Source organism: Paenibacillus sp. JT22N12 (assembly GCF_056269365.1).
Genome location: NZ_JBWDNU010000009.1, coordinates 57672 through 115342, shown reverse-complemented (window position 1 = coordinate 115342; position 57671 = coordinate 57672). Strand labels below are relative to the sequence as shown.

The 57671-nt window shown below is 51.7% G+C and carries 44 protein-coding genes; 38 read left to right on the top strand and 6 right to left on the bottom strand.

Annotated elements, in window-relative coordinates:
- Positions 1 to 63 precede the first annotated feature (63 nt).
- Complete coding sequence (gene asd / locus AC0YOA_RS26935; RefSeq protein WP_475789264.1) at positions 64 to 1137, top strand: aspartate-semialdehyde dehydrogenase; 1074 nt, start codon at positions 64 to 66, stop codon at positions 1135 to 1137.
- Positions 1138 to 1272: 135 nt separating this feature from the next.
- On the opposite strand, the gene AC0YOA_RS26930 is transcribed toward asd, so the two are convergent.
- Positions 1273 to 2982, bottom strand: a complete 1710-nt coding sequence (locus AC0YOA_RS26930; RefSeq protein WP_475789263.1) for a M20/M25/M40 family metallo-hydrolase — start codon at positions 2980 to 2982, stop codon at positions 1273 to 1275.
- 347 nt (positions 2983 to 3329) lie between these two features.
- Here AC0YOA_RS26930 and AC0YOA_RS26925 point away from each other — a divergent pair, with 347 nt between their 5' ends.
- From AC0YOA_RS26925 to AC0YOA_RS26895, 7 genes are all read left to right on the top strand, one after another.
- Positions 3330 to 3824 (top strand): DinB family protein, encoded by a 495-nt coding sequence (locus AC0YOA_RS26925; protein WP_475789262.1) that lies wholly within the window; start codon positions 3330 to 3332, stop codon positions 3822 to 3824.
- A 64-nt stretch (positions 3825 to 3888) separates the two neighbouring features.
- Positions 3889 to 4011, top strand: a complete 123-nt coding sequence (locus AC0YOA_RS26920) for a hypothetical protein (RefSeq protein WP_475789261.1) — start codon at positions 3889 to 3891, stop codon at positions 4009 to 4011.
- Between the two features lie 161 nt (positions 4012 to 4172).
- Complete coding sequence (locus tag AC0YOA_RS26915) at positions 4173 to 5654, top strand: stalk domain-containing protein (RefSeq protein ID WP_475789260.1); 1482 nt, start codon at positions 4173 to 4175, stop codon at positions 5652 to 5654.
- A gap of 348 nt (positions 5655 to 6002) precedes the next feature.
- Complete coding sequence (locus tag AC0YOA_RS26910; RefSeq protein WP_475789259.1) at positions 6003 to 7166, top strand: Gfo/Idh/MocA family protein; 1164 nt, start codon at positions 6003 to 6005, stop codon at positions 7164 to 7166.
- A gap of 175 nt (positions 7167 to 7341) precedes the next feature.
- A complete protein-coding gene (locus tag AC0YOA_RS26905; RefSeq protein ID WP_475789258.1) occupies positions 7342 to 8445 on the top strand; it encodes a Gfo/Idh/MocA family protein in 1104 nt (367 codons plus the stop codon).
- Positions 8446 to 8598: 153 nt separating this feature from the next.
- Positions 8599 to 9285: a GntR family transcriptional regulator gene (locus AC0YOA_RS26900; RefSeq protein ID WP_475789257.1), complete on the top strand. Its 687-nt coding sequence runs from the start codon at positions 8599 to 8601 to the stop codon at positions 9283 to 9285.
- 25 nt (positions 9286 to 9310) lie between these two features.
- A complete protein-coding gene (locus tag AC0YOA_RS26895) occupies positions 9311 to 11386 on the top strand; it encodes an alpha-glucuronidase family glycosyl hydrolase (RefSeq protein ID WP_475789256.1) in 2076 nt (691 codons plus the stop codon).
- A 594-nt stretch (positions 11387 to 11980) separates the two neighbouring features.
- On the opposite strand, the gene AC0YOA_RS26890 is transcribed toward AC0YOA_RS26895, so the two are convergent.
- A complete protein-coding gene (locus tag AC0YOA_RS26890; protein WP_475789255.1) occupies positions 11981 to 13777 on the bottom strand; it encodes a glycoside hydrolase family 36 protein in 1797 nt (598 codons plus the stop codon).
- Positions 13778 to 14095: 318 nt separating this feature from the next.
- Here AC0YOA_RS26890 and AC0YOA_RS26885 point away from each other — a divergent pair, with 318 nt between their 5' ends.
- From AC0YOA_RS26885 to AC0YOA_RS26805, 17 genes are all read left to right on the top strand, one after another.
- Positions 14096 to 15151 (top strand): LacI family DNA-binding transcriptional regulator, encoded by a 1056-nt coding sequence (locus AC0YOA_RS26885; RefSeq protein ID WP_475789254.1) that lies wholly within the window; start codon positions 14096 to 14098, stop codon positions 15149 to 15151.
- A 71-nt stretch (positions 15152 to 15222) separates the two neighbouring features.
- Entirely contained in the window at positions 15223 to 16515 is a 1293-nt protein-coding gene (locus AC0YOA_RS26880; protein ID WP_475789253.1) for an ABC transporter substrate-binding protein, read from the top strand.
- Positions 16516 to 16527: 12 nt separating this feature from the next.
- On the top strand, positions 16528 to 17586 hold the full coding sequence (locus tag AC0YOA_RS26875; RefSeq protein ID WP_210044090.1) for a carbohydrate ABC transporter permease: 1059 nt from the start codon (positions 16528 to 16530) through the stop codon (positions 17584 to 17586).
- Complete coding sequence (locus AC0YOA_RS26870) at positions 17564 to 18415, top strand: carbohydrate ABC transporter permease (RefSeq protein WP_210044091.1); 852 nt, start codon at positions 17564 to 17566, stop codon at positions 18413 to 18415. The genes AC0YOA_RS26875 and AC0YOA_RS26870 overlap by 23 nt, the downstream gene beginning before the upstream one ends.
- A gap of 24 nt (positions 18416 to 18439) precedes the next feature.
- Positions 18440 to 19819 carry an MGH1-like glycoside hydrolase domain-containing protein gene (locus tag AC0YOA_RS26865; RefSeq protein ID WP_475789252.1) on the top strand — a complete coding sequence of 460 codons (1380 nt, stop codon included), beginning with the start codon at positions 18440 to 18442 and terminating at the stop codon, positions 19817 to 19819.
- 416 nt (positions 19820 to 20235) lie between these two features.
- On the top strand, positions 20236 to 21129 hold the full coding sequence (locus tag AC0YOA_RS26860; RefSeq protein ID WP_379113409.1) for an ABC transporter permease: 894 nt from the start codon (positions 20236 to 20238) through the stop codon (positions 21127 to 21129).
- 16 nt (positions 21130 to 21145) lie between these two features.
- Positions 21146 to 22003, top strand: coding sequence for a carbohydrate ABC transporter permease (locus tag AC0YOA_RS26855; protein WP_475789251.1), 858 nt, complete (start codon positions 21146 to 21148; stop codon positions 22001 to 22003).
- A 51-nt stretch (positions 22004 to 22054) separates the two neighbouring features.
- Complete coding sequence (locus AC0YOA_RS26850; RefSeq protein ID WP_475789250.1) at positions 22055 to 23641, top strand: extracellular solute-binding protein; 1587 nt, start codon at positions 22055 to 22057, stop codon at positions 23639 to 23641.
- Positions 23642 to 23665: 24 nt separating this feature from the next.
- Positions 23666 to 26950 carry a carbohydrate-binding protein gene (locus AC0YOA_RS26845; protein WP_475789249.1) on the top strand — a complete coding sequence of 1095 codons (3285 nt, stop codon included), beginning with the start codon at positions 23666 to 23668 and terminating at the stop codon, positions 26948 to 26950.
- A gap of 85 nt (positions 26951 to 27035) precedes the next feature.
- The gene (locus AC0YOA_RS26840) at positions 27036 to 28070 is read left to right on the top strand and encodes an S-layer homology domain-containing protein (RefSeq protein WP_475789248.1); all 1035 of its coding nucleotides are present in this window, start codon (positions 27036 to 27038) and stop codon (positions 28068 to 28070) included.
- 42 nt (positions 28071 to 28112) lie between these two features.
- A complete protein-coding gene (locus AC0YOA_RS26835; RefSeq protein WP_475789247.1) occupies positions 28113 to 29036 on the top strand; it encodes a dockerin type I domain-containing protein in 924 nt (307 codons plus the stop codon).
- 168 nt (positions 29037 to 29204) lie between these two features.
- Positions 29205 to 30845 carry an extracellular solute-binding protein gene (locus AC0YOA_RS26830; protein WP_475789246.1) on the top strand — a complete coding sequence of 547 codons (1641 nt, stop codon included), beginning with the start codon at positions 29205 to 29207 and terminating at the stop codon, positions 30843 to 30845.
- A 138-nt stretch (positions 30846 to 30983) separates the two neighbouring features.
- Positions 30984 to 33236: a helix-turn-helix domain-containing protein gene (locus tag AC0YOA_RS26825; RefSeq protein WP_475789245.1), complete on the top strand. Its 2253-nt coding sequence runs from the start codon at positions 30984 to 30986 to the stop codon at positions 33234 to 33236.
- The gene (locus AC0YOA_RS26820) at positions 33226 to 34011 is read left to right on the top strand and encodes an AraC family transcriptional regulator (RefSeq protein WP_475771869.1); all 786 of its coding nucleotides are present in this window, start codon (positions 33226 to 33228) and stop codon (positions 34009 to 34011) included. The genes AC0YOA_RS26825 and AC0YOA_RS26820 overlap by 11 nt, the downstream gene beginning before the upstream one ends.
- A 331-nt stretch (positions 34012 to 34342) precedes the next feature.
- Positions 34343 to 35488 carry a cohesin domain-containing protein gene (locus tag AC0YOA_RS26815; RefSeq protein WP_475789244.1) on the top strand — a complete coding sequence of 382 codons (1146 nt, stop codon included), beginning with the start codon at positions 34343 to 34345 and terminating at the stop codon, positions 35486 to 35488.
- Between the two features lie 27 nt (positions 35489 to 35515).
- Positions 35516 to 37555 carry a glucuronyl esterase domain-containing protein gene (locus tag AC0YOA_RS26810; protein ID WP_475789243.1) on the top strand — a complete coding sequence of 680 codons (2040 nt, stop codon included), beginning with the start codon at positions 35516 to 35518 and terminating at the stop codon, positions 37553 to 37555.
- Positions 37556 to 38303: 748 nt separating this feature from the next.
- A complete protein-coding gene (locus tag AC0YOA_RS26805) occupies positions 38304 to 40436 on the top strand; it encodes a serine hydrolase (protein ID WP_475789242.1) in 2133 nt (710 codons plus the stop codon).
- 71 nt (positions 40437 to 40507) lie between these two features.
- On the opposite strand, the gene AC0YOA_RS26800 is transcribed toward AC0YOA_RS26805, so the two are convergent.
- Complete coding sequence (locus tag AC0YOA_RS26800; RefSeq protein ID WP_210044108.1) at positions 40508 to 41668, bottom strand: ROK family protein; 1161 nt, start codon at positions 41666 to 41668, stop codon at positions 40508 to 40510.
- Positions 41669 to 41939: 271 nt separating this feature from the next.
- Here AC0YOA_RS26800 and xylA point away from each other — a divergent pair, with 271 nt between their 5' ends.
- A complete protein-coding gene (gene xylA / locus AC0YOA_RS26795) occupies positions 41940 to 43253 on the top strand; it encodes a xylose isomerase (protein ID WP_475789241.1) in 1314 nt (437 codons plus the stop codon).
- 49 nt (positions 43254 to 43302) lie between these two features.
- The gene (gene xylB, locus AC0YOA_RS26790) at positions 43303 to 44799 is read left to right on the top strand and encodes a xylulokinase (RefSeq protein WP_475789240.1); all 1497 of its coding nucleotides are present in this window, start codon (positions 43303 to 43305) and stop codon (positions 44797 to 44799) included.
- 129 nt (positions 44800 to 44928) lie between these two features.
- Here the strand turns inward: xylB and AC0YOA_RS26785 are convergent, their stop codons facing one another.
- A complete protein-coding gene (locus AC0YOA_RS26785; RefSeq protein WP_475789239.1) occupies positions 44929 to 45234 on the bottom strand; it encodes a hypothetical protein in 306 nt (101 codons plus the stop codon).
- Positions 45235 to 45413: 179 nt separating this feature from the next.
- On the opposite strand from AC0YOA_RS26785, the gene AC0YOA_RS26780 reads away from it, so the two are divergent.
- The 3 genes from AC0YOA_RS26780 (at position 45414) to AC0YOA_RS26770 (ending at position 48096) form a co-directional block, all read left to right on the top strand.
- Complete coding sequence (locus AC0YOA_RS26780) at positions 45414 to 46115, top strand: ABC transporter ATP-binding protein (protein WP_210044112.1); 702 nt, start codon at positions 45414 to 45416, stop codon at positions 46113 to 46115.
- Between the two features lie 175 nt (positions 46116 to 46290).
- Entirely contained in the window at positions 46291 to 47586 is a 1296-nt protein-coding gene (locus tag AC0YOA_RS26775; RefSeq protein WP_475789238.1) for an ABC transporter permease, read from the top strand.
- Between the two features lie 114 nt (positions 47587 to 47700).
- On the top strand, positions 47701 to 48096 hold the full coding sequence (locus AC0YOA_RS26770) for a hypothetical protein (protein WP_475789237.1): 396 nt from the start codon (positions 47701 to 47703) through the stop codon (positions 48094 to 48096).
- A 119-nt stretch (positions 48097 to 48215) separates the two neighbouring features.
- Here AC0YOA_RS26770 and AC0YOA_RS26765 read toward each other — a convergent pair whose 3' ends face one another.
- Entirely contained in the window at positions 48216 to 49478 is a 1263-nt protein-coding gene (locus AC0YOA_RS26765; protein ID WP_475789236.1) for a BaiN/RdsA family NAD(P)/FAD-dependent oxidoreductase, read from the bottom strand.
- Positions 49479 to 49743: 265 nt separating this feature from the next.
- Between AC0YOA_RS26765 and AC0YOA_RS26760 the strand changes: the two genes are divergently transcribed.
- The 8 genes from AC0YOA_RS26760 (at position 49744) to AC0YOA_RS26725 (ending at position 56775) form a co-directional block, all read left to right on the top strand.
- Complete coding sequence (locus tag AC0YOA_RS26760; RefSeq protein WP_475789235.1) at positions 49744 to 51435, top strand: ATP-binding protein; 1692 nt, start codon at positions 49744 to 49746, stop codon at positions 51433 to 51435.
- 1 nt (position 51436) lies between these two features.
- Positions 51437 to 52102, top strand: coding sequence for a hypothetical protein (locus AC0YOA_RS26755; protein WP_475789234.1), 666 nt, complete (start codon positions 51437 to 51439; stop codon positions 52100 to 52102).
- A gap of 46 nt (positions 52103 to 52148) precedes the next feature.
- Complete coding sequence (locus AC0YOA_RS26750) at positions 52149 to 52307, top strand: hypothetical protein (RefSeq protein WP_475789233.1); 159 nt, start codon at positions 52149 to 52151, stop codon at positions 52305 to 52307.
- A gap of 124 nt (positions 52308 to 52431) precedes the next feature.
- Positions 52432 to 52866, top strand: coding sequence for a BrxA/BrxB family bacilliredoxin (locus AC0YOA_RS26745; protein WP_475789232.1), 435 nt, complete (start codon positions 52432 to 52434; stop codon positions 52864 to 52866).
- Positions 52867 to 52877: 11 nt separating this feature from the next.
- On the top strand, positions 52878 to 53687 hold the full coding sequence (nadE, locus tag AC0YOA_RS26740; protein WP_475789231.1) for an ammonia-dependent NAD(+) synthetase: 810 nt from the start codon (positions 52878 to 52880) through the stop codon (positions 53685 to 53687).
- Positions 53688 to 53810: 123 nt separating this feature from the next.
- Positions 53811 to 54206 (top strand): holo-ACP synthase, encoded by a 396-nt coding sequence (gene acpS, locus AC0YOA_RS26735; protein ID WP_475789230.1) that lies wholly within the window; start codon positions 53811 to 53813, stop codon positions 54204 to 54206.
- Positions 54207 to 54588: 382 nt separating this feature from the next.
- On the top strand, positions 54589 to 55749 hold the full coding sequence (locus AC0YOA_RS26730; protein ID WP_475789229.1) for an MFS transporter: 1161 nt from the start codon (positions 54589 to 54591) through the stop codon (positions 55747 to 55749).
- A 378-nt stretch (positions 55750 to 56127) separates the two neighbouring features.
- Complete coding sequence (locus AC0YOA_RS26725; protein ID WP_475789228.1) at positions 56128 to 56775, top strand: nitroreductase family protein; 648 nt, start codon at positions 56128 to 56130, stop codon at positions 56773 to 56775.
- Between the two features lie 319 nt (positions 56776 to 57094).
- Here the strand turns inward: AC0YOA_RS26725 and AC0YOA_RS26720 are convergent, their stop codons facing one another.
- A complete protein-coding gene (locus AC0YOA_RS26720; RefSeq protein ID WP_475789227.1) occupies positions 57095 to 57442 on the bottom strand; it encodes a c-type cytochrome in 348 nt (115 codons plus the stop codon).
- Between the last annotated feature and the right edge of the window lie 229 nt (positions 57443 to 57671).

The window sequence follows — 57671 nt, the reverse complement described above, 5'->3', positions numbered from 1 at the left end:
TTTTTTTTGTTTTCATAATCGGCATGCGGAAAGTTTATTCATACTAAACAAGGAGTGACTCAAATGTCCAGATTAAGAGCGGCAATCGTTGGAGCAACGGGAATGGCCGGGCAGCAGTTCGTGCAGGCATTGTCCGATCATCCGAATTTTGAAGTAGTTACTATGGTTACATCAAGAACGTTGAAATCGTATGACGAGGCATTGCTGGAAGCAGACGGATCATCGAGATGGACACAGAATACGCCGGTTCCCGGAGATATGTCGGGAGTTCCGGTAGTCTCTTCCAGGGAATTCCGTCCAGACTCTGTCGATGTTATTTTCACGGCGATTGAATCCGATCTTGCCAAAGAGCTGGAGCCCTGGTTTGCCCAAACGACCCCGACCTTCTCGACGGCATCCGCATTTCGTTACTTCGATGATACTCCCCTTCTCATTACCGGAGTCAATGATGATCATGCGGAGTTAATCCGCAAACAGCAGCAGGAACGCAGCTGGAAAGGCTTCGTTCTGCCTGTTCCCAACTGTACGGTGACTGGACTTGCGGTGACGTTAAAACCGCTGCACGAGCATTTTGGAATTCAAAATGTACTGATGGTCTCCATGCAATCCGTAAGCGGCGCCGGAAGAAGTCCCGGGGTTCGTACTCTGGATATTCTGGATAATATCATCCCGTACATCCCGAACGAAGAGGGGAAAGTCAGGAAAGAGCTTTTGAAAATACTCGGCGGATATTCCAGTGAGGGCATTACTCCGGCGGAGATTAGCATCAATTGTATATGTACGAGAGCGAACGTACTCGATGGGCACACGGAATCCGTGTTTGTCGGTCTGAAGAAACAGGCGGATTTAACTGAAATTAAAGAAGCCATCAATCGCTATAATCCCTTCGACAGCTGCAAATTACATTCGGCTCCCGAGCGGATGATTCATCTATTTGATGACCCTTTTCGCCCTCAACCCCGCTTGGATCGCGAGCTGGGAGGCGGAATGACAACAAGTATGGGGAGACTGGAAGAGGAGCCGGTGCTGGGTGGCGTGAAATTTGTCCTGGTCTCCCACAATACGAAGATGGGTGCGGGAAAAGGCGCAGTTCTGCTCGCTGAATCGATGCTGGCGCGTGGTTTGCTGAACGTGTAGTGCCTGGATATCAACGGAACGATACGGCAGCGCAAATAATAGCAGCGGCAGTTCTCAGACTTTATTTTATGAGTCCGAGTCTGCCGCTGCTTCTTTAATGGAAATACCTGTTACGGTCAATTGGAACGGAAGCTTTTATCTGTGACCATGATCCCTGGGCATAAGGCAAAATAGAGGATAAATCAACGTGGATGACAGCGCTGCGAATGTGATCAGCGCGCCTGCCAGATCCAGCGTCATCAAGACGAATACGAGATACAATATCGGTGTGAACAGCAGGATGCCCGGCAACGCGAACAGCGTGGATACCCAGCTCCTGGCCCCTTCGCCCACCAGGTAAGATGCATTCAGCCCGATCAGGCTGAACAGAAGCGGCCATGTGAACAGGTAGCTCCCACCCGGCAGATACAGGGTCGTCGCTGCGCAGAGGAGTACCCACAGCAGCAGCGTGCCGACCCACAGGTTCTCAGCCTTCACATAGCGCGAGCACCAGCGGATTAGCAGAACCGTTATCAGCAGCATGAACAGCAGCAGGCCGATGAAATAGTACGTACTGACACTGGGGTCTTTCACGATTGATACATAATACGGATGCGGCACGTTAGCTCGGAGAATATTCCATACCAAGCTGACTGCCCCGAATACCACCGCCAAACTAAGCAGGGACACGAGGAAGCCGCCTGTAAGTCCCTTCAGGCTCAAGCGGCGCCGATACAAGCCGTGCCATACGGTAAGGGTGAATAACAGAACGCCGATCAGCATGAAACCGAACGCCCAAGATTCCGGATAGCTGACCATGCTCCAGCCGAGGACATTAAAATAAACCCGGTTTTCCTGCTTCACGTCGTTCAAATCCAACTGGCCAAAATGCTTTGTCAGGCTAAGCATGTAGTTTCCTTGATGCTGGAGGCTGGAACGATCGAGGTTCCCCGGCGTATCAATCTCCTCATGGTACGCATTCAAGCCCATGCCGAAGGCGAAATTCAGACCGGGCAGCCCGCCTTCGCGGAATTCCGTCAGATCGGTATCGTTGGGCATTAATTTATAGACGTTATAGATCAGGGAGTAAGCTACCGGTTGAGGAGCCGCCTTTATAAATTCCTGGATCATCCATCCGTTCTGCTCGCTCGTCTCGAACATGAAGGAAGGCCCTTTATTCCCCCGCGCTTCAAAATTGAGCACCATTCCGACATCCTTGGCTGAGGGATGCTCTTTCATAAATGCTTTTGCTCCCAGCATGCCGAGCTCTTCGCCGTCTGTCAAAAGCAGCAGAAGATCATTCTTAAGCGGCCCCGATGCTTGAAGCGCGCGTACCGTCTCCAGCATTGCCGCAATTGCCGAGCCGTCATCGGCAGCTCCCGGACCTTCCGGAACAGAATCATAATGCGCCGCGAGCATAACAGCCTTGCTGTTGTCCGTACCTGGAACACGCGCCAAAATGTTCTCGATGGTTATGGTCTGCACGTCTGTCTGGAGATTGGGCCGATCCGGCCCGCTTGTCAGCCCGGACTCCAAACCCGGTGTGACCTCCACTCGCTGCACCTCCGGCTTCAAGCCCAAGCCTTCGAGCTCCGCCAACAAATAATTCCGGACCTGGTTATGCGCAGGAGAGCCCACTGGATGCGGTTCCTTCGCAATGACGTTTAGCTTCTCTATCGCGCGGGATGCAGAAAATGTGTCTTCAGGAGCATCGGGCCCGGCGGGCTGCGGGGCCCGAATTTGAAGCAGTCCAATGAGCATTGCACCGAACAGTAGAGCCAGGATACAAATTCGCTTCAGCCACCTGGCTGCACCCGAGCCGGCTGCTGGTTTTGTAGTGGTCGATATCGGATGATGGGGGGACACAAGATCACTCCTGATTTATAAATTTTAGAAAATTTGCAAACGATTTCATTAGCAGGTGCGCTGCCTATGATTGGCGGCGTTCCGAAGCTGCATCAGGCTTCTTCCATGAATTCGACCTCCTGAGCTGAATTATACGGGGGGGGGAGGGGACAGGAATGACCCTGAGAATGAGTTCGCTCCCGTACTTTGGTCGAGGGCAGACCAGCGGGAAACAGCATTTGCCGGGCAGGGGCAGCTTTAAAAAGTTGATTGAACAAACGGGCAGGAGACTTCGAAGGCTGTGGTAAAATAGGTTGTAAAAGCCTTATACTTGTGGAGAAGGGAATGAAGGCTGGAGGAGGTAATACATGAATTTTTCCAAAAAAGATGTTTTGTTAGATCAGCTTGCCGCATGTCATAATGACCTGAGCTGGTTTCCTACGTTTCTTGATTCCGTACAGGGGCTGACAGCAGAGCAGGCGGGCTGGCGTAGTGATGGTTCCAGTCATTCCATTTGGCAGCTTACCGGCCATCTGACCTATTGGAATGAAAAATGGCTGAGCTACTTTACCGGTAAGGAAACCTTCATAACAATTGGTAATAATAACGATAGCACCTTCGAAATAAAGGAAGAAATGAATGAAGAAAACTGGAAATCCGCGGTAGATAAACTGGATGCGGCATTCTTGGAATTTCGTAAAGTGATCGCGGACTCGCCTGAGTCAAAGCTGGACACCCACATCCCCAATTACCCGGATGAATGCCCCTGGTGGGCGGCCATCTCCAATCTTTGTACCCATAATGCGTATCATATTGGTCAGATTGTATTAATGCGCAAACAACAAGGCTGGACAAATAAATAATCTATACTTAGACAAACCTTCAATCGACGCGATTGTCCAGATCAGCTTCGATTCCGAGGAAGAGATGAGGAAGGCGCTGCAGGCCGACAGCTACAAGAAAGCGCACAAGATGCGCGAGGAATACATGAGGGAAACCTCGGTAGGTATTCACTCCGCTGTCGTCGACAAAATGCTGAAGCTGGTTTAGATGAAGAAGATCATTGAGGAGGAGCTTGCTATGGCGGCTCCTCTTTTTTTTGTGACTATAATCGCCTTATTTGTAACTAATTTCATTCGGCAGCGTCTAATCATAAGGAATTATATTCCCATGACTTGCTTAGTCTTACACTCGAGAGGAGAAACCGTTAAATGAAAAAATGGCTGATTCGTTTTAGTATGATTCTGTGTCTGGTTCTCTTGCCCTTCAATGCCCTGGCTGGAGCAGCATCATCCAATGTCGAGAATTTCGATGCTTCATCGCTAATCAAATCCGACGGAACGTTATGGGTCTGGGGCAACCAACTATCCGTTCCTGCCCAGATACCAGGGATCGCGGATGTTCAAAGGGTATTTTCTGAGCAGTTCATTATGAAGAAAGACGGTTCTATCTGGCATTGGGAGCGGAATTTTTCAACTTCCGGGATACAAATATCCCCTGTTGAGACACTAAAAAATCTCACTCATGTATATTCCAATGGAAGCGAATCCCTGGCCATTGATGCAGACGGCAAAACCTATTTAATTCCTAAAGTCCAAGGCAAGCTCCAATTGGGGGAGATCACAGCGCTGCCGGATATTGAAGATGTCGCGGACGTTAACTTTTACTATGAAATTCAGGATCAGCGCTGGATCCCGACATGGGTATTCCTGAAGCGTGACGGCACGGTATGGAGAAGCTCAGATTCGCTCAAGTCGTTTGAAGCCATCCAATCGCTTTCGGATATTGTGCAAATCGCACAGAACATAGCCGTCAAAAAAGACGGAACAGTGTGGTCCTGGCCATCGAAGTTCTCAGAAGATCAATTGCCGGCCGGCCCCTTGTCTGCAGTCCAAATGACTTCACTGACGCATATCAAACAGATCATAACCAATGGCTCCACTGATTCTTATGCCGCTTTTGCCGTAATTGACGATAAGGGCAGCGTATGGTTTTGGGGAGCGACCACCACTGGCATGTCAGATGGAACGACCTCCCATCAATCGCCTGTACCGCTGCAGCTGACCAGCATCAAGGATGCCCGGTCCGTCTTTTTCGTTGAACAGTCCTTAATTGTGCTTACACATGATGGAAGCATATATGAGACCTCGGTCCATCGTGAAGCCATGCCTGCTAACCCCGATTTTACATTATTGGCGTCTGATGTGAGTCAAGTCAAGGCCGGAGATCGTCATGTGATCCTGCAAAAGTCCAATGGCGGACTTTGGGGATGGGGCGTAAACAAGAATGGCGAGCTGGGAAGCGGGGATTACGAGTTCATGCATACAACACCCGTTCAAATGCAAAAGCCGGTTTCCATTCAACTCAATGGAGAATCTGTGACAATGACGAGCGGCGTCATTATCCGGAATGGGCAAGCATTCATTCCGCTCCGTTCCCTGTTCGAGAAACTGGGAGCTAAAGTAACATGGGACGTATATAAGAAAATTGCCACTGTCAGCCGCGCGGCCGTTCAAATTTCCGTTGATTTTAATGGCGATACGAAATTGAACAATGTAGCGGTAAAGCTTGAGAACGATCCGTTTATACTAAGCGGCGCCTCGTATCTGCCGCTGCGTTTTATCAGTGAATCGCTGGGGGCAAAAGTCGAATGGGTGCAAGCTGAGGACAAGATTACCATCTCGATGAAATAGTATCCCGAACAAGGGAAATTTGCAGACGATTACCATTATGCCGAGAGGCAGCCTGATTGGAGGCAACCGGCAGATGAAGGAGGACACTACACGGGTAGGATCAACAGACGCTGCGCTTGAAAAGGCAATGGAATGGTTAGATTGATAGTTTTAAAGATTCAAGGGCTGTCCTGTGGCAGCCCTTGATTCCGTTTTACAGACAGATAAGCGCATTTGCCGGAATACGAACAGGAACCTTCACAAACTATCATTGATATTTATTGCCATATTCGCTACAATACACCTTGTATACTAGTACGATCAGTTGATGTTATTATTCATTTTTTTATCTAATTGGAGGTGCAAGCTATGATTCGAGTGGCTGTTATCGGTACGGGAGGTATTTCGGAAGCGCATTTGAAAGCGTATACCTCTCTTGGGGACCGCTGCAAAGTGGTGGCTTTATGCGATATTTCTCCGGAAAAGGCTGAAGCGCTGAAGCAAAAATACAATCTGGATTGCGAGATTTTTACCAATACGGAAGAAGTTGCGTCCCACAATGAGGTGGATTTGGTATCGGTCTGCACGCCTCCCTACATGCATGCTGAGCTTGCGATTGCCTGCTTGAATGGAGGTAAGCATGTATTGGTGGAAAAGCCGATGGCCTCCTCGCTTGAGGAATGCGACCGGATGCTGGAGGCGGCTGAGCGCTCTCAGCGGATTCTTTCCGTTGTGAGCCAGAACCGGTTCTATAATCCCATCATGAAATTGAAGCATGTGCTGGATTCCGGTCTCCTGGGCAAGGTCGTCCATGCGCAGGCGGATTCGTTCTGGTGGCGCGGTCATGTTTATTATGATTTATGGTGGAGAGGGACATGGGAGAAGGAAGGCGGCGGCTGCACGCTGAATCATGCCGTGCATCATATCGATATGCTGCAGTGGCTGATGGGCATGCCGGACCGGCTCCAGGCTGTTACGAGCAATACTTCGCACGATAATGCGGAAGTGGAGGACTTGTCGATTGCCGTCTTGTCCTACGGAAACGGAGCGCTCGCCCAGATTACAAGCTCGGTCGTTCATCACGGCGAAGAGCAGCAGATGGTGTTTCAGACGGAGAAGGCCAAGGTATCCGCTCCCTGGGACGTATATGCTTCGGTATCCCGAAGCAATGGTTTCCCCGAAAGGGACCCCGGGATGGAGCAGCGGATTGAGGAGATTTATCGTGAATATCCCGAAATCCCCTATACCGGGCATACAGGCCAAATCGACGATGTGCTGAAGGCTATCGAGAATCAGTCGTTAACTGTTCTTGCCGACGGGCATGAAGGGCGCAAAACGCTGGAGCTGATTACCGCAATTTACGAGGCAGCCCTGACCGGGCGGCAGGTCCAGCTGCCGCTGCAGCCGGACAGCTTGTTTTATACCCGGGAAGGCATTCTGGCGAACGCGCCTCATTTCTATGAAAAGAAAAATTCAGTGGCGGGATTCACGAATAACGAGATTACGCTTGGCGGCAATTATCAGGTCAAATAGCACTTATCATTCTGGGAATGAGAAAGGTTGGCGGCTATGTTATCGGTGGACAAAGCGGCAGTAATAGGAGGCATTGGCAGGGGCATCTGGGCTGCCAACGCTGTGTTTCCGGGATCCTCAGAGCCCGATTATGTCTCAGGAATTATTTTGAAAGCGAAAGGGGGATGGCTTGCTAATGGCTATGTATAAGCAATCTGGAGCCGCCACCTTCGGCATTATCGGCGGAGCCGGCTTCCGGGCGCAGTATTACCTGAGGATCGCGCAGGCGCTTCCCGACCGGTTCCACGTTGGCGGCCTGGTGGTGCGGGATGCGGACAAGGGCAAGGCGATGGAGAAGCAGTGGAATATTCCTTCGTATCGTACGCTGGAGGAGATGCTGCAGGCGCAGCGGCTGGATTTTGTCGTCGTATCTGTGGGCTGGGCAGCCTGCTTCGATTATTTGTTTCAGCTGGCGGAGCGGGGAGTTCCGGCACTCGCGGAAACGCCTCCGGCTCCCGATCTGGACGGCCTGATCATGCTGCACGACAGGCTTACCCGCCAGGGCGCACGGATTCAGGTGGCTGAGCAGTATCAATATCATCCGCTGCAGATGGCGCGTTTGGCCGTTATAGAAGCGGGGCGGCTGGGGAGAGTGACGGAAACAACGGTATCGGTCTCTCATCTGTATCATGCCGTCAGCCTGATCCGCAAAATGCTGGGCATCCGCTTCGAAGATGCGACGATCAAGGGAATGAGGTTCGAGTCCAGCTGGCTTGCGGGACCGACCCGAAGCGGTCCTCCTGCTGAAGAACGGATGATCCCTATGCAGCGGGATTTGGCGTGGCTGAATTTCGGCGAGAAGCTGGGCATCTATGATTTTACAAAGGACCAGCATCGCTCGTGGACCCGTTCCAACCACCTGTCTGTAAGAGGCGAGCGCGGTGAGATCTTCGACAGCCGCCTGACGGCGCTGGCCGACTTCTCCACGCCGCTCCATCTGGATTTCAAACGCATCAACAAGGGCGAGGTTGAAAATCAGGAGGGGTATTTCCTGCAGGGAATTATGGCGGGAGAACAGTGGGCGTACGAGAATCCTTTCGCGCCTGCAAGACTATATGACGACGAGATCGGGATCGCAGCCTGTCTGGCGCAGATGTCCGATTACGCCGCAGGCGGTGCAGAATTCTACGGGCTTCCCGAAGCGTCGCAGGATCATTATCTCGGCATGCTGCTGGAGCAGGCGGTATTGACCGGCGAAACGGTAACGTCAACCAGACAGCCCTGGGCCGAAGAAGTCTGAAGAAGGCATTAACAGGGACGAATGCGGCGGGTGGTGACAACAAGGCAAGAAGGATCGCGGTCCGTTGGCAGGAATCCGGCATCGGACAAGGGCGGTGCCGCCGCTTTCGTATAGGATAGGTGCATTAGCAGATTTTCCGGAGGAGTAGATGGGATGAAAGCAAGTATGGAAGCTTCGCGTTATGAAAAGGGATCTATGCGGGACTATGTGCACGATACGCTGAAAAAAAACATCATGGAGCTTAAGCTGGAGCCGGGGCGTTTTATCTCGGAGAAGGAAGTCGTTGAGGCCCTTCAGGTCAGCCGTACCCCGGTTCGCGAAGCTTTCGTCAAGCTGTCCCAGGAGGAATTAATCGAGACCATTCCCCAGAAAGGGTCGTTCATCTCCCTGATTGATATGAAGCAGGTCGAAGAATCCCGTTTCATCCGGGAGAAGCTGGAGATGGCGATCGTCCGCCAGGCGTGTGAAATGCTGAGTGCCGAGCAGCTTCTGAGCCTGCAAAATCTAGTCGGCCTGCAGAAGCTTTGCGCCAGCGAGAATAACTATGAGCGGCTGTTTGAGCTTGATGAAGAATTTCATAAGCTGATCATAATCGGCTGCGGGAAAACGCGCACATGGACGCTGCTTCAGCAGCTCAATACGCATTATAACCGTATCAGGCTGCTTCGGTTAGCGGTCAATTATGACTGGGCTAATATCATCGTACAGCATGAGGAGATCATAGAAGCCATACGCGGCAATAATCCGGATCTGGCGGAGCAAACGATGCTGGTGCATTTAAGCCAGGTGAATTTTGAAAAAGAGGAATTAAAGGAAAAATATCCGTCCTACTTCAAATAATAGATATGCAGGGAGAGATGAGGTTTTGACGCAGGAAACAGCTGAAAACGGTTATGCGTGTTGGCTCGGTTATGCGGGAATTGCCGATGAAGCGCTTAGGAGCCAATACGAATCCTGGTGCTCTGAAATTGTGGCAGCCGCGGCAAAGACGGACATCCTGCAGACTGCAGCAGGGGAGCTGTCCGAGGGTATTGCTTCCTTGCTCGGAGTGCGGCCTGTGCAGACAGAATCGGCGCAGCGGAAGCGGTATATCCGGCTGGAAACGTTTGGCCGTCCAGGGGATGCCGGCGGCGTTATCGGCCCGGCTCATGCAGCCGGCTTGTCGGATGAAGGGTATGTGATCCGCACGGAAGAGGATGCCGGCAGCCAATATATCGTACTGGCAGGGAAAACGGATAAAGGCGTGCTCTATGCCGTCTTTCATCTGCTTCGTCTGATGCAGGACGGGGCGAGTCTGGAGGGGTTGTCCATTGCGGAAAACCCGAAAAACGGGCTGCGGATGATCGATCATTGGGATAATATGGATGGCAGCATTGAACGGGGGTATGCGGGAAAATCAATCTTTTACCGGGACAGCGATATCGCAGCTGATATGGCCCGTATCCGCGATTATGCCCGGCTGCTTGCCTCGGTCGGCCTCAATGCGGTTTCGATCAACAATGTCAATGTCCACCGCGTCGAGACCCTGCTTATTACGGAAGCGTTTCTGCCGAAAGTGGCGCAGATCGCAGGAGTATTCCGCACCTATGGCATCAAGCTGTTTCTCAGCATCAACTACGCTAGTCCGATCCAGATCGGCGGCCTCACGACGGCAGACCCGGTCGATCCGGATGTGAAGCGCTGGTGGGCGGAGAAGGCGGCGGAGATTTACCGGTATGTTCCGGATTTTGGAGGATTTCTGGTCAAAGCCGATTCCGAATTCCGTCCTGGTCCGTTCACCTACGGGCGCGATCATGTGGACGGAGCGAATGTGCTGGCGGAAGCGCTGGAGCCGCATGGCGGTCTTGTCATCTGGCGCTGCTTCGTGTACAACTGCCTTCAGGACTGGCGTGACCGCAGCACCGACAGAGCCAAAGCGGCTTACGACCATTTCAAACCGCTGGACGGCAAGTTCCTGGATAATGTAATTTTGCAAATCAAGAACGGCCCGATGGATTTTCAGGTCCGCGAGCCGGTGTCGCCGCTCTTCGGCGCCCTGCCGCATACCAACCAGGTGCTGGAGCTGCAAATCACGCAGGAATATACGGGGCAGCAAAAGCATCTGTGCTACCTGGTTCCCCAGTGGAAGGAAGTTCTCGACTTTGATACTTATGCCAAAGGCGAAGGCTCAACCATTGCAGAGCTTGCAAGCGGCAGCCTGTTCGACAGACCGCTTGGCGGGATGGCAGCCGTATCCAATATTGGCGACGACGCCAACTGGACCGGCCATACTTTGGCGCAGGCCAATCTGTACGGCTTCGGCCGGCTTGCCTGGAACCCGGCATTATCATCCGATCAGATTACACGGGAATGGATCATCCAGACCTTCGGCAGCGATCCTTCCGCCCTGGATACCATATCCCGCATGCTGCTTGACTCATGGGGCATTTATGAGAATTATACAGCGCCGCTCGGCGTAGGCTGGATGGTGAATACGGGCCATCACTACGGTCCTGATGTGGATGGTTATGAATATTCCAAGTGGGGGACGTACCATTTTGCGGATAACTTGGGAATCGGAGTGGATCGGACCTTAAGTACGGGCACGGGTTATACCGCCCAGTACCATCCGCCTCATGCGGAACAATACGAATCTCTTGAGGATTGTCCCGATGAGCTGCTGTTGTTCTTCCATCACGTTCCCTACACGCACAAGCTCAAATCCGGTAAAACCGTGATCCAGCATATTTACGACACACATTTCGAGGGTGTGGAGCAAGCTGAGGGACTCGTGAATGCGTGGGCAACGCTCGAAAACAAAGTGGACAGCGGCCGTTACACGCAGGTGCTGGCACGGTTGACCGACCAAGCTGAGCATGCCAAGGAGTGGCGCGATATTATCAATACGTACTTCCTCCGCAAGTCAGGAATTCCAGACTCAAATAACCGCAAAATCTATTAAAACAAAAAGGCCGGGCATCCAGATGCCCGGTCTTTTTGCTATAAGCCTTTTTGAGAGATTAACTAAAGCTCTCAAGAAACGAAAAAGATTTACGCTGGAAGCGCCAAAATCGCATCTCTGTCCCGTCAACATTACGCTGGAATCAGCAATAATCGTATCTCTGCCCCGTCAACATTGCGCTGGAAGCGCCAAAATCGCATCTCTGCTGGAATCAGCAATAAACGCATCTCTGCCCCGCCAACGTTAGTAAGGGACGAAGTCCACCAGGCATCATGCGAGCGCGCAAGGAAGTGTGTCCCGCAAGGGACGTAAACGCTCCTACATCAAAAGCCACAAAACCCCGTTCCTCTGCCTCTCCAACGTTATTCACCCGGGAGTCCAGAGGGCCGGCGCTCTCTGGGGTCCCCCTCAGGGGGATTTAGGGGGAAGTACGCGAGCGGCGCAAGGAAGTGTGTCCCGCAAGGGACGTAAACGCTCCTACATCAAAAGCCACAAAACCCCGTTCCTCTGCCTCGCCAACGTTATTCACCCGGGAGTCCAGAGGGCCGGCGCCTTCTGGGGTCCCCCTCAGGGGGATTTAGGGGGAAGTAGTCCTCAGGGGGATTTAGGGGGAAATGTAAGCACCCTCTGAAAGCTAACAACACCCGCCCTCGGAACGCTAACCTCATGCAGCCCTTTATGCAGATCAAGCTCATAGGATTGGACGATCTGGCCGCGACAATCTCTGGTCACCGCATGGTAAAGCACATGGTCAAGACCGCTTCTGACCGCAAGCCGGTCATGATAGGTTCCGTTCACAATAATCAGCCGATCCCATTCGTCATTGACCTCGACCACCATATCGGCGTATACGGCAGTGATCTGACGGCTGCGATCCCGCGCGCTGATAAGCGGATACATGAGCTCGGGCCCTTGGGGCAGCAGCTCGCCCTTCAACAGCAGATCGCGGTGCTCCTTGCAGAATGACAGCCAGAACCGGAGCATATCCAGATGACCGGGTCCGATTTCATCCAGACGGACGGATATTTGCGGAACCGAGAACAGCACGTTGATCAGCTGCATGGCCGCGCTTGCGACGGGTTCATTGGCATGGAACATAATCATATCGGAATGAACGGCCGTATTTCCCGACAACAAGCGGATATCCATTGTGCGGATACGGTTCTGGATCGAATCATTCGGGCAGTCGTTGGCCCGGAGCATGTTGCCGTATTTTCGCATCAGCGGGCCAATGTAGGTCTGCCGGAATTCGATCAAAATGTCGGGTTTGATCTCTTTCAGCCTGGCCATGACATCCGTGAGCAGCCTGTCCACCGCTTCCGGAACCGAATGATAGTCGCGGCCGTTCCCAAGCTCATCCTTCATATCCGGATTTAATTGAAAGCTGTCGACAAAATCGAGCTTCAAGCCGTCGATATTCCATTCCTTCACAGCCTGTTCATAGATATTGATCAGATATTCCCGGACCTCGGGAAAACGCGGATCCAGCACGCTGGCATTCAGCTTTTCATTAATCCCCAGATATTTTCCCTCAAAACGGCTCCACGTCCTGCTGTTTATCCCAACGAACGGCACCGAATACCACAGCATATAGTTCATGCCTTGTCCGTGAACGGCATCGACATGCTTCCTCATGTCCGGAATTTTCTCCGCACAAACCTCCCAATCGCCGGTATAGGCATAGCCGCGGTTATTATCGTCCGTTTGCCAGCCATCATCCACGATAATACTCTCACAGCCAATCGATCGGGCAAGCTCGGATTGACGTTCCAATTCGGAAGCGCTCAGCTCCTGATGGAAGGAATACCAGGTGGAGTACATAGGCTGCAGAGCGGCCTCGGGCACATCCGCGGGCAGGAATTCAGGGAAAGTCTCCCACCATTTCGATACATCGCGCAGCGTTACATAGTAAGGCAAATCTCTCCGGTCTATCCGAAGCACAGCTTCATAATGGTCGATCTCCGGCATAGGTTCTTCAAATAAAGTAATCGAACATAGGAAAGTGGCATCCTCTTCATGAATGCCCGCTTTGATGGCCAGATGGTTGAGCGCATCAGAGAAAGCAAAGGTCAGCCTGCTCCTGCCTTCCAGGTTATACAGACAGGCAGCCGGGGCAAGCGAAGTGTTTTTGGACTGAAATCCCTCACCCCAGTCCACCTGGAACGCTTTATTGCGATCAGTGCCCGGATGCCACAACGAGTGAATATCGATGGCTGGATGGGACCAGCGGATATGATGGATGGGGGGAACCTGCTTCCGGCCGGCAGTCAGCCGGATATGAATCTCGAACACATCTTCTTCTATGGTTTTAACCTCTACAAAGCTTTTGAACGAGCTGATTTCGCTGCTGACGGTTACGACAGGATCATGCTTGTTGATTAAAGATTTCATAATTCCTCCTACTTGTGGGTAAAATCATTCCTGTGCGATGGTGCATTATGATTATAATGTTTACGAAACATATAGTAAACAATATTTTTTTTGGTGCATAAACCAGAAAGTTGTTTCAAATATAGCTGTTAAAAATTAAAATGAAAGCGTCGACATGATGGTATTGCCAAATAAACATCCGTTTGTTATAGTGAATTCATTCGATAGTTCGCTAATGTTTAGTAAACAAATAATTAATCGTTGGCAGCTGTTTGCAAGAACATTACAATAAGCATGGGGGGATGTTTCCCAAATACTTTATTGAAAAGGTGATCTGTTTTGGCAACTATTCGTGATATTGCCCGTGAGGCAGGCGTCTCTCCATCTACAGTTTCGCGCGTACTCAGCGGAGATTCGTCATTATCGGTCCTTGAAGAGACCCGGAGAAAAATTATTTCAACCGCAGAACAATTACAATATAAAAGCGTTCAACGCCGTCAAACGACAAAAGCGGCACAGCTGAAGGATTACAAAATCGGATTGGTTACATTCTGTTCGGAGCAGCTTGAATCGGAGGATCCGTATTATCTGTCCATCCGGCTTCATATCGAGAAGGAATTCAATCAGCAGGGACTTCATATCACTAGAACCATCCGGTGGGTCAACCAAGAATCCTATGAGAGCCTGTCGGGACTGGACGGCCTTATCGTGATCGGGAAATTCGAGTTTGATCCTTACAACCTGTTCTTCAGCCGGATTCAAAACGTGGTTTTCGTCGACTATTCTCCGGATGAGAACCGCTTTGATTCTGTCATCGTTGATTTCGAGAAAGTGACGACGACGGCGTTGGATCATTTGATCGGACTCGGGTACACCAAAATCGGCTTGATCAGCTCCAGGGATTTCATTAACCGTTTTGGCTCGAACACGGGCTTCGAATCGGTTGATCAACGGCAGAGCGGGTTCGAAAGCTATATGAAGCAAAAGAAATTATACATGCCCGAACACGTCCATATCGGACATAACTTCTCGATGTCCACCGGCTATCAGTTGATGAAGCAGGCGATAGAGAAGAAGAATTTGCCGCAGGCTTTTCTGATGGGGTCGGATCCTATGGCGATAGCGGCCAGCAGGGCGCTTAAGGAAGCGGGACTGAGGGTGCCTCAGGATATTGCCATTGTCGGCATTGACGATATTGAAATGGCCTCCTACTCGAATCCGCCTCTCACCACGGTCAAAATCTACACCGAACAAATGGGACAGACGGCTGTCAGAATGCTGTTGGAGCGTATCGGAGGAAGGGAAGTGCCGCTTAAGGTCGTGCTGCCGGCAAGACTGATCGTCAGAAGCAGCTGCGGGGCAAACAGAAGCCAATTTTCAGAAACGGTCGGTTAAGGCATTGGCAAAGGGCACCAATGATTCATGCAAGCAACCGGAGATATTATCATTACTAGGGGGAAATACAGATGAAAAAAGGGTTCGCCATCGTTTTGGCACTATGTATCGTAATCAGCTTATCCGCTTGTGGAAGCGGTAACGGAAACAACACCGCAAACGGCAATGCTCCGGCAGGAGAAAATACCGGCAATACCCCATCGGACGCCAATGCGGGAGGCGCCAAGGGCAGTATCACCTTCGCTTTCTGGGGGGCGCAGTCCGAAGCCGATGCCATCAATAATGTCGTCAGCAATTTCGAAGAGAAGAACCCCGACATTAAGGTCGAGAAGCAGTGGATTCAGCGGGATTATCTCACCAAGCTGCAAACGATGATTGCCGGAGGAACGGCGCCTGACGTCATTCTGATCTCCGGTGGCGACCTGCCGGGATTCGCAAACGCTTTCCAGGAAATGCAGGTGGATACTTCCGTATTCAGTTCTCCTTCCCTCGTGGAGTCCATGACTTACGAAGGCAAGGTCTATGCAGCTCCGTTCATTATCAAGCCCAAAGTAATGGCGGTTAATGTGGATCTTTTTGAGAAGAACAACATTCCGCTGCCAAGCAAGACAGAGCCCATGACGACGGAGCAGTTCGAAGAGATTTCCCAGAAATTAACCTCCGGCGATGGAAAAGCCAAGATATTCGGTTCCGAACCGTTAGGACTGGGGAACTGGATCTATTCGTTCGGCGGCAGCTATTACAATGAGGATAATACCAAATCGACGATTGATTCGCCGGAATCGATTGCGGCGGCGGAATACATCGTTCATACGAAACAATCCGGTACTGTGCCTAATAACACTGAGAAACAGGGACAAGACATGATGAACTGGTTCCTGGGAGGAAGAATCGGTATGTATACCGATTTTGGCCCTTGGTTCTTGCCCCAGATGGCCGGAGTTGAAGGATTCAATTGGGACATATTTCCAATTCCAGGTGATGGAGGAGCCAAAGAAGTTAACGGACTGGCTATTGGCAAGACCAGCAAAAACACCGAAGCGGCCCAGATCTTCGTCAACTATTTGACGCAGAACGAGGCAGCGCAGAAGATTATCGGGGGCAACAAGGACGCATACGGGATTCCGGTCATTGCAAGCGCAAAGGATTCCTTCAAATCGATCTATCCGGATAAAAATCTGAATGCCTTCATACTGGCGGCAGAGAAGCAGCACAATCAGGAAGCACAGAAACGTACAAGCGAAATCAATAATGAAATGAAAATGATCGACGACCTGACGCCTATCGGAATCGGCAAGCAGGATGTGAAGGAAGTATTCCCGAAACTGGCTGAGAATATAAACAAGATTTTACAACAAAACTAGCGGGAGCAGGCTATGAATGGAATAATCGAACGGATTTACAACTTCTATGAAACATTGGGGCTGCCGGCAGCTTTGCTGCCGCTTCTCCCTTTTCTTACGATTATTGCGGTTTTGTACGCCGTGATCATTATTATCGCCAGAATTCTGGTCAGGAAAAAAGTCATCCATAATAAAACAGCGAGCTTCTATTTGTTTGTCTCGATTTGGATTATCGGATTTTTGCTGTTTACATTAGGCCCTATGATATTCTCGTTCTATATCAGCTTCACCAAATGGGAAGTCGTCAGCTCGCCCCAGTGGACCGGCCTTGACAACTACCGAATGCTGTTTAAAGACACGATGTTCTACAAGGCGCTGAGCGTTACGTTTTACTACACGCTGGTAAGCGTACCTCTTCAGGTAGCGTTATCCTTTGCCATTGCCATGCTGATGAATTTGAAGCTGCGCGGCATTTATCTTTTCCGCACCATCTATTATCTGCCTACCTTGATTCAGGGTGTCGCGCAGATGGTGCTGTTTATCTGGATATTCAATCCGAACGTCGGTTTGATGAACTCCATACTTGGTTTATTCGGCATTACAGGCCCCGGTTGGTTCTCCAGTCCGAATTGGTCAATGCCTGCGGTCATCATCATGAGCCTGTGGACGGTCGGCGGCAACATGATCATCTATTTGGCCGGATTATCGGATATCCCCAAATCCCTGTACGAGCAGGCGGAGATCGACGGCGCCACGACCATGCGTAAGGTATGGCATGTGACGCTGCCGCAAATTTCCCCGATTCTGTTCTTCAACACGGTGACCAGCATGATCGGAGCTTTCCAGACCTTTACGCAGGGCTTCATGATCAGCGGAGGACCGGATAACTCCTTGTTGTTCTATGCCTATTACCTCTATCAGAATGCCTTTATGTGGTTCAAAATGGGTTACGGCTCTGCGCTCGCCTGGGTGCTTTTTGTCATTATTCTGCTGTTTACCGCACTTGTTTTCCGGAGCAGCGCGATATGGGTCTATTACGAGACGGAGCAAAATGGAGGGAGGAAGCGTCGTGTCCGCAGAAAAACGTCATAAATCAGCCGGGAAGCCAATCAAATGGTTAGCGTATCTGGTTCTCATCATTGGCAGTGTTGCCTTCCTGTATCCCTTCGTCTGGATGATTGGCGCATCCTTGCGGAGTCTGGAAGAGATCGCTTCCTCCGGCATGAATGTATGGCCCGAAAGCTGGCGCTGGGATAATTATGCGAAGGCGCTGACGGCTTTTCCATTCGGCCGTTACTTATTCAATACGCTGCTTACGACGGTCTTTCCTATTATCGGAACCGTGCTTTCCTGTTCCATTGTCGGCTATGCCTTCGCACGGCTGAAGGTGAGAGGAAGCGGGATCCTGTTCATTCTGGTCCTGTCCACCATGCTGCTGCCGGGCGAAGTAACCATGATTCCGCAATTTATTTTATTCAAACAGCTTGGCATGCTGGATACGCTGTATCCGTTAATCGTGCCATCATTTTTTGGGTCCGCCTTCTTTATTTTCCTGTTCCGCCAGTTTTATTCCCGGCTGCCTGTCGGCCTGGAGGAAGCGGCCATCATCGACGGGTGCGGCTATTTCAAAATTTGGCGGACGATCTTCCTGCCCCTGTCCAAACCGGCGCTCATCGGCGTAGCTGTTATGGTATTCATGGGGTCCTGGAACAACTTTATGGGGCCGCTTATCTATATCAACAGCGACAAATGGAAGACACTTACCCTCGGTTTGGCAGGATTCCAGGGAACCTATGCCACCGATACGAATTTACTGATGGCTGCGGCGATCGTCATTACGCTGCCGTGCATTATTTTGTTCTTTGCCGCCCAGAAGGCGTTTATGGAAGGACTCACATTTTCAGGATCAAAAGAAAGCTAAAGAGACAGTATTGGAGTGGTGAAATTGACAAACTGGAATCAAATTCAATCCAAAGCTGGTGCTGTTACCTTCCAGTCATCAGATTCGCATCTGAATGACGGATTTAAATGGGCCAGGCAGCAGGCCATGGCATACACCCATTCCGGCGGAGATCCGGTAGGCTTGTGGTATGAGGCGGCTCTGCCGAACAGGCAGGCATTTTGCATGCGCGATGTGGCGCATCACAGCATTGGAGCTGCTGTACTTGGCTTAAATCTGCATACGAAAAACATGTTTATGCGCTTTGCCGAGAATATAGCGGAGTCCCGGGACTGGTGCACCTACTGGGAGATAACCAAGGATAATCTGCCCGCTGAAGTAGATTATGAGAATGACCAGGACTTCTGGTATAATCTTCCTGCCAATTTCGACATTATCGAAGCAAGCTACCGTCAGTATTTGTGGACAGGCGATCAGGATTACCGGAATGATGCCATCATGCTTGATTTTTATCGCTTAACGGTAGAGAACTTTGTTCAGACATGGGACAAAGACGGAGACGGGATATTGGAGTACTATCCCGAGTACGGCCGCAGAGGCCTGGCAACCTACAATGAAGCTGGATTACAGCCTTTGGCCGGCGGCGACATGATCGCCTTGCAGGCTGCCGGGTACCGCGCTTATGCCCGTCTGCTCGAACTTGAAGGCCAGCTTGAGGAATCCGCAGCCTATGCCGGAAAAGCCGGGGAGCTGGAGCAGCGCTATGACCAGGAATGGTGGAATGAAGACAAGGGACGTTTCTTCGGCGCCATGCTGCAGAATCGGACCTTCCTGGAAGCGTATAATGCTGAAGGCAATTTTCTGCCGCTATATTTTGGAGTCATCAAGGACAAGAGCAAATTGGAGAAAGCGCTTGAGGATTTGAAAAGAAACCGTGTGGCAAATGTGGAAGGAAAGACGTATCTCCCTGACATTTTTTACCGGTATGGCTTTAACGAAGAGGCCTTGCAAGAATTGAAGGAGCTGGTTGATCCGTTGTTGGAGCGCAGGGATTATCCTGAAATATCCTACTGCGTGGTCGGTTCCATGGCGAGCGGACTCATGGGAATTTCGGCAGACGGCCAGTCGGCCATTACCACAATGTCCAGGCTGAGCAGTGGGCTAGAATGGGCGGAGATGGGGAGCATTCCTATTCTGAACCGCACCCTTACGGTCCGGCATAACGGCATCGAAGAAACCACTGTCACCCTGCAGGAAGGGGAGCCTCTCCTCTGGAAGGCAGTTTTCCATACAAATTCCGGGACCATCCTGCATAACGGCAGCCCGGTAGAAGCGTCAACAGAACGGTCTGACGGCGGAGACGAGTACCGCTATCTTATGATTCAGGTGGCAGAAGGCGAGACTCACCGGGTCTCGTTGGGGTAAAAACATCCAGCTGATTTCTCCTTCATGATGGAAGAACCCGGTGGTTGAAAAAAACGCAGGGGCCAAGAGAGCTGCAGTAAACAATTGACGCGGACAGTAGATTAATATGAACACGAACAAAGAAGGCAGCCGATTCCCGGCTGCCTTCTTTGTTATGCCCCATAATGCTTGTGCAGCGCGCTTTTCTACCCGTTTCTGTCTCTTTTACGAAAACAGTATCCTGCCGGAAATTTGTATGTTTGCCCGATTATCCTCCTTTTATGAAATGTGTATCTGATCGGAAACATGTCTGTAGATGCAAGCAGGCCAAAGCCGATACAATGACGAGGTGAAAATGACAGTCGACAAGAGGTGATCGTTTGGAGAAGGGACTTGCAATAAGAAAGGGCGGGACGCCAATTGGCAGCCGGTCTTCCATGTCCATCAGAATGTGGAAGGCCAGATGGTTTTATCTGTTTATGCTGCCGGGAATTATTTATTTTCTCATCTTTAAGATTTGGCCGATGTGGGGCGTCTTGATGGCCTTTCAGAACTATCAGCCGTCCCTGGGGATGTTCAGCAGCGACTGGGTGGGATTCAAGCATTTTGACCGGCTGTTTCATACACCGGAATTCTGGACGCTGTTCAGAAATACCTTCATGCTCGCCTTCTACAGTCTGGTGATCTACTTTCCGATCACGATCGTGCTGGCGGTTCTCTTGAATGAGGTACGCCATGAAATGTTCAAGCGTTATGTGCAGACGCTGGTCTATGTTCCCCACTTCCTGTCCTGGGTAGTCGTCGCGGGGATTACCTTCCTGCTGCTCGGTTCCGAAGGCTTGATCAACAAATGGAATGAGGCCATCGGCTCAGGGCGCGTCGATTTCTTGTACAGTCCGGATTGGTTCCGTCCGCTCATTATGCTTCAAATTATATGGAAAGACGCCGGATGGGGCACGATTATTTTTCTTGCCGCACTGGCGGGGGTCAATGTGCAGCTGTATGAAGCGGCACGGATCGACGGAGCTTCCAGGCTGCGGATGATCTGGCATATTACGCTGCCGTCGATCCGAAGCGTAATCGTTATTCTATTGATCCTGCGGCTGGGCCACTTTCTCGACCTCGGGTTCGAGCAGATCTACCTGATGTTGAATGCCATCAACCGGGGAGTGGGCGAGGTATTCGATACGTATGTCTACCGCGTCGGTATTCAGCAGGGGCAGTTCAGCTACAGCGCTGCTGTGGGATTGTTCAAATCGGTGATCGGCCTGGTGCTGGTTTGGCTCGCGAATCGCTTGGCCAAGAAATTCGGCGAAGAAGGAATCTATTAAATAAGGAGGTGCGGGCATGGTTTACGACAGGACGCTTGCGAATCGCCTGGCTGATATTCTGATCTACGTTTTCCTTGGCGCCGTATCAGTGCTGACCGTCCTCCCGTTCTTGTATGTACTGAGCAACTCTTTCTCTACAACGGAGGATATTTTCCCGCGGGAATGGACGCTGGATGCGTACCGGTACATATTCTCAACGGACAAATTCGTGCGCAGCCTCGGGGTCAGCGTCTACATTACGGCGCTCGGCTCCCTGCTCAGCCTGCTGTTCACATCCCTGATGGCCTACGGCCTTTCGGGCAAGAACATACCGGGTAAAAAAGCGGTGCTCATGATGGTGCTGTTCACGATTCTGTTCAGCGGCGGCATGATCCCGACCTATTTCGTCGTCCGCAATCTCGGGATGATCGACACGTATTGGGCGCTTATGATTCCGGGGCTGATGAGCGGATTTTATCTGCTCGTGATGAAGGAGTTTTTCCAGAATGTGCCTGAGGAGATGAAGGAAGCGGCGCAAATTGACGGCTGTCACGAGCTGTCCGTGTTCTTCCGGATCATCCTGCCGTTGTCCCTGCCTGCTATGGCGGCGTTCGGGATGTTCTACGCAGTCGGTCTATGGAATCAATACTTCAGCGCCATTCTTTATATCAACGACAATGAGAAATGGCCGGTGCAGGTGCTGCTACAGCAGATTGTCGTGCAGGCATCGGGAAGCATCGGCGATTCCTCCCAAATGGGGGAGAACATGACCTTCTACGGACAATCGGTCCGGATGGCGGTTGTTATCGTGTCCACGATTCCGATCCTGCTTGTGTATCCGTTTTTGCAAAAGCATTTTGCCAAAGGCGTTCTTCTGGGCTCGGTGAAAGGCTGACCGGCCTTGAATTCTCCATAAAAAAATCAGCATTAACAGGAGGTCGTAAAGATGGTTAACAGAAGAAGATGGGCAGCGGGGGCATTATCCGTACTGCTCGCAGTCATGCTTGTCGTGACCGGATGCAGTTCGAATTCAGGGGGCAGCAATAATCCCGCACCGCAGCAGCCGGCAGACACGGCGAACAATGAAACGGCAAACAATGAACCGGCGGCGGAGCCGGAGCCCGCTGATACCGAGCCTTTTGCAATCAAGATGGCGGTGAATTTCGACGGAAAAGACGTTCCGCAGGCCGGAAATCCCGTGCAGCAGGCCATCGAAAGCTATACTCATACCAAATTGGAGATCGATCATTTCCCCGGGAATTCCTACCAGGATAAGCTCTCTGTCATGATCGCATCAGGCGACCTGCCCCAGGTCATTGCAAGCTACGGCGCGCCGAAGCAATCGTACCTGCTCTCCGCGTTTCAAAATGATGTGTTTTGGGATATTTCTCCCTTCATCAAGGATTTTCCTAATCTATCCAGTCTGAATCAGGCCATCTACGATAATGTCGCATTCCAGGGAAAAGTATTCGGGCTTCCGAGGGAACGTCCGCTGGCCCGCGACGCTTTCATCTATAGGGTGGACTGGTTGAAGAATGTCGGCCTGCAGGAGCCGCAAACTGTTGAAGAGTTTCATCAGATGCTAAAGGCGTTCAAGGATCAGGACCCGGACAAAAACGGGAAAAACGACACTTACGGCATGACGATGGGCGCATTGGGCGGCTCGGGACCTGCTCCATCCACATTCGGGGTATTCTTCGGAGCGCCGAACGTATGGGATGTTCAGGAAGGCAAATTTAGCCGTGATGTATTTACACCGGAATATTTGGAAGGTCTGAAATTCCAGAAGCAGTTATTCGATGAAGGTCTGATCCATCCCGATTTCGCCATCATGGACCGTCCCAAAGTGGAAGGTGAATTCGAGAACAGCAAGGCCGGCGTCATCGCCAATTCCACTAATGTGGCGCTGTCTTATGAAGCCCGTATTCAACAGCACATTCCCGATGCGACAGTCGACTTCTTCAGCATTCTGAGCACGGACAAAGGCAAACGGATTGCGGCGGCTCTTGGCTCGAACGGCATTCTGATGTTCCCGAAATCTAGCGTGAAGACGGAAGATGATTTGAAGAAAATTCTGAAATTCTTCGACCAGCTGGCCGATCAGGAAATGGCGGATCTGCTGGAATGGGGAATTGAAGGAACGCATTATACCATGAAGGACGGCAAACCGGAAATTATCGACCAGGAGAAGTTTGACAACGAAGTCGGCTTCCCTTACAAATGGCCGCTTCGCGCCGTCTCGCTGGACGCGATCAAAATGCAGGGCAATGTGAATCCGCTGGTTACCAAAGAGCTTCAGGTTACAACGGAGAACCAGAATCATCTGGTGAACAATCCGGCTAATCCGTTTATTTCCCAAACGCAGGTGGAGCGCGGAGCTGAGCTTGAGCTGATCATCACGGATGCAAATACCAAATTCATCATGGGTGTAATGGACGAAGCGAAATGGAAAAGCGAGATGGACCGCTGGCTTTCAAGCGGCGGGGATCAAATAGCGAAGGAATATGAAGAGCAGTGGGCTGCCGCCCAATAGAAGCCAGAGGGAGTGACGTTCTTCATGATAACGAGGAATGCGGTCAAATTCTTAAGTTTATGCCTTTGTCTTTCTTTGGTCGTCAGCGGATGGGTGCTGCCGGAAGTAAAAGCGGCGGCCCCTGTCAGCAAGGTAACCTGGAACACGGAGCTGCAAAAGGTTGACGGCTTTGGCGGCTCCGGGGCCTTCCACAAGGCCGGCTCGATCATGCGGCTTCAGGAGCCTCTGCGGACGCAAATACTGGATATGATATTCTCCCGCGAAAGCGGCATCGGCATCAGCATCGTCCGCAACATGATGGGGGACGGCGGCATATGGGGCAGCAAAGAGTACGATGGGCCGACAGAAACGATCGAACCGGAGAAGGGCGTATTTGTCTGGGACGATCCCCAGTGGGCAACGAAAAAGGCTGACTTCGACAAGTATCAAATCTGGTTCATGAATGAAGCCAAGAAGCGTGGCGTCACGACGTTTATGACCTCTTCCTGGAGCCCGCCAGCCTGGATGAAAACGAACAACAGCGTCCTGGGTACGGGCAACGGCAAATTGAAGAAGGAGAATTATCAGGACTATGCCGATTATTTGGCCGAATATGTTCTGGGCTACAAGAAGCATTTCGATCTGGATATCGCTTATATATCGCTGGCCAACGAGCCGAATATAGGCCCTGCCTATTCCGGCACGGTTTGGACGGCAGATGAAATGAATGTCTTTATCCGCGATAATTTGGGACCGACCTTCGCTGCCAGAAAAGTGCCGGCCAAGATCGTTATGCCCGAGCATGTGAACTTCACCGAAGCTTATGCGCTTCCTGCGCTTAACGATCCCGTGACGGTCAATTATGTGGATGTCGTAGCTACACATGCTTACGGAATCGGCACGAATGTTCCCGAATTTCCGGTGTCCAGGGAGAAAGGCAAGCCGATTTGGCAGACCGAGTATATGAATCAGGGAACGGGTCTGCAAACCTTCGAGAACAACACGATTACCGATGCGCTGCGGTACGCGAACCTGATCGGCAATATGTTCCACAATACCGGTATCAGCGCCTACTTCTGGTGGTGGCCGGCCGCCAACAACGGAGCCGACGGCTCCGATCTGATCCGTCTGAGCAATGACGGCAGCAATCAGGCGCTCGCGCCGACGGAGAACGGCCAGTACCGGGTGTTCAAGCGGTATTATTCTTTCGGCAACTACAGCCGGTTCATCCGTCCGGGCTATGTAATGATTGGCGCCGACAAGAATCCTGTGGACGAGGTTATGGTTACGGCCTATAAGGATCCGCAGACGGGGAATTTCTCTATCGTTGCGGTCAATAACGATTCCAGGCCGCAAACCATTACCTTTGATCTGCAGGACTTCCCGGGGGGAGTGGACGCAGTTGTTCCGTACCGCACCTCTCCCAATGAGAATTTGAAGAAGCTGGGCGATATCGCGGTTTCCGGCCAATCGTTCACGATGGAGCTCAAGGGCTCCAGTGTGACAACCTTTATACCAAAGAAATACGAGCTTCCTGCGCTTCCCGAACAGAAGGATGTCTTCTCGACTTATGAGGCAGAGGAAAATGACGGCCAGTCTCCGGGCGTGAAGGCGACCGGCGGCAGCGGCGGCGGTCAGGCAGTGACCGGTCTCAGCAATAGCGATTACATCAAATACGCGAATGTCAATTTTGCAGACGGCTCCGCAAATGGCGAAGCGAACAAGCGGTATGTGCTGAGCATGAATGCCCGTGTAGCCGCCCAGGGCGGGGGCAAAATCGAGATCAGGCTCGATGATCCGGCTTCCGGCAAGGTAGTTGGCACCATGAATGTTCCTCCGCTGAACGATCCCGGCCGATGGCTGACGGTCTCTACGATGATCGATACCAATTCGGCCGATGGCGCCTACGGCTTCCATGATATGTATGTGGTGTTCACCGGCGGGCGGGACGGCAAGATGTTCAACGTCGATTCCTTTGCCTTCAACGATGGCAATCTGGCGCCGGCGATCGGGGACAATCTGCTGGCCAATCCGGGCTTCGAGAGCGGCTCCTCAGCCTCTCCCTGGATCAGAAGCCATGGCGGAAACAGCGATGGGACGGTCAATACGGTAACGACTTCCGTTTACAGCGGCTCGCGCGCAGGCCGGCTGCTGAACCGGCAGTCCGCAGACCCGACAGTGGGCATCGGACAGTCTATTCTGAACAAGCTTTATGATCAATCGAAATATGAGGTTACGGGATATTTCTATCCGTACAACAGCGGCTTCGAGCATGATACGGCGAGCATCTATCTGCGTGTGACCAGCGCCAGCAAAGGAATCTATACCGTTCCAGTCGCTCAGCAGGAATTGACAGCTTCAGCCTGGACGGCAGTCAAGGGACAGTTCACCTTCGAGGATCCGGGTGATGTGAGCGCGCTTCAGCTGGTGTATACGACAACGAGCTCCACAACTAATTTCTACCTGGATGATACCGGGCTGAAGGAGCTTGCAAGTCAGGCGAACGCGGTTGCGCTTAATGGTGCCGATGCGGTTTCGGCTGGCGAATCCTTCGATTTGACTTATGCTCTGGATGGTTCCCAGGGGGAAATAGCAGCTCAGGATATTACCGTGTCCTACGATCCGCAGAAGCTGGAGCTTATTGATAATCCTGTAACATCGGCAAATGATGAATTTATTGTGGCGGATTACAAGCAGATTCCGGGCCAAATCCGCATCCTCGCCATCCATCTGGGCGGGCTGCAGGCCAATCCTGACGGCGATCTCCTGAAGCTCCACTTCAAATCGCGGTCGGACGCGCAGGCGGGAACCACCGATGTCACCATCTCCAACCTGGTCGTTGCGAGCAGCGCGGGTGTCGAGAAGCAGCTTGAAGGCACGTCGCACAGCGTGCAGATCAATGTTATCGACAAGCAGGCTCTGACCGTGCAGATCGCGGCGGCGCAGGAAGCGTACGATGCGGCAGTGGAAGGCAGCCAAGTCGGACAATATCCGGCTGGCTCCAGAGCAGTACTGCTTGCTGCGATCAACAGCGCACAGGCCGTACACGACAGCCAGTCCTCCACGCAGGCGCAAATCGAGCAAGCTGCAGCGGAGCTTCATACGGCGCTGCAGACCTTCCTTGCCTCTGTAATCGTGCCGGTGGGCGGCGATTACAACCATGACAACAAAGTAAGCGTCGGCGACCTGGCGCTTATGGTCAAAGCGTACGGATCAGTCTCTACCGATCCGGATTGGAATGATCTGAAGCAGTTCGACCTGAACAACGACAATGTTATCGATATTCAGGATCTTGTAACCGTTGCAAGACTTATTATCAACTGGCAATAGATACTGGAATGAACCGATTGCTTTGGGAGGAAGACATGGGATTCACGTCTTCCTCCCCCCCATTGATGGGAAGGGATGGATATGCATGTTGAGACGCAAATTTACCGCACTGGGCTTATGCTTGCTGCTTGGCCTTTCATTATTCCCTTATGCTGCAATGGGAGCGGACACGCCGCATTTTTCATTATCGGCAAACAATGAGGCTCCCGCTGTAGGTCAGGACATCCGCGTGACGGTCCAAGGGGAACAGCTGACTGATTTATATGGCTATGAATTGCGTATGAGCTATGATGCGGAGCATCTGCGCTTCAAGAGCGCTTCATCACACTGGACTGGACTTACCGTACCCGCGATGGACAAGGACGGGGAGATCGTCTTTGCGCATACGAAGCTTGGCAAGACTGCGGGGGAGAATGGCAAGGCTGCGATTGCGACCTTGTCCTTTGAGAGCATTGCCGCAGGTGAGACGGCTGTTGTGCTGACGAGGGTCAAGCTCGTCGACAGCCAGGTTGAGGCGGTGACGCTGAGCCCGGATGTTGAGCTGAAGCTTGATATCGCTTCGGCGGAGAATGCCGTCTCATACAGCGATCTGGATGGTCACTGGGCGAAGGCGGCCGTCGAGCGGGCGGCAGCACTCGGTATTGTGAAGGGCTATGAGGACGGCACCTTCCGTCCGAATGGCAAGGTTACCCGCGCCGAATTTGCCGCGATGCTGGTGCGTGCGGTTCAGCTGCCCGCGTCGGGAGACGGCGTGACGCTGAACTTCTCCGATCTGGACCGAATTCCCGAGTGGGCGAGGCCGTTTGTGTCGGAAGCGGCAGGGTCGGGCATCATCGTCGGTTATGCGGACCACACCTTCCGTTCCGCCAATTCCATTACCCGTGCTGAAATGGCGGTCATGATCGCCCGGGCTGCAGGGCTGAATATGGAAGCGGAGGGGAAATCCAAATTTGCCGATGCCGGCACCATTCCATCCTGGGCACATCCTGCCATCGCGGCAGCGGCGGAAGCCGGACTTGTAAACGGGAAGGGAAACAACCGTTTTGATCCTGCTGGTACGGCAACCCGTGCGGAAGCCGTGACCCTGATTATGGCGTTGCTGGACTACCGGGTGGATTAACGCGTGAAGCTGCACCTGCAGGAAAGGAGAATGGTAAAGCCTATGAGATTGGGAGCGGGCGTGAGAAGATTGCTGGCGGCACTACTGCTGGGTATGACAGCAAGCCTCGGAGGATTGCCGGCTGCGCAGGCTGATAAAGCGGAGAGTCCTTCTTCCGGGAGCATCCAGCTGCTTCCTGCCGTCGAGGGGGATTTAAACCAAGACGGCAACCGATCGGTCGGGGACTTGGCTATTGCAGCTTCGTCTATCGGCAGAACATCCGCCGATCCCGACTGGGGCAGCCATGCCGGTGCGGATGTGAGCGGGGACGGGCAGGTGGATATAGCCGACGTGTCCGAGATTGCCCGCTGGATACTGTCGGGCGTGCCGGAGGAGACACCAACCATCGTATTAACCGGACCGGGTACCGCAAGAGCGGGTGATAGCTTTGACTTGATATACGGATTAAGCGGGCGGAAGAGCGCCATAACCGCTGAGGATCTGACCTTGACGTATAATCCGGATCAACTGGAACTGATCGGCACAGAGGCTTTGGATGCGGAACGCTACGCGATCCTGGATCATGTCCAGTCACCGGGCGGAATTCGGTTCATAGCGGTCCGATTCGGAGAGCTGCAGTCCAGTCCAAGCGGTGACTTCGTCAAATTGCAGTTTAAAGTGAAGCCGGAAGCGGCATCGGGAGCATCGGCGATTACCGTCACCAGGTTGATTGTCAGTGACGATCAAGGCATAGAAACTTCAGTGGGCAGCGGAGCCCATCAAGTGACGATAAGCACCTCGCCGCCTGGTGATTACAACCACGACGGGAAAGTGAGCGTAGGCGATCTGGCGGTTACCGCAAGATTCTACGGCCGGACGCCCGAGCAGCCGGATTGGATGGAAGCCAAGGATTATGACCTGAACGGAGATGGCATAGTCAATATACAAGACTTGGCGGAAATAGCAGCAGCGATTTTTGCCGGATAAGGAATAAAAAACTGCCACAAAGCATGCATGATATGGTGGAAGGAAGATTCTTTCTGGAATAATGTTAAGGCTCGGAAACAAGTATATGGACGTTTCCAGCCCACGCCTGCTACAATGATATTACTTCCAAAAGCTGGTGAAATAAGAGAAGGCGAGGCTGACAGATCCATGGTTATATGGAAGCGATTCCGGGTACTTAATGCCGCTAGTTCCTTAATGATTTTCTCCATGCTGCTGACGTTGACTTCCTGCAACCCGGCAGCAGAATCTTCCGCCCCGCCCCTTGCAGCAGAAAAGCCTCAAATTACCGTCGGCATTTATGATCGTGGAAGCGTTCCCACCGCGGAAGGCACGGTAGACAATAACCGCTGGACCCGGTGGATTAACGAGCATGGTCCTGTGAATGTCAAATTTGTTCCGATCTCACGCGGCGATTCCGTGCAGAAGTACAAGATGCTGCTGGCATCGGGAAAAGCGCCGGATTTGATCCTGGACTACGAATGGTCCTTTCTTAATGAGTTGATTGCCAATCAGCAGGTGCTTCCCATCGATGATCTGGTAGACCGCTACAGCAAGGATTACAAGCAGCTGCTTGATGAGTATCCTTCGGTGCGCAAGCTGGCCACGGAAGAGGACGGCAATATGTATCTGATCGCCCAGATAACAGGGATCAAGACCAATCATTCCCTGCTCATCCGCAGCGATTGGCTCGATGCGCTCCATCTGGAGCAGCCGCGTACGGCAGAAGAATTATATGAAGTATCGAAAGCGTTTACATATCAGGATCCTGACGGAAACGGCATCAAGGATACGCTGGGAATTAACTTTGCGGGATTGGGCTCGCTGCTGAACGGTCAAACGGCAGGCGGCATACGGCCTATCGATATGATGTTCCAGAACGTCGGTTATATCCTTGAAGACGGGAAGGTTATCCGGGCATGGGACCGCGTGAAGGCTGCCCTGGACTATGAGAAACAATTGTTCGAGGACGGACTTATCGACCATAATTTCCTGGCGGACAGCAGCGGGGAGAAGGCCAAGCTCGATTTTGTGAACGGCAAGCTCGGCATTTTCTGGGTAAGCAGCGGCATTGAGGATGCCTATCCCATTATCCAATCGCTCATTGATAAAGTCCCGTCGGCCAAAGTGAAGGCAATGCCGCTCCCGGAGGGGCCATTCGGTCAATTCAATCCGTTCGCCAAAGCCCCGGTTCAGCTCGTCGGAGCGATCAACAAGCAGGCGGAAAGCCCCAGGGATGTAATGAAATTCATCGACTTTATCGTGTCGGAGGAAGCCTTGACGGCGCTCCGGTTCGGGATAGAAGGCGAGCATTATTTCATCAATAAGGAAGGCTGTTATCAATATACCAGCCGGGAGAAGTATAATCGCGAGATGGCCTGGACCCTGGATCTGTACATGCCGGCTTCACGCATCATATTGGGCAAATGCAATTCGCTGGCGGCCTCGCTTAATCCGGAGGATCCGATCGACAAGGATTACATCATGATTGAGAAGCAGGGGGAGAAATTCTCTCTGAATCCCGCCCTGCAATTCGCTTATCCCATCGGGAATTGGCCGACACTGCCCCAGACGCTGCAATTATCCATCAATGACGGCACCAAGGCGCTTACCGACATCTATAATAAAGCGATTGTGAACCCGTCGTATTCGGTTGAGCAGGCCGTGGCGGACGCACGGAATGCCTGGGAGCAGTCCGGAGGGCTTGCGGTGGATGAATATTACGGAAAATGGTTCACGGAGAAAAAGGATAGAGTGCTGTTCACCAAAGACTATTATTCTATCCGGTAGGGTGCCGGTTAACCTTGCAAAATAGCGGTCTTAAGTCAAGCTTGCTGCGCTGCTGCAAACGCTTGTTGTTGTGTCAATTGGGATACAAATTGTATCAGTTGGTGAATACAATGCTCATTTAAGAATTGAGGCGCCCCCGTGAACCGGAAATGGTTATATCGACAGCTCATTCCCTATGTCTCCTTTTTCGTGATGGTGCTTATCACTTTGGCCTGCATTACCTTCATCTCCCTGAACGACATGTCCAAGAAAGCCTCGCAGCAGGTCAATGCTTTAGCGACCGAACGTCTGCTGAGGCTGGTCGATTACTCGCTGCAGGAGATTGATAAGCTGGTAATAAAGGAATTGTCCGATAATTCCAGGCTGATTCGCTTCTTCTACGACAGCAAGGGCCTCGTCCTGGAGGAAGGCGCAGCCTCGGAGACGATCAGAGGCTGGAAGGTCATTAATCCGCTGATCGACTCGGTCTATCTGTACCGGAGAAGCGACAATACGGTTCTGACTAATCTGATGCGGATCCCCCTGTCCGCATTCCCGGATGCCGCCTTTCTGATTCCGCAGCTGAAGGAGCAGCCCTCCAAGCCGTGGAGCGATCCAAGAAGCTATCAGGAGCCGATATTTCAAGGCAGGACGGAACAGGTCGTCTCCCTGGTGAAGGATATTCCGTTCGCGAACGGAGAGCTCGGAGCCCTGGTGGTTAATGTCAAAACCTCCTCCATTAAGGCGCTGCTGAATCCGGATTCCCAAATAAACGACGGCTATATTGAGCTGTTTAACCGGTCCGGCCATTCCTTCAGTGGCTCCGGCTCGGAGGAGGACGGGAAAATTCTGGCGGAGCTGCGCTCCGAATATACAGGATGGACGCTTCGCAGCGGTCTTAGCCGTTTTGCCGTGAAGCAGTTTCCCGAAGCCTCCATTATCATTCCTGCCGCTGCGGCATTATTTTTCACGATTATTGGCATTTTGTGGTTTATATTTATCGCCAGAATCAACTACAAGCCAATCGGTACGATTATGGACCGGCTGCAGTCATTTACACAGCGGAAGGACAATATCATCGATTTTGAAGGCAATCATGAATTGATCATTATCGACTCCGCCATCGACCGTTTGATCCGCCAATCCATCGATTACGAGAAAACGCATGAGGAGGATTTGGTCTATAAGAAAAAGGTATTTTATCATGATGTGCTCATGGGCAACCGTGTCGTCGGGTCTGAGGAATGGCGGCGCGAGATGGCTGGCTTGCAGCTTCCTTACGATTCGCAGCAGTTTCGCGTCATTGTGGCCGAGATCGACAAGTATCCGCAATTTTGCGTGGAATACAACCAGCGGGATCAGAATCTGATCAAATTCGCGATGGTCAACGTTGCGAAGGAAGTGGCCCTGTCCGTGAAATGCACCATTTGGCTGGAATGGCTGGAGAGCAACAAACTGGTTATGCTGCTTCTCGGCGACCCTCATAATGAAGTTCAAAAAAAGCCGGGTGTCACGGATCTGCTCGAACCCTTCCGCAGATGGGTCCAGGAGCATTTGAAATATACGGTAACGATTGGAGTAGGCAGTATCGTCGATTCGCCGGACAATATCTCGCTTTCGTTCGAGCAGGCGTCGGATACATTGAAGCAAAAGATTTTTTCGGGAACGAACAAGGTCATTTTTATGGAAAGTACCATTGAGGATACGTACTACCTGTCGATTCATGAATTTTTGCCGGAAATCCGCCGAATACCGGTCATGTACCGGATGGGAGAGCCCAATTGGCAGGAAGCGTTCAATGAGCTGTTCGATTCGTTCCGCTCAGGAAGCATGAACCGGGATGACGCCGTTGCGCTGATCAACGTGCTTCTCAATACATTCCACAGAGAGATCAAAGAGCTTCCGGTGGATTATCAGAAAGTGTGGGAGAGTCTGGCGCTGCCGATGCTTAGCCAGACCTTCTCCACATTTGAAAGCCTGGAGGAGGTGCAGCAATCGTTTCTTGGTCCCTTGCTGACCTTCGAAGCACAGATGAAGCATTTGCGGGACAGCAAGCAGTATGCCTCCACAGTTGAGGAGGTACGACGCTATATTGATGAGCATTATACGAATCCCGATCTCTCTCTGATTCATCTTGCCGATGTATTCAAAATCAATCCGAAATATATAAGCTACCTGTTCAAGGAACAATTAGGCATCAATTTCATCGATTATCTGTCTGTCGTCAGAATGGAGAATGCCAAGCAGATTCTATTGTCCACCGATCATTCGATTCCCGATATTGCCGTCCAAGTGGGTTATATTCATGCCGTTTCCTTCCACAGAGCCTTCAAGAAAATTGTTGGTGTGACGCCTGGGATTTACAGGAAGAAGAAAGAGCTCAATACGGGGGAGCGTTCATATGGGCATTAAACGATTTCAAAACCATATTCCCAGAGTCGTTTATTTTGTGGATCGGCGCTGCTTCCCCGAGTGGGAAATAGAGAAGCAAACGATCCACTTTCATGATCTTACTTTCGTCGTCGAAGGCCAGGCGGTTTATAATGTGGACGGTCGGCAGCATGCGGTAGAAGCCGGTGACGTCATCTATATTCCGGCGGGCTGCGTCCGGGAGGCCAAGACGGTCAAGGAATCCCCGATGCACTCGTTCGCCTTCAATTTTGTATGGATGGACGCCTATCACAACAATCCTCTGCCATTTGAGAGGGTGAACAAGAATTTCAATACCAATGAGATATTCATTCATATCAGAGAGTTCAACGATGTCTGGATGAACAAGCAGCCGGGATATGTGATGCGGGCACGGGGGCTATTTCAATTGATCCTTCATCGTCTGCTGTCGATTTATTACGATCAATCCCTCGACACTCCCTATGATCCCAGAGTGAACAAAGTCAAGGCGTATATTATGGAGCACTTCGCGGAAGAGGTGGATATCGCGGAGATCGCCGCCATGCTTCAACTGCATCCTTTTTATTTAGGCAAGCTTTTCAAGAAAAATACGAATTATTCCGTCAAGGAATATATCAACAAAATACGCGTCAATCATGCGGAGATGATGCTGCATACAGGGGGATTTACCGTGAGCGAGGTAGCGGACCGGTGCGGGTTTAACGATATTTCGTATTTTAGCAAAGTATTCAAAGCGAGCAAAGGTTATTCTCCTTCTATGGCTGCAAAACTATAGTTAGTTTGAGAATTTCAAAAAAATTAACGATTTTTATATGGGATATATTATTATAAATATTTGATAATTACCAATTATTTTTGGTTTATCCATGGATTACAGATTATCGAATTCATATAATACAACGTAAGAGGAGGCTGCAGTGAAGGGAGGAAAAGGTAGAGCATAATGCAGCCGCTATTTTCAACCTTATGAGGGAAGAAACTAACTTTGCCGCCAAAGGACGGCGAAGCCGTTTCTTCTTATCTGGGCAATCTTCTTCGGGGATAAAATAATCGAAAAGAGGTGCCTTGGCGTCCAGGCAGCTTAATTCAAAGGAGAGATTAGGATTATGGGGAAAAGACTTTTATCCTGCATGCTGGCGATTGCTATGGTTTTCATAATGGCTAATACGCATGCCATGGCCGCAGACAAAGCCAGCGTCTTCGTCATGTTCTGGAATAATGATGATGCCAAAACCGTGAGCATGTTTGAAACAAAGCACGAAGGCGACACAGTGGAAGATATAGCCCCGGTAGACTTGATACGCGAAGGCTATACGTTTGACGGGTGGTACCTGGATAATGAGACCTTCGTTAACAAATGGGATTTGAAAACGCCAGTAACCGGAACTAATCTGTTTCTATTCGCAAAATGGATAAAATCGGGCAGCAGCGGCGGGAGCGTTCTGACCGGACCCGGAACTGTTTCAGCCGGAGAAGCATTTGACATTACTTATAGTTTGAAGGATTACAGCGGCGAGGGGCTTGCGCAGGATATCACCGTTTCCTTCGATGCCGGCAAGCTGGAATTTGTCGGTTCGTCATCGCTGGACGAGGACTTTATCATCGTTGATCATAAAGAATCGGCACCGGGGGTTATTCGCTTCCTTAGCATTTTCCTCGGCGATTTACAGACCGGTCCGGACGGCAGCCTGATGAAGCTGAGCTTCAAGGCGAAAGCGGACGCTGCGAGCGGGCAAGCGGATGTCAAAATCACGAATGCGGTGGTCGCTGACGGTGCAGGAGCAGAACATGAAGTCTCGGGAGCTTCGCATTCAATCGAGATTATCGGCGTCGAGAAGCTGACATTGGCCGAGTTGATTGAACAAGCGGGGACCTTGCATGACAACGCAGTCGAAGGAAAACAGGTCGGTCAATATCCGGCAGGCTCGAAAGCGGTGCTGAATGCGGCGATCGTGGCGGCACAGCAGGTGCTGAACAATCCGTCCTCCACATTGACGGATATCGAACAGGCTGCAAATCAATTGAGGCAAGCGGTAAAAGTATTCAGCGATTCAGTCATTGTATACATTCCTGGAGATTACAACGACGATGATCAATTGAGTGTGGGCGATTTGGCAGTTATGGCAAAATCGTACGGCAAAACATCAGCTGATCCGGACTGGGATCTGGTGAAGAGCGGTGACATGAACGGCGACAACAAGATCGATATCGAGGATCTGGTGCTGGTAGCCCGAATGATCATTGAATGGTAGGCCAATAGATAACAAGGAGGATGCACAATGTCCAGAGCGAAGAAACTATTATTCCTGCTGCTTTGTCTATTAATGATTTCAGAGACGGTTTCTACAGCAAACGCCGCCACAACGCCAACGGCCTTCCCGACCTTTCCGAATGTCGGAAGCCTTCAGCCTATTTATGAATTGCCTAATCTGTTTAAGTTTAATGACGGATCTATGGTTGAAACCGCTGCGGATTGGACGTCGCGCCGTGCGGAAATTGCCAATATGCTTCAATATTATGAATACGGCTACACTCAAAGGCCGGATACGCTGGTGGCAACACGTACCGGCAATACGCTGAATGTGACCATGACCAAAGAATATCCAAATCCTGACGACCAGGCAGCACCGATTGTTAAAACAACGACCTTTAGTGTTGCTTTCACGCTTCCAACCAAGGAGAATCTTGATGCCATTGGCCAAAGCTTCCCGGTTCCGGCGTTTATCGGCGGCGGTCCGACTGGCTATCTAGCCAAGGGATATGCCTCTATCCCATGGCCAGGCAACACCAATGTCGGCAATAACGCCAATTACACCGGGACGTATTACGACTTGTTCCCTTATGATCCTGACAGTGTCGAGTTCAACACGGGCAAGCTGATTGCCAGCGCATGGGCCGCATCACGGGTTATAGATGCTCTGGAATGGCGTGATCCGGTTACTGGCAAGGGACTTTTCCCTGAAATTGACGAAACCCAAATGATTTCTGCCGGATTTTCGCAAAATGGCAAGAGAGCGCTGTTGGCGGGCGCCTTTGATGAGCGCATGGGTATGGCGTATGTGCAGCATTCCGGCCAGTGGGGCGCTTCCAGTCTGCGTTTTACCCATGACTCCAAAAAATATCCCGCAGGCAACAACAACACCTATACGAACTATACAGCAGACGAAATGGATCCGAGCAGCTTGTACAGCGCCCGCACAGGCCTGCGCAAAGAACAGATGAGTCAGAATCAGGGCAGCTATGTTGCATGGTTTTCGTCTCGTGTGCAGCAGTTCACCAACGCCAACAAGTATGATTATCCGCTGGATCACCATGCTTTGATTGCGCTGATGGCGCCGCGCCCTGTGATGATAACAGAAGGTATGGACGATTTCTGGAACGGTCCTGAAAGTGTGGCTATCTCCACAGCCGGCGCAAAACCCGTATTTGAATTGCTGGGTGCGTCCCAGAACCTTGGGCTTGTCATCTCCCCCAAGACAAGACACGCGCAAACCAATCTTGAAACAGCCTCGGCTTTTGCCATGGCGGACATGAACTTCCGGGGGAGTGCACCAACATTCACGGATTACCGCGGGAATGACATTGCAACCCAATCCGTTGTCCCAAGAGACTTCACGTTCCACCCGTTTGAAATCGACCCGACGGCAATACCATGGTCGGTCCCGGGGCAGTATGGCGTTGCTACCGTTAATAAACGAGATTTTGTAGAGGGGCTTCCTGTAACGATACCGGTTGTGTCCGATGCTTCTGCGGTTACGATCAAGGACCCTGACGGCAACGTATTGAGCACCCGGAATGTCGTAAACGGAAAAGCGTCATTTGAGCTTGCGCCCAATCAAACCAAGGCCGGATATTATACCATTACCGCTTCCGGCGCAGAGAAGCGCAGCCGCGACATCAAGATTGAATGTATGACATTGGAATACATGTTCCGTCCGGAAATTCTGCTTGAATCCGAAGAGAATACATGGCATTGGGCTTTTCCCGAAAAAATCAACCCCGACACCATCCGCGTTTCCTTCGACAGCCGCAGCTATGAAGAGCTAAAAAAGGATATTCATAACGCTTCCGCAAATGTAAACGCACCAAGCACGGAGTACTCTCTTGAAATCCAAAACTATGGCGTCATGATACGCCGGTTTGGCAGGGATTACAAAGCCGGTCAAGCCCGCTACTTCGACGAGGCGCAGGGCAAAATGGTCACAGCCAAATTCGACCCTGTCAAAGTTATTCATATTGATGGCATTGAATTCCCGGATGTGCTTCCTGGCTATACCTTCTCGTTGACCATGGATATACCGGACGATTTGAATAATTGATGAACGAGCCTGTCTAAAATCAAGCCCAAAAGCTGCGGACAAAAATATGCCGCAGCTTTTGGGTTTCTTCATGCGCCGCATGATGTACGTCGGCGGAAAGCTTGGCTCGAAAAGGTAGCAGATATGATAAGTAAAGCGTAATATTGAAATTGAAGAGTAGTCTGAATCAAGTGAATGACTGAAGATATGTAAGTAAAAATCAATTTACATATTTGTAATTGATCAATCAATAATATTGATATTGCAAATCCACAGATCATGATTTATAAACCTGTTGGGAACTGGTCGTTTTTATTTTCCGCGCATGGTGGTCGAGTTTTTCATTCGTTTATTTTGCACATGTACCAAGGAGGGCGAACGGGTAATCGAGCTTCCTATACTGGCGGCATTCCTTGAATGTGGCTAGCAAAGGAATTCATAACAATAACCTATCCAATATGGAATCTTATGGAACGACTGAGCATTCGCTGCCGTAATATTATTACACTCAAACAGTCAATTGTCCCGCTTAAATCTCCAGTTGACAAAAATTACCCCTTTGATTTACTATATCCTTAATAGATATATCCATAATGGATGTATCGATAAGTGATATTCAATCGATAGGGTTATCATGCGTGGATGATCCAATGACCTGACGGAGGTGATTTCTTGCCATAGCGATAGAATTGTGGATTTCGGAAACAGTCATCTATATAAAACAACAATCCATGGAAAAAATAAACGGTTAAGAGGAGTGAGCGGATAATTGAAACGGTTATTTTGGAAGTCGATGTCCTATGCAGGAGTTAAATCGTTAGTTATTGCGGCCTTGTCCATATCACTCATAACACCAACAGCGCTTGCAGCAGAGGTTAGCAGCAGCGATTTACAGCAGCCGAAGGACCTGACGGCAAGCAGCGCGGAAGTATTTCTGGATGACTTCTTTTCGTCGGATGTTGTGAAACCCAATTATGTCGGAGCTTCCGTCGTCATCGTCAAAGACGGCCAGATCATCGCCGAAAAAGGCTATGGTTATGCAGACGCATCGAAGCAGAAAGCGGTAGACCCGGCCCAGACCGTGTTCCGCATCGCTTCCGTATCCAAAACCTTTACCGCTGCGGCCATTATGCAGCTTGTGGAGCAGGGGAAAATCGATTTGAAAGAAGATTTCCGCAGCTATGTCAGCGGTCTTGATTTCGACAATCCGTTTGATACGCCTGTCACTGTGGAGCAGCTGCTTACGCACACAACCGGATTTGAAATCCGCGATCCGCAGGCAGAGGATATCCATCAGGACTTCGACAGGTTCGTGGAGATCGAAGACTATGTTCGCGGGCATATGCCGCCGGTAGTCCGCGAGCCCGGGACTTCATACATGTATGATAATTTCGCCTATCTGCTGCTGGGTCTTATTGTCCAGGAGGTCAGTGGAGAGCCCTACCAGACTTATATGGACGATCATATATTCGGTCCGCTCGGTATGGAGAACAGCGGTTTTCTGCTTGAAGGAAAGCTGAAAGAGAATCTGGCGATTGGTTATGATGCAGCCGATAAACCGCTTGAGCTGTATACGGTTACACCAACCGTTATGCCGCATGGGGGGATGCTGTCGACCGCTGAGGATGTCGGCAAATTTATGACGGCATTCCTGAATGGGGGAACAAGCGGCTCAGGCCATATTTTGTCAGAGGAATCCGTAGCGTCGATGGAACAATACCGTTCCTTTATTCATCCTCTTCTGCCCGATACCACCTATGGTTTTGAGGCGCCCTTCCAGCTTCCCGGAGCCGGCAGCAGTCCGCAAATCATTACCAAAGCCGGTGATTTAAACGGCTTCAGCTCTTATCTATTCCTGATTCCCGAACAGAATACAGGTGTTTTCCTGACTTACAACAAAGCGGGAGCACTGCGGAATCTATTCTACCCCCAGTTCATATCAACGTTCTTCCCGCAGTACGCCAAGCCGGCTGAGCTGGACGAATATACACCGCAGTCCCCGCAAGAGCTGGATAAGTTCAAAGGGCTTTATGCCGATCTCCGGCTGAATGTTTTTGTGTCATCGCTTGGTGCGGATGAGCAGGGGGCGCTGTCGATTTCCGATACGTTTCTCGGTCCCCGCAGCCTGCGGCAAGTAGACGATAATTTGTTTGTTGATAATATTACCAATCAATTTACAGCGTTCAAGCTGGACGAAAGCGGACAAGTCGCGTATATGAAGGAGCCCTATATTAATCCGCTGGGATACAGCGGCAAGGGTAAGGAGGCAGTCGGGTTCACCGATGTGAAGGAGAGCCACCCGTATGCCAAATATATATTCGCGCTGCAGTCTCTGGGTTATTATCCTAATGATGCCGGAGAAGCATTCAATCCGGAGGAAAACGTAACAAGAGCGGAGTTTGTACAGAGAATATTGGAAGCAAGTCTTATCAAGGGCAGTAAAACAACCGAGCTTGCCTTCAAGGATATTGAAGGTCATCCGGCTGCGCCTTTCATTCAGATGGCCTATGAAATTGGTATGGTCACGGGAAACAGCGCCGGCCAGTTCGAGCCGGATCGGGCTATTACTCGCGAGGAGTATGCAGTCACGCTGTGGAGGCTTCTCAAAGCCCAGTACCCGCCGGAGATTTTTGAAGATGTGAAGCTGTCGGGGAAAACGAAGGAATGGGCCGTTCAAGCCGTGCAAATGACGGTTGCACTGGGCTTGCATGGTCCTGAGGTTCAGATTGAGCCCGGCGGCGCTGCCGACTTCCATTCGATGAAGCCGGTGACACGTCAAGAGGAAGCGGCTGTCTTGTTCGCCATCCTTACCCAGCCAACCGATCAAATCGTGGCCGCGAAGAAGGCGGCTGCAGAGCAGCAGGCCAAGCCCGATGCAGAAACGGCTGCAAAAGCATCATAAGATTCAGCGCGTTTCACCGATACTCCCGCTATTTCAGAGGAGGGTAAGCCCATTTCAGGAATGAAACGGGCTTACCCTCCGTCTTTTATTTTCACGAAAAACCGGCTGATTGCATAATACGCGGCTCCTCTTACCGCAGACTGCTCACTCAGCTCCGCAAACAGGATCTGCAGCTTCTCCCGGTGATAAGAGAGCGTACGTCTGCTTACGGCATCGCGCACAGCATCGCCGATCCACTCGCGGGCCCGGCTCATCCGGTTGCCGATAATGACGACCTCGGGATTAAACACGTTGACAATATTGGCGATGCCAATCCCCAAGCATTCTCCGATCCTCCGCAGAAGCTCGATTACCTTTTCATCCCCTCTGCCGGCAGCTGCCAAAAGAGCCTCCAGATCGCCATAGCCCAAGGGCTCGGCCTGCTCAAGCAGCGCATTCTCGGAAGCGTACAACTCCCAGCAGCCTTTATTGCCGCAGCGGCAGGGCTTGCCATTCATCTCGATCGACAAATGTCCGAGCTCGCCGGAGAAACCGGAAGCGCCCTTGTATAATTCTTTCCCGAGAATAATCCCGGTTCCGATCCCGATTCCCACACTGACATAGATTTGATCGGCAATTCCGCGCCCGGCGCCGTACTTCTGCTCGCCTTGGGCTCCGGCATTCGCTTCATTGTCGATGGTAACCGGCACGCCGAAGCGCTCTCTCATGATGGCTTCCATCGGCACATGCGACCAGGCCAGATTCGGCGCAAACAGGATGTCGCCCTGATCATTGACGATTCCCGGGACGCCAATGCCGATCCCCACAAGACCGTAAGGACTCTCGGGCATGGCTGCGATCAAGGATTCGATGCAGTCATTCAGCTTCGGCAGCACATCTTCAATCTCATGGGCCTTGAGCGTCAGCTCGCGTCCGGATATGACCGCTCCCTCCAGATCCGTAAGAACACCGCGGATGTAATTCACCCCCAGATCGATGCCAATGGCGTAACCTGCGCTGCCCCTGAATACCAGCATAACCGGCTTGCGTCCACCGCTTGACTCGCCCGGACCGGTCTCAATAACCAGATGAGCATCAATTAGATCCTGAACCAGACTGGATACGGTTGCTTTGTTAAGTCCGGTTTGCTCGGATATTTGGGCCCTGGATAGAGGAGCGTTCTTCAAAACGGCATCCAGCACAATCGCTGTATTGATTTTTTTGACAAGGGCCAAATCTCCGGTCGTTTTCATCGCTCAGGTTTCCTTTCTTCCAGTTTCCTGGTCCACTATCATGGATATGGGAACGATTTTACCACGATCAGGACGAAGGTTGCATCTTTTGTTTGTTTGCTCAGGATAATAAGAGCGGGAGGAAGCAGCCAGAAGCAGAAGGGCAAATTTATTTTTTGAAAATTTGACTTAGTTTAATGGACAAACCAAGTTCGGGAATGCTAATATAACAATAAGAACGTTTTCAAGAATCAAACAGCTCGTCACAAACCATTTTAGGAGGCCCAAATTTATGAGTTATTTTAAATCAGTCGGCAAGATTGCGTTTGAAGGCAAAGGTTCGGACAATCCCCTTGCATTCAAGCATTACAACCCTCAGGAAATCGTACTTGGCAAACCGATGGAAGAGCATCTTCGTTTTGCTGTAGCGTACTGGCATACATTTACCGCATCCGGAGCAGATCCGTTTGGTGTAGGCACAGCGGTTCGCGGCTGGGATTCCGCCAACGCCATGGATCAGGCGAAAGCCCGCGTAGACGCCAATTTCGAATTCCTGGAGAAAATCGGCATTCCTTATTACTGCTTCCATGACCGCGATATCGCGCCTGAGGGCGAAACGCTGCAGGAAACCAACAAAAACCTCGATACCATTGTAGATCTGCTGGAGTCGAACATGAAGTCAACCGGAACAAAGCTGCTGTGGAATACAGCTAACATGTTCACGCATCCGCGTTTCGTTCATGGCGCAGGCACAACCTCCAATGCGGATGTTTATGCCTATGCCGGAGCGCAGTTGAAGAAAAGCCTTGAAGTGGGCAAGCGTCTGGGCGCTTCCAACTATGTATTCTGGGGCGGCCGCGAAGGCTACGACACGCTGCTTAACACGGATATGGCGCTGGAGCTCGACAATTTGGCGCGTCTGTTCCATATGGCAATCGCCTATGCGAATGAAATCGGTTTTGATGCCCAATTCCTGATCGAGCCGAAGCCGAAAGAGCCGACGAAGCATCAGTATGATTTTGACGCTGCGACGACGATTGCCTTCCTGCAAAAATATGATTTGAAAAATAAATTCAAGCTGAACCTTGAAGCGAATCACGCGACGCTTGCCGGCCATACGTTCGAGCACGAAATCCGCGTAGCCGCCATTAACGGCATGCTGGGATCGCTTGACGCCAATCAGGGCGATTTGCTGATCGGCTGGGATACCGACGAGTTCCCGACAGATCTGTATGCGACAACGCTGACTTTGTACGAAGTGCTCAAAGCCGGGGGACTTGGCGACGGCGGAATCAACTTCGACGCCAAAGTGCGCCGCGGATCGTTCGAGGACGAGGATCTGTTCCTGGCTCACATCGCCGGTATGGACAGCTATGCATGGGGACTGAAAGCGGCCGCCAAGCTGATTGAAAACAAAGTGCTCGACAATGTGCTCGACAACCGCTACAGCAGCTTCCGCGAAGGCATCGGCGCAGACATCGTTGCCGGCAAAGCCACGCTGCACACGCTGGAGCAGTATGCCCTGCAGAACAACCCGATCGTCAACATCTCGGGCCGCCAGGAGCGGATTAAACTGATGTTGAACGAAGCTATTTTCAACGTATAAGTTCGAGTGTGAATTTTAATATCTATTAAGAGGGAGGCTCTGAGCTTATATGCCTTATGTTATCGGGATCGATCTTGGCACAAGCGCGGTGAAGGCGCTGCTGCTTGACAACAGCGGTGCGGTCGCCGGCGAAGCTACCCGGGAATATCCGCTGTTCCATGAGCATTCCGGCTGGAGCGAGCAGCGTCCGGATGATTGGGTGGAAGGAACGCTCGGCGCAATAGCCGAGCTGCTCCGCTCATCGGCAGTTGCGCCGGAAGCGGTAGAAGGCATCAGCTTCTCCGGTCAAATGCATGGACTTGTACTGCTGGATGGGGAAGGCAATCCTGTGCGCAACGCCATTCTATGGAATGATACACGCACAACGGCAGAGTGCCGCGAAATTGAACAGACGCTGGGAGCAGGTCTGCTCAACATTACGCGCAACCCTGCGCTGGAAGGCTTCACGCTGCCGAAGATTTTGTGGGTGCGCAAGCATGAGCCGGAGCTGTTCGCGCAGGCGGAGCTGTTCCTGCTGCCCAAGGACTACGTCCGTTACCGGCTGACAGGCACGCTGAATATGGATTACTCCGATGCGGCGGGAACGCTGCTGCTGGACGTTGCGGGCAAAAAATGGAGCCGCGATGTGCTGGCATCCTTCGGCCTTGGCGAATCCTTCTGCCCGCCGCTGGTTGAATCGCATGCACGGGTTGGAACGCTGCTGCCTGAGGCGGCTGAGCGCTCAGGTCTGCCCGCTGCGACTCAAGTATTCGCTGGCGGTGCGGACAATGCATGCGGCGCGATTGGAGCAGGCATCCTGCAGGAGGGACTTACGATGTGCAGCATCGGAACCTCCGGGGTTATTCTCTCCTACGAGGGCGGCAGCGGCAATGATTATGCCGGCAAGGTTCATTTCTTCAACCACGGCAAGGAGGATGCCTTCTATGCCATGGGCGTGACGCTTGCGGCCGGATACTCCTTGAGCTGGTTCAAGAATACGTTCGCCAAGGGCGAGTCCTTCGATGAACTGCTCTTCGGCATTGACGGGATTGCTCCGGGTGCGAATGGCCTGTTGTTTACACCTTATCTGGTGGGAGAACGTACGCCTCATGCTGATTCGGTCATCCGCGGAAGCTTCATCGGCATAGACGGCTCGCATGAACGGAAGCATTTTGCCAGGGCGGTTATGGAGGGCATTACCTTCTCGCTCAACGAGTCTGTTGACCTGTTCCGTCAGGCCGGCAAGACGGTCGATACCATCGTATCCATCGGCGGGGGTGCGCAGAATCCGGTCTGGCTGCAAATGCAGGCCGATATTTTCAATGCCGACGTCGTTGCGCTTGAGAATGAGCAGGGACCGGGCCTTGGAGCAGCTATGCTGGCCGCCTATGGCTGCGGTTGGTTCGAAAGTCTGGATGCATGCGCGGAACGTTTCGTGAAGCGGGCATCTGTCTATAAGCCGCAGCAGGCGGCGGTAGACGCTTACGCGGGCCTGTTCCGTATTTATCAGAAGGTATATGGCCAGACGCGTGGTTTGAACGAGGCGTTGAAGTCTTTCCGAAACTAGTTATCCGTATTACCGTTTAGCGCACTGGCTTATTGAGCCGCTTTCTTCGGGGTGCCCGAAGGGAGCGGCTATTTTTCGTGCCTCTATATTCGTGCCTTTATATTAGAAGACAGCGGATGAGATACGGAGCTATCCGCCCAGTTTGAACCGGGTTAAATGGTCCTGGAGATTCTCTTTCATCAATATTTCCTGCTGCTTCTCCCCCATGAGATCGAAATGGGGAAAAGGGGGACGGTCATGAATATATTTGGTATTCAATCCATGCTTCACACACCATATCCTGAGCTGCTTCAGGTTGGCATTGCCGACTTTGGTGACGGAGGTGATATCGGGAAAACGCGGATCGTACCAGTAGTGGGTCAAATAGGCGGTTTCTCCGCTTAAGACGGTTTTCTTCCAAAGGTTCAGTTCTGCTCTCGTTATGCCGAAGGCCAATGCTCCTCATCCTTTGCTTTGAGTGGTAGTAAAGAGTATATCACGGCCGGGACCGCTGTTGTATGCATGAATGCCTCCTCATTCTAAAGATGGTTATACGTGATTGACGGAGTACGATATACTATAATGAAGTGAAATAGGCTTGCCACGGTGAAGATAAAGGAGTGAGCACGTAAACGATGAACGTATTAACGGTAGACATCCGAAATGCCGGCTATGAAGAGAGCAAGCCGATTATCCGCGACGTTTCCTTTTCCGTAGAGGCAGGCGAGCTGGTTGGATTGATTGGTCCCAACGGTGCGGGCAAAAGCACCACGATCAAGTCGCTGCTGGGACTTCTCCGCCATGTGGACGGGACGATCGTCTTCTCAGGCGAGAGCAAACGCTACGCCTATGTGCCGGAGCAGCCGGTGCTGTATGAATATATGACGCTCTGGGAGCATCTGCAGCTGGCGGCGGCAGCCTATGGACTGGATGAGACGACTTTTATGAAAAGAGCCGGATTGATGCTGGACAGGTTTCGCATGACCGATGATCGTCACCGTCTGCCTACTGGCTTCTCCAAAGGGATGCAGCAGAAGATGATGCTTATTATCGGCTTTATGCTGCAGCCTGATGTATATGTGGTGGATGAGCCTTTCGTAGGCCTGGACCCTCGCGCGACCCGCGATTTCCTGGAGCTGCTGGAGGCGGAACGACGCCGCGGGGCCGGAGTCCTGATGTGCACGCATGTGCTGGATACGGCCGAGAGAATCTGCAACCGGATCCTGCTTATTAATGGCGGCTCCGTTGTCGCCCAGGGGACGCTGGACGCCGTCAGGGAGCAGGCAGGCTGCGCTGCGGATGCGCCGCTTACGGATTGTTTCTATGCGCTTACTTGATCCGGGAAAACAGGCATCACCTGCCGGAAGAGGCGCAGAACGCGGCCATCATGTTTTTTAATTAGAAGTAAGTCTAATATCCGGTCTATACATTCAACATATATTTCTGAGATGAAGAAGCCTGCTGCGCCGTCAAAGAAAGACGGGCAGCCGTTTCTTCTTGGGAGGTTCTAAGGTGGAGTCAATACCAGCAGCACCGCTTGATGTGAAAGAGGACAAGCCCGGGAGCTGGACGGCAAGAAAGCTGTTCCGCCGCAGGGCGGTCCGTTATATCCGGGAGCAGTGGGGCGTTTGGCGTACGGCTCTGGATTGGTCGGTGTGGCTTTATATCGTGATCCCCGGACTCTGGATCGGGGGCGGGCTTTATGTGGAGCTGTGGCGCGACCCTCCGGTCTGGCTTGCCGACATGCCCTTGTGGGTTGGTGAGCGGGTTGCTTTGATTGCCGTATTGGTTGGACGTTTGCGGACGTTCGCGGAAGACGCCGACGTGCTCTTTCTCCTGCAGAGAAAAGAATGGGGACGCAGCCTGACGCTGCGCGGCATGGGCTACACGGCTGTCATACTGTCCATTCTGACTGTTCTGATCTACGCGTTCCTGCTTCCTTTTCTCATTACCCTGCATGGCCTCACGATGAGCTCGGTCGTGTCATTGGCTGTTTTTACCCTTGTGTGGTCAATGATCGGAGCAATCTGGCGCAACCTGATCGAAGGGCGCTACCGCGGCTGGCGCAAATGGCTGTGGAAGCTGTTGTCCACCATTATATTGGGCGCCACCTATATTATACCGGTTATCATATTCGGAGCGGATTGGCTTCAGCTGCTGCTGCCGATTGCGCTTGGAGCCGTCGTTCTCCTGGCTCTGATGCGCCTGAAACTGCGGGCGCGCGATACATTCGACTCGGACGTCCAGCAGGAGCATAAGGCCCGTCTGGCCGTCACAGGGCTGCTTCTGCGGGGCGTCATCACCCGCAAGCCGCGTATCCAGTTGAACCGGCCGTTGATTTTCCGCCAGTCGAACCGGATTTTCAAGTCATTTGATGCGGAGGCCATCTTGGCGGAGGCCGTCCTGAAATCTTTCCTGAGGCGCTTCTCGCTGCTGCGGATCTGGCTGAGCTTTGCCGCGCTTTCGGTGCTTGCCGTCAGCTTGTCGCCAGGGGGATTGAAGCTGCTCATAATCGCCGTTTTCCCTATTCTGCTGTCGCTTTGGGTCCAGTCTCATTGGCGGAATGTGATTGCTGAGGCTTTTATTGCTCAGTTCCAGTGGCCGGACGACGTTCTCATGCAGTCCGGGGAACGTATCCGCTTCTGGATCGTGGTGCCTGCCGTTGGGTTTATGGGCCTGGTGGGGGGATTGCAAATGTACGGGCTTGGGGGGCTCCTGCTTATCGTACCGGCTGTATTCATATGGATGGTCATCAATAAATTCCTGTCCACCTTCATGATGCTCAGATTCAAGCAGGAGAAGGGCTGAATCTCTGATGGATTCAGTCGGCGTTGAACGGCAGGTCTGCATGGCGCAGCATTAAAAAGGGCACACTGTTGACAATAGGGTCGACATTCCAAGTAGGAAGGGAAAGTGTGCGCGATGCGAAATTATATGGACCTGCTGTTTGAATTTGCTGATGAGAACGACGCGGCGCTGGCATCCAATACGCTGGATGAGCTTGGTTATGCTCCAGTGCTTTTGGATGGAAAACCTAATGTTCATATTCAGCTGGACGGGGGGGATCTGACCTCCGCAATCGAGATCGCGCAGGCGCATGGCGGCAAGCTGGCTGTGCAGGAAATTCCCATTCCGGCGCATATGGTCAATGAGGACTGGATCGCCAAAGAGGAGCAAAGCGAGCCTGGGCAAACGGAATTAAATGTGCCCGATGCCGAGGATTCCCTGCACAACCGCGATGAGGATACCCGGCAGGAAGATCTCACTGGCTGCGATAGCGGCACTTACGATCATTTTTCCGGCGATGTGCATAATTGAGTAACGCGACAACTCAAAACCTGGAATAGACGGCTTTACAGGCATGCAGCGTCCGTCGTTCCTTCCTGCAAAGCTGACAGCGCCATAATGGCTGTCAGCTTTGTTCATGCCGAAGGGACTTATTGCTGCAGCGCAGCGGCGCTCATTCCCGCCGTGTAGCCGGTTGTGAAGGCAGCCGTGATGTTATAACCCCCGGTGTACCCATGGATATCCAAAATTTCGCCGCAGAAGAACAGCCCCGGCATCAGCCTGGATTGCATCGTTCCGGGATCGACTTCCTTCAGGTTTACGCCGCCTCCGGTAACGAAAGCCTCTTCGATTGTCAAGGTTCCGTTTACGTTGACCGGAATCCGCTTCATCAGCCGCATAAGCTCCATCCAGGGTCCTTTCGCCACATTGTCAAAGGTCAAATCCCCCGAAATTCCGCTGCGGCGCAGCAGCCATTCCAGCAGCCGCTCCTGCACGATCGAGCGAAGAACGTTTTTGATTGCCTTCTTGGGCTCCGCCTTGATGAGCGACATCGTGCCCGTGTATAATTCGTCGGCCGATTGCTCCGGGAACAAATCAATACTGACCACTACCTCACCCTTGGGATCCTTCCTGAGCGCCTTTACGACAAACTGGCTGCAGCGGAGTGCGGCAGGACCCGACAGGCCGAAATGGGTGAAAATCATATCCCCTTCATGCTCAACAAGCTTCTTTCCCTTCGCATTCCATACCGTGAGCGTGATGCTCTGCAGGGATATGCCCTGAAGCTCGCGGTTCTGGATCCAGGGCTCGGCCGAGGTAAGCGGCACCTCCGTGGGGTACAGCTCCGTAATCGTATGACCGGCCTGCTCCGCCCAGGGATAGCCATCACCGGTCGAGCCGGTATGCGGCACAGATTTCCCTCCGGTCGCAATGATAACGGCTGCGCTTCTGATCTCTTCTCCTGAGCGCAGTTTCACGCCAAGCAGCTCTCCGTCCTTAATCAGTAGACCGGCCACCGGCTCGTTGACCCGCATCTCGACACCTTCCGAGCTCGCTTTGCGGATAAGAGTTTCCACGACCGATTTGGCTTTATCCGATACAGGAAACATTCGTCCGCGATCCTCTTCCTTCAAAGGAATGCCAAGCTGCTCGAAAAAAACCATAATGTCGCGGTTGCTGAACTGGGCAAGAGCGCTGTAGAGAAACCGCCCATTGCCGGGGATATGACGGATCAGCTCCTCGAGCTCCTTGGCATTGGTCACGTTGCACCGGCCGCCTCCTGAAATGCCAAGCTTTCTTCCCAGTTTATTGCCTTTATCAATAAGCAGGGTCCGGGCTCCTCTTTCTGCTGCAGCAATGGAAGCCATTAGTCCGGAAGGCCCTCCTCCCACAATGACGACATCGTAATTCATATATTCTCCTCGCTCATAAACAGTTATTTGGACAATGCTGCTGTGCAGCCAGATTCGTCCCCACTATCATACTACCTTTGTTCTTTTTGCGTCCATATTTGCTCCACTGCGTAGCGTCTATTCGACAACATCAGATTTTATGGCATTTTTCTTGAGTGAGTCAATGGATCGATGATTGTAAATTTGATAGACCTATGTTTTAATCGGAGAGAATGGGAATAAACAGCTGGTAAAATAAGGGATGGATTGGGGGGAGATCGGATATTTGTGGAAGCAAACGCTATTGCAACTCATTGTCGCTTTGATACCCGTGTTTGTCTTTCAGACGTGGACTGAGCATCTCAAACAAAACAAGGGATTTTCCATTTGTATTGCCTTGACCTGCAGCGTATCCATCTTGTTTGGATCCGTCACCACGATAAGCTTCCATGGGTTCGATCTTGATTTTCGGGCCATTCCATTACTGATCGGTTCTCTATATGGGGGAAGCTTTACAGCAGTCGCATTGGCATTCATGTTTGCGCTCTCACAGTTTCTGAGGAACGGATGGGGGATCGGAATCGATCTGGTCGGGCTTGTTATTGTTCTTATCCCAATGCTGTTTGTATCCATAAAACGATTTCAACAATCTTCGCTCAAAGAAAAACAGTTTATCGCCTTTTTTATGATCACCATTATGGCTTTGGTTATGGGAGATTCCTTATTCAGTCATCTTGTATCTTCCAGGCATTTCTATGATCCAGCCGCTGTCCGGTATTATTTATTGTATGGACTGATCAGCATGATTGCAGTGGTTTTTTGCATCAGCCTGATGGAAAAAATATTAAAAAGCCAAAAAAATATCGATGAGTTTCAAAATGTATCAAACGAGCTGCGAAGTGAGGCTCACACGCTCCACCAAATGCTTGAGGAAAGCCAAGTTGGCGTCTTATTCGTGGACAGGAGCGGTATTGTTTCCCACATTAACAAACGGGCCATGTGTATTCTGAACCATAAACTCTCATCGGGGGACCCGGAGGATTTGCTCGGCAAGTCCTATACCAGCCTTTACGAGAATGTGAAGCAGGACGAATTGGGACAGTTGATTGCAGAGGCGTTAAGCGGCAATAATATGTCCAGCGACAGCGTGCAGGAGCAGGGCAAGATTTATTTGAAGCAGGGATTCAGCGTCCGTGACCAGCAAAACAACACCGTTATCGGTGCGGCTCTTATGCTTTACGACAAGACGGAGGTAAGCCGTCTGCGCGATGAAGTCGGGCGGATGGAAAGGCTTAGCCTCGTCGGGCAGATGGCTGCCAGCATCACGCATGAAATCCGCAATCCAATGGCCGTAATTCGCGGCTTCGTACAATTGATGCGGGAGCGCAGTCCCGATCATCAACAGGAATATTTTCGTATCGTCATGGACGAGCTTGATCGGGCCAACAGCATTATCAACGACTTTCTTTCTCTTGCCCAGAACCAGATGATTGAGAAGGAAAGCTGTTCGCTGCATGATCTGATCAATGAAATGCTGCCGCTGCTCTGGGCTGACGCCAATATGCGGGGGCAATCCATTGAACTGGAGCTGGCTGATCAAATGCCGCGCCTTCTGCTCAATGTAAAAGAAATGAAACAGCTTATATTGAATCTGGCCCGCAACGGGATGGAGGCCATGGATCAGAAGGGTGTGCTTACTCTTGGGACGGTCGTTCATGCCCAGCAGGTGGAGCTTCGGGTTGGCGACAACGGCTGCGGGATTTCCGCAGAGCAGCAGGAGAAGCTGTTCGAACCCTTTTATACAACAAAATTACGCGGTACAGGCCTTGGCCTTCCGCTTTGCCTTAGTATCGTAGAACGTCACGGGGGTCAAATCAAGGTTGAATCGACAGAAGGCGAAGGTACGCTGTTTATCGTAGCCTTCAGCATGCAGCAGCGAATACATGAGGCCGCAGCAGCGGCGGAATATGGAGAATAGGATGCCGGAACTGGTTTCAATTGGATCAGCCCGCCTGGATGGCTTGCTGCTGACTTTTATTTTATCGGCCGCAGCCGGGCTTGGCGCATTGTGGCTGTGGCAGAGGAGAAGTCCGGATAGCCCGGACAGGGTCCTGCAGGATCTGTTGTTCAACGCGGTTGTAATTGCATTGCTGGGATGGAAGCTGGCTTTTATAATAAGAGATCCCGAGTCAGTCTGGAATTCGCCGCAATCGCTGCTGCTTGTACGAGGAAGCGATACAGATGCGTTGATCGGCCTGTTCTTGGCCCTGGTGTATCTGATGATTGCAGTCCGCGTCCGCAAGCTTTCCTGGCTGCGTCTGCTGGATACCGCGGCTTTGGCTGTCCTTCCGGGCAGTGCGGTTTGGAACGGGCTGACGGATTATCCCTATCGGATTATCTATTCGCTGTTATTTCTTATTGTATACATATATCTTCTACGGTCGGTCCAGGCGAGTGAGCCTGTAAGCGGAGAATACGGGAGAGCGGGGCTGCTGGGCGCGGGGATAGGAGGGCTGGTGGTCAGCCTGTTCGCTCCGTACCCGCCAGGCGATTTTCCGGAGTTGACAGCGGGCCTGAGCGCTTTGCAGTGGTGCTTCATCCTGCTCGCGGCTGGAGGAGCGCTGCTGCAGGTAAAAAAGGGATAACCCGACAGAATTGCGCACATACTAGCACCGGAAGGAGGTGCTCGCAGTGAACAACAGTCAAGACGGACAAACGAAGCAGCATCCTGCAGATGCGCAGGATAGCGCTGAGCAGAAGCAGCAGCGCAGACAGCAATCGGGGGGCAAGGCACCGGAATCGGCAGGTTTTGATAAGAAATTGGACGGCCCGAACCGGCCTTCTGTATAGCATCTGCGGCGGAAGCCGGCAATAGGGTCAGCAATCGGTCAGTGCCGGTTGCTTTTTCTTTTGCTTTCAAATTCCGTCGGCGTTATAATAGTAGAAAATGATCTCATATTAGGAGTGATTACACATGTCAATGTCTTTTGAACGATATATGCTCGATATGGTGCAACCGATGCGCGATGATCTTACACGCCTTGGAATCGAGGAGCTTCGCACGCCCGAAGAAGTGGAAGCGAAGATTCCGGATGCCAAAGGAACCGCGCTTGTTGTTGTCAACTCCGTTTGTGGTTGCGCAGCAGGTCAATGCCGTCCAGGGGTAGCCGAGGCGCTCCGGAACGAATTGAAGCCCGACCACCTGTACACCGTGTTTGCCGGACAGGATAAAGAAGCGACAGCCAAAGCTCGTGAATATTTTGCTCCATACCCTCCTTCATCTCCGTCGATTGCCATAATGAAAGACGGCGAACTGGTTTACTTTATCGAACGTCATCAAATCGAGAACCGTTCGGCAGCCGACATCGCGGCAGATCTGACTTCCGCTTTCGAACGTTTTTGCAGCTAAGAGGTGATGGGATGAGCTTACAGCAGGAAATTATTGCGAAGCTTGGCGTAAAATCGGAAATCGATCCGAAGGATGAAATACGCAAGCGGGTTGACTTTCTGAAGGAATACGTTGTGAAATCAGGGACGACCGGGCTGCTCATCGCAATAAGCGGCGGGATCGACAGCGCCGTTGCCGCCGGCCTGTGCAAGCAAGCGACTGATGAACTGTCTGCGGAGACAGGCAAGGATTATATGACGCTTGGCGTCTTCCAGCCCTACGGGGAGCAAAGCGATATTGCCCATAGCTACGAGGTGGCGGAGGCTTTTAACCTGAAGCACCGCATTGAAACCAACATTGAGGAAGCGGTTGATGAGGTCGCCCTTGAGGTGGAGCATGGCTTGAAGTCGATCGGCATGTCCCGGCATATCAGCCGCGGCGGCAAAGGCAATGTGAAGGCGCGTACCCGGATGGTTACGCAGTACGCATTGGCCTTTGAGCTTAATCTGCTGGTCGTTGGCACGGATCATGCCTCGGAAGCCATTACCGGCTTCTACACCAAATGGGGAGACGGGGCAGTTGATATTACCCCCCTCTCCACGCTGAACAAACGCCAGGTCCGCCAGTTGGCAGCCGTTCTCGGCGTTCCCGCAAGCGTACAGGGCAAAGCTCCTACCGCGGGACTTTGGGAAGGTCAGACGGACGAGGAAGAGCTGGGTATCACCTATGATGAGAACAGCGCTTATCTCGAAGGCAAAACGGTAAGTGATGCAGCCCGCGAGAAGCTGGAACGCCAGTACATCAAGACTGCACATAAACGCGAGCCGATTCCCGGCATATAAGCAGTATGTCCAATAAGCTCTTCACCCTATCAGGTGGGGAGCTTATTGCCGTTTGCAGTCATTACGCTTCGGTGGAGAATCCGGCATTCTGAACTACACAGCAAGCAAGGGAGAGAAATCTGAATGATTGTCGGGATCGGGCATGATTTGACATCGCTGGAACGAATGAAGAGGGTGCTGGAAGGAACTGCAGGGGCCCGTTTCCAGGAAAGGATATTAACGCCTCTTGAGCTGAGGAGGGCGGCTGAGTTGAGCGGCCTGCGGCTTATTGAGTTCACAGCAGGTCGCTTCGCCGCCAAGGAAGCAGTATCCAAAGCCTTCGGCTGCGGAATCGGCCGTACGCTGTCCTTTCACGATATCGAGATTGGCCGCGATGATTGCGGCAAGCCGCTCTGCAGACTGGCTGACAAGGCTTGGGAGAGGCTCAGGATGTCTCCGGCATCAACGGTCATCCATGTCACGATAACGCATGATCACTCGCTGGCTTCAGCTTTTGTGATCGTTGAGCGAATGGCATAAGAGAAGCAGTCGGATTTCTCGTCAAAGGGAGCCCGGATTCACAGTCCGCGGATCAGCATAATTTAGCAATAATAGGAAGGCAGTCCTGGTCGGAAACGGTCCGGGACTGCCTTTTTGCCGTTCTAATTTTTGAATTTACCTTCCATTTATTCGTACTGTTAGGTAAGTATATAATGCTCTACAGACAGTATTGAATTGTTTTTCCTTGAATTTTCTTATTGACAATAAAGGTTGACTGCCTTATATTTACCTAACGGTACATATATATGTTGTGCCATAAAAAATGAGTTCGGAATAACTGCTATTACAGCTTAAAGAGACAAAGAATATAAACTGTAAAAGCTTAGATATCTCCATCTCAGAAATTCAGGAGGAGTACAAAATGAGCAAGTCTTTGCCGTCAATTCGAACTTGGCTGGGAGTGATTTCTCTCGCGCTGGGGGCAGCCGTTATCGTGACGACCGAATTCATCCCTGTCGGCTTCCTGCCGAACGTTGCCGACGATCTGAATGTAACGCTTGGAGCTGCGGGATTGATGGTGCTCGTCCCTGGCCTGAGCGCGGCTGTCGCGGCGCCGCTGGTTATCGTCGGAGCCGGCCGTCTCGACCGCCGCCTTCTGATTGTTATACTGGGCATTCTCGTCGTACTGTCGAATGCGATTGCGTTCGTGGCGCCTAACTTCGGCATCTTGCTTCTGGCGAGAGTGTTCCTCGGGGTCGCGATTGGCGGGTTTTGGGCCGTGGTCCCTTCGCTGGGCTTTCGCCTGGCAGGCCTGGAGGCGGGCACGCGTGCAACGTCGGTTATTTTGGCAGGCTTATCGGCGGGTACCGTAATCGGACTCCCCGCAGGACAGTTCTTCGGGAACCTCATTGGATGGCGGTTGACTTTTGCCGGAGCGGCGGCTCTGGCGGTCCTGATCGTCGTCATTCAGCTTGCGGTTCTGCCGAAGATTCCGGCGATAGGCAGGATGAGGTTCTCTCACCTCATAAAGGTGTTCCGCGTTCCGATCGGCCGGACCGTGCTTATCGCGGGAGGAATGGTCACTGTGGGGCAGTTCGCGGCATCCACCTTTGTGACGCCGTTTCTCCTGCAGAATGCTCATATGGAGTCTGGGCTGGCTACTGTGCTGTTCCTCGGTTACGGGCTCGCCGGCATCGTCGGCACGCTGCTTGGCAGTGCACTTGTGGCACGAAGCCGCATTTGGACCTTCGTGGGTGCCGCCGCCGCGTTCGGGGTCATCCTGGCCGTCCTGCCCGCACTGAGCAATGCTCCGATCATCGTCAGCATTCTTTTTGTAGCATGGGGCATCATATGGGGACTTGTACCTCTGGCGCTTCAGACCCTGATGCTGACAGCAACTCCGGATGCCCCGGAAGCATCGTCCGCCATGCTGATCACCGTGATGCAGCTGGCCATTGCGGTCGGCTCCGCACTGGGGGGCCTGCTTGTTGACTCGGCCGGGCTGGCTGCTGTGTTCATCGTCAGCGGAATCATTGCCATCGCTTCGTCGCTCTTTGGCCTTATCGCCCGCCGCGGTGTGTGACTGATTTCCAGTCGTTGAGAAACGGCGAAGCGTCGTGAGAAGGATGGGGCGGCAGCGTACTGCATTGAAGATGTATAAATAGGCGATAATAACAGAAATTAAGGGCAGATGATTTATAATGATCCGGCCAGGAGGCCAGATTGACCGGCACATCGGCGAGATGGTTCCGCTTGCTGCCTGACGCTTCCGAAATGCAATTTACTGTGTCTCTACGATTCAACGGTTGACATTGGAGAGCGCAGGAATTAATATACCTTTAGGTACAAAATAATGTTCAACAATTTTTGCAAGGAATTTACCAGTGGCTCTACTGGGAAATAAGGCCTTGTTTTAATGGCTTGACGAATTTATTAGTTCCATCATAGGGGGAGTTCAAAAATGGAAACAAGCATATTCAAAGAGACTGATTTTTTCACCGTTATTCGCGATCGGCACGCGGTGCGCAAATATGATCCCAACGTGAAGATTCCCGTACAGGAGCTGAAAGAGATGCTGTCGCAGGCTACTCTTGCCCCTTCCGGAGCCAATGTGCAGCCATGGAGATTTCTGGTCATTGACGACCCGGCTTTGAAAGAGAAGCTGCTGCCGGTTGCGTTCAATCAGGAGCAGACGTTGACCTCTTCCGCGGTGATTGTCGTATTGGCGGACCTTGAGGCCTATAAAGAAGCGGATAAAATTTATACTCAAGCGGTCGAGGCCGGATACATGACGAACGAGACGAAAGACCAGCTCGTCACAAACCTGACAAACCATTACACGAAATCCAGCCCCGACAAGACTAAAAACGCTTTTCTCATTGATTCGGGCCTTGTCTCTATGCAGATTATGCTTGTGGCAAAAGCGCATGGATACGATACCTCACCAATGGGCGGTTATAACGCCCAGCAGCTCAAAGAATTGTTCGATATACCGGACCGCTATGCCGACGTTATGCTGATTGCGGTCGGCAAAGCGCTTGAACCCGCTCATCCGACTGTCCGTCTGCCTGTCGAAGACGTGACGTTCTGGAATGGTATCAGCAAATAATATCTCATCACCAGCTTGAAACTGTACTCAATTGAAGGGCATGTTTGAAATATAAAAATCCGAAAACAGGCACCGGCGTTATCGCGCGCTGCCTGTTTTTCTTTTGTTTCGGGCGCTTTTCCGCATTTTCCCAAAACGCCTGTCTCAGCTTGACTTCCTGAAGTCTGAAGCGTATGTTTATAATTCACGCCAAAATATAAAAAAAGAACCCTATCATCCGGTTGAAAGCGGATAGGGGTACTGTTGATCCTTTCGGATAGGTCAGTATGAAGAGCCTGCGCCAGTTGAGCGGGTTCTTTTTATATTAGAGGATAAATTGTCATTTCTGGCCGCTGAGCCAGCTTGCCAGCCCTTCGATCTCTTCGGCCGTCAGCCGCGACTCGAATGCAGGCATGCTCTCGCCGCCTTTTTTAATTTGCCGGGCGATTTGTTCCTTGGATAACCGCTTGCCTACATGCTGAAGATTCGTTTCAGGGCCCATTTTACCCTGGAGCTCCGAGCCATGACAGGATATACAGGCGGAGCGGGCGATTTGCACAACCTCGGCCGGGCCTTCCAGCGCGTTTGACGGACTTCCGCAGGCGCTTAGCAGCAAAATAGCCAGAATGGACAGAAGCAGGGATAGCTGCGGGCGCAAAGATGCCTGCCGATAGGATGGTATGATCACAAGTCCTCCATTGTTCACCTTATAGAATCGTACTATGCCGCCAAAGGACAGTGCAGCCGTGTCTCCTGACTTTAGAACTAATCTTTCAGGGTATTTTCTCCAGTATAGGACGTTTGGGCAAACCTTTGCAAACCTGACATGCCCGGTCGTATCCTTTTAACCCTTTTGTACGTATAATGTTAGTTGGAGTGAATGAAAGTTTTCATTATTATGATGATTGGAGCAGAAA

What these genes read in the sequence shown, in the direction of transcription:
- AC0YOA_RS26845 (WP_475789249.1), top strand. Translation starts at nt 23,666, where the DNA reads ATGATAACGAGGAATGCGGTCAAATTCTTAAGTTTATGCCTTTGTCTT.
- AC0YOA_RS26800 (WP_210044108.1), bottom strand. Translation starts at nt 41,668, where the DNA reads ATGAAAACGACCGGAGATTTGGCCCTTGTCAAAAAAATCAATACAGCG.
- AC0YOA_RS26920 (WP_475789261.1), top strand. Translation starts at nt 3,889, where the DNA reads ATGAGGAAGGCGCTGCAGGCCGACAGCTACAAGAAAGCGCACAAGATG.
- AC0YOA_RS26860 (WP_379113409.1), top strand. Translation starts at nt 20,236, where the DNA reads ATGTCCATCAGAATGTGGAAGGCCAGATGGTTTTATCTGTTTATGCTG.
- AC0YOA_RS26815 (WP_475789244.1), top strand. Translation starts at nt 34,343, where the DNA reads ATGGGGAAAAGACTTTTATCCTGCATGCTGGCGATTGCTATGGTTTTC.
- AC0YOA_RS26840 (WP_475789248.1), top strand. Translation starts at nt 27,036, where the DNA reads ATGTTGAGACGCAAATTTACCGCACTGGGCTTATGCTTGCTGCTTGGC.
- xylA (WP_475789241.1), top strand. Translation starts at nt 41,940, where the DNA reads ATGAGTTATTTTAAATCAGTCGGCAAGATTGCGTTTGAAGGCAAAGGT.
- AC0YOA_RS26835 (WP_475789247.1), top strand. Translation starts at nt 28,113, where the DNA reads ATGAGATTGGGAGCGGGCGTGAGAAGATTGCTGGCGGCACTACTGCTG.
- AC0YOA_RS26880 (WP_475789253.1), top strand. Translation starts at nt 15,223, where the DNA reads ATGAAAAAAGGGTTCGCCATCGTTTTGGCACTATGTATCGTAATCAGC.
- AC0YOA_RS26925 (WP_475789262.1), top strand. Translation starts at nt 3,330, where the DNA reads ATGAATTTTTCCAAAAAAGATGTTTTGTTAGATCAGCTTGCCGCATGT.
- nadE (WP_475789231.1), top strand. Translation starts at nt 52,878, where the DNA reads ATGAGCTTACAGCAGGAAATTATTGCGAAGCTTGGCGTAAAATCGGAA.
- AC0YOA_RS26830 (WP_475789246.1), top strand. Translation starts at nt 29,205, where the DNA reads ATGGTTATATGGAAGCGATTCCGGGTACTTAATGCCGCTAGTTCCTTA.
- AC0YOA_RS26770 (WP_475789237.1), top strand. Translation starts at nt 47,701, where the DNA reads ATGCGAAATTATATGGACCTGCTGTTTGAATTTGCTGATGAGAACGAC.
- AC0YOA_RS26915 (WP_475789260.1), top strand. Translation starts at nt 4,173, where the DNA reads ATGAAAAAATGGCTGATTCGTTTTAGTATGATTCTGTGTCTGGTTCTC.
- AC0YOA_RS26725 (WP_475789228.1), top strand. Translation starts at nt 56,128, where the DNA reads ATGGAAACAAGCATATTCAAAGAGACTGATTTTTTCACCGTTATTCGC.
- acpS (WP_475789230.1), top strand. Translation starts at nt 53,811, where the DNA reads ATGATTGTCGGGATCGGGCATGATTTGACATCGCTGGAACGAATGAAG.
- AC0YOA_RS26900 (WP_475789257.1), top strand. Translation starts at nt 8,599, where the DNA reads ATGAAAGCAAGTATGGAAGCTTCGCGTTATGAAAAGGGATCTATGCGG.
- AC0YOA_RS26810 (WP_475789243.1), top strand. Translation starts at nt 35,516, where the DNA reads ATGTCCAGAGCGAAGAAACTATTATTCCTGCTGCTTTGTCTATTAATG.
- AC0YOA_RS26875 (WP_210044090.1), top strand. Translation starts at nt 16,528, where the DNA reads ATGAATGGAATAATCGAACGGATTTACAACTTCTATGAAACATTGGGG.
- AC0YOA_RS26820 (WP_475771869.1), top strand. Translation starts at nt 33,226, where the DNA reads ATGGGCATTAAACGATTTCAAAACCATATTCCCAGAGTCGTTTATTTT.
- AC0YOA_RS26905 (WP_475789258.1), top strand. Translation starts at nt 7,342, where the DNA reads ATGGCTATGTATAAGCAATCTGGAGCCGCCACCTTCGGCATTATCGGC.
- AC0YOA_RS26730 (WP_475789229.1), top strand. Translation starts at nt 54,589, where the DNA reads ATGAGCAAGTCTTTGCCGTCAATTCGAACTTGGCTGGGAGTGATTTCT.
- AC0YOA_RS26850 (WP_475789250.1), top strand. Translation starts at nt 22,055, where the DNA reads ATGGTTAACAGAAGAAGATGGGCAGCGGGGGCATTATCCGTACTGCTC.
- AC0YOA_RS26745 (WP_475789232.1), top strand. Translation starts at nt 52,432, where the DNA reads ATGTCAATGTCTTTTGAACGATATATGCTCGATATGGTGCAACCGATG.
- AC0YOA_RS26780 (WP_210044112.1), top strand. Translation starts at nt 45,414, where the DNA reads ATGAACGTATTAACGGTAGACATCCGAAATGCCGGCTATGAAGAGAGC.
- asd (WP_475789264.1), top strand. Translation starts at nt 64, where the DNA reads ATGTCCAGATTAAGAGCGGCAATCGTTGGAGCAACGGGAATGGCCGGG.
- AC0YOA_RS26765 (WP_475789236.1), bottom strand. Translation starts at nt 49,478, where the DNA reads ATGAATTACGATGTCGTCATTGTGGGAGGAGGGCCTTCCGGACTAATG.
- xylB (WP_475789240.1), top strand. Translation starts at nt 43,303, where the DNA reads ATGCCTTATGTTATCGGGATCGATCTTGGCACAAGCGCGGTGAAGGCG.
- AC0YOA_RS26755 (WP_475789234.1), top strand. Translation starts at nt 51,437, where the DNA reads ATGCCGGAACTGGTTTCAATTGGATCAGCCCGCCTGGATGGCTTGCTG.
- AC0YOA_RS26855 (WP_475789251.1), top strand. Translation starts at nt 21,146, where the DNA reads ATGGTTTACGACAGGACGCTTGCGAATCGCCTGGCTGATATTCTGATC.
- AC0YOA_RS26910 (WP_475789259.1), top strand. Translation starts at nt 6,003, where the DNA reads ATGATTCGAGTGGCTGTTATCGGTACGGGAGGTATTTCGGAAGCGCAT.
- AC0YOA_RS26890 (WP_475789255.1), bottom strand. Translation starts at nt 13,777, where the DNA reads ATGAAATCTTTAATCAACAAGCATGATCCTGTCGTAACCGTCAGCAGC.